Origin of the sequence: Streptomyces regalis, assembly GCF_001509475.1 — a bacterium.
Taxonomy (GTDB): domain Bacteria; phylum Actinomycetota; class Actinomycetes; order Streptomycetales; family Streptomycetaceae; genus Streptomyces; species Streptomyces regalis.
This window is the reverse complement of record NZ_LLZG01000411.1, coordinates 113,425-169,374: the sequence shown is the minus strand read 5'-3', so window position 1 is coordinate 169,374 and position 55,950 is coordinate 113,425. Positions and strand designations below refer to the sequence as shown.

Annotated in this window: 50 protein-coding genes and 8 pseudogenes (2 of these 58 cut by a window edge); 32 read left to right on the top strand and 26 right to left on the bottom strand. The window is 70.9% G+C overall.

Going from position 1 to position 55,950, the window contains the following annotated elements; all coding sequences use genetic code 11:
• On the top strand, positions 1-172 hold the 3' end of the coding sequence (gene sthA, locus ADL12_RS46220; RefSeq protein ID WP_062714837.1) for a Si-specific NAD(P)(+) transhydrogenase. 1,232 nt of this gene lie to the left of the window's left edge; only the last 172 of its 1,404 coding nucleotides appear in the window; the start codon falls outside the window, past its left edge; it ends in the stop codon at positions 170-172.
• 10 nt (positions 173-182) lie between these two features.
• On the opposite strand, the gene ADL12_RS46215 is transcribed toward sthA, so the two are convergent.
• The gene (locus tag ADL12_RS46215; RefSeq protein ID WP_107120208.1) at positions 183-491 is read right to left on the bottom strand and encodes a DUF5709 domain-containing protein; all 309 of its coding nucleotides are present in this window, start codon (positions 489-491) and stop codon (positions 183-185) included.
• Between the two features lie 185 nt (positions 492-676).
• Here ADL12_RS46215 and ADL12_RS46210 point away from each other — a divergent pair, with 185 nt between their 5' ends.
• Together ADL12_RS46210 and ADL12_RS46205 are read left to right on the top strand one after the other, a co-directional pair.
• Positions 677-2,146, top strand: a complete 1,470-nt coding sequence (locus ADL12_RS46210) for an APC family permease (protein WP_062714834.1) — start codon at positions 677-679, stop codon at positions 2,144-2,146.
• An 11-nt stretch (positions 2,147-2,157) separates the two neighbouring features.
• On the top strand, positions 2,158-3,129 hold the full coding sequence (locus tag ADL12_RS46205) for a hypothetical protein (RefSeq protein WP_062714833.1): 972 nt from the start codon (positions 2,158-2,160) through the stop codon (positions 3,127-3,129).
• A gap of 72 nt (positions 3,130-3,201) precedes the next feature.
• On the opposite strand, the pseudogene ADL12_RS52125 reads toward ADL12_RS46205, so the two are convergent.
• The 4 genes and pseudogenes from ADL12_RS52125 to ADL12_RS55890 form a co-directional block, all read right to left on the bottom strand.
• A pseudogene (locus tag ADL12_RS52125) lies at positions 3,202-3,894 on the bottom strand (HoxN/HupN/NixA family nickel/cobalt transporter); the annotation flags it as partial.
• A 152-nt stretch (positions 3,895-4,046) separates the two neighbouring features.
• Entirely contained in the window at positions 4,047-4,901 is an 855-nt protein-coding gene (gene prcB / locus ADL12_RS46195) for a proteasome subunit beta (RefSeq protein WP_062714831.1), read from the bottom strand.
• A gap of 87 nt (positions 4,902-4,988) precedes the next feature.
• On the bottom strand, positions 4,989-5,933 hold the full coding sequence (locus tag ADL12_RS46190; RefSeq protein WP_062714829.1) for a lysylphosphatidylglycerol synthase transmembrane domain-containing protein: 945 nt from the start codon (positions 5,931-5,933) through the stop codon (positions 4,989-4,991).
• Positions 5,930-7,435, bottom strand: coding sequence for a hypothetical protein (locus ADL12_RS55890; protein ID WP_062714827.1), 1,506 nt, complete (start codon positions 7,433-7,435; stop codon positions 5,930-5,932). The genes ADL12_RS46190 and ADL12_RS55890 overlap by 4 nt, the downstream gene beginning before the upstream one ends.
• Before the next feature lie 262 nt (positions 7,436-7,697).
• Here ADL12_RS55890 and ADL12_RS46180 point away from each other — a divergent pair, with 262 nt between their 5' ends.
• Positions 7,698-8,462, top strand: a complete 765-nt coding sequence (locus ADL12_RS46180; protein WP_079052647.1) for a nucleoside/nucleotide kinase family protein — start codon at positions 7,698-7,700, stop codon at positions 8,460-8,462.
• Here ADL12_RS46180 and ADL12_RS46175 read toward each other — a convergent pair.
• The 6 genes from ADL12_RS46175 to ADL12_RS46150 form a co-directional block, all read right to left on the bottom strand.
• Positions 8,404-10,236 carry a hypothetical protein gene (locus ADL12_RS46175; RefSeq protein WP_062714826.1) on the bottom strand — a complete coding sequence of 611 codons (1,833 nt, stop codon included), beginning with the start codon at positions 10,234-10,236 and terminating at the stop codon, positions 8,404-8,406. The genes ADL12_RS46180 and ADL12_RS46175 overlap by 59 nt on opposite strands.
• A 50-nt stretch (positions 10,237-10,286) precedes the next feature.
• Entirely contained in the window at positions 10,287-12,005 is a 1,719-nt protein-coding gene (locus ADL12_RS46170) for a hypothetical protein (RefSeq protein WP_062714823.1), read from the bottom strand.
• A gap of 2 nt (positions 12,006-12,007) precedes the next feature.
• Positions 12,008-12,910 (bottom strand): carbohydrate ABC transporter permease, encoded by a 903-nt coding sequence (locus ADL12_RS46165; RefSeq protein WP_062714821.1) that lies wholly within the window; start codon positions 12,908-12,910, stop codon positions 12,008-12,010.
• Positions 12,907-13,818: a carbohydrate ABC transporter permease gene (locus ADL12_RS46160; RefSeq protein ID WP_062714819.1), complete on the bottom strand. Its 912-nt coding sequence runs from the start codon at positions 13,816-13,818 to the stop codon at positions 12,907-12,909. The genes ADL12_RS46165 and ADL12_RS46160 overlap by 4 nt, the downstream gene beginning before the upstream one ends.
• 122 nt (positions 13,819-13,940) lie before the next feature.
• The gene (locus tag ADL12_RS46155; RefSeq protein WP_062714817.1) at positions 13,941-15,263 is read right to left on the bottom strand and encodes an extracellular solute-binding protein; all 1,323 of its coding nucleotides are present in this window, start codon (positions 15,261-15,263) and stop codon (positions 13,941-13,943) included.
• Between the two features lie 275 nt (positions 15,264-15,538).
• Positions 15,539-16,660, bottom strand: a complete 1,122-nt coding sequence (locus ADL12_RS46150) for an ROK family protein (RefSeq protein ID WP_244188290.1) — start codon at positions 16,658-16,660, stop codon at positions 15,539-15,541.
• A gap of 308 nt (positions 16,661-16,968) precedes the next feature.
• Between ADL12_RS46150 and ADL12_RS46145 the strand changes: the two genes are divergently transcribed.
• The 5 genes from ADL12_RS46145 to ADL12_RS46125 all read left to right on the top strand — a co-directional run bounded on the left by ADL12_RS46145 (position 16,969) and on the right by ADL12_RS46125 (position 23,587).
• A complete protein-coding gene (locus tag ADL12_RS46145; RefSeq protein ID WP_062714813.1) occupies positions 16,969-17,868 on the top strand; it encodes an N-acetylglucosamine kinase in 900 nt (299 codons plus the stop codon).
• A gap of 189 nt (positions 17,869-18,057) precedes the next feature.
• Complete coding sequence (locus ADL12_RS46140; protein WP_062714811.1) at positions 18,058-19,980, top strand: phosphatase PAP2 family protein; 1,923 nt, start codon at positions 18,058-18,060, stop codon at positions 19,978-19,980.
• Positions 19,981-20,073: 93 nt separating this feature from the next.
• The gene (locus ADL12_RS46135) at positions 20,074-21,810 is read left to right on the top strand and encodes a phospholipid carrier-dependent glycosyltransferase (protein WP_079052653.1); all 1,737 of its coding nucleotides are present in this window, start codon (positions 20,074-20,076) and stop codon (positions 21,808-21,810) included.
• A gap of 81 nt (positions 21,811-21,891) precedes the next feature.
• A complete protein-coding gene (locus ADL12_RS46130; protein WP_062714957.1) occupies positions 21,892-22,815 on the top strand; it encodes a MurR/RpiR family transcriptional regulator in 924 nt (307 codons plus the stop codon).
• A gap of 397 nt (positions 22,816-23,212) precedes the next feature.
• Positions 23,213-23,587, top strand: coding sequence for a hypothetical protein (locus ADL12_RS46125; RefSeq protein ID WP_062714808.1), 375 nt, complete (start codon positions 23,213-23,215; stop codon positions 23,585-23,587).
• Between the two features lie 28 nt (positions 23,588-23,615).
• Here the strand turns inward: ADL12_RS46125 and ADL12_RS58230 are convergent, their stop codons facing one another.
• Complete coding sequence (locus tag ADL12_RS58230; protein WP_341846411.1) at positions 23,616-24,398, bottom strand: cellulose binding domain-containing protein; 783 nt, start codon at positions 24,396-24,398, stop codon at positions 23,616-23,618.
• Between the two features lie 177 nt (positions 24,399-24,575).
• Here ADL12_RS58230 and ADL12_RS52120 point away from each other — a divergent pair.
• Positions 24,576-25,758, top strand: a pseudogene (locus ADL12_RS52120) (lyase); the annotation flags it as partial.
• On the opposite strand, the pseudogene ADL12_RS57530 reads toward ADL12_RS52120, so the two are convergent.
• Positions 25,749-26,266: pseudogene (locus ADL12_RS57530) on the bottom strand (PucR-like N-terminal domain-containing protein); the annotation flags it as partial. The pseudogenes ADL12_RS52120 and ADL12_RS57530 overlap by 10 nt on opposite strands.
• Positions 26,267-26,283: 17 nt before the next feature.
• Between ADL12_RS57530 and ADL12_RS46105 the strand changes: the two are divergent.
• From ADL12_RS46105 to ADL12_RS46090, 4 genes and pseudogenes are all read left to right on the top strand, one after another.
• A pseudogene (locus ADL12_RS46105) lies at positions 26,284-26,778 on the top strand (hypothetical protein); the annotation flags it as partial.
• A gap of 32 nt (positions 26,779-26,810) precedes the next feature.
• Positions 26,811-27,023, top strand: coding sequence for a Trm112 family protein (locus ADL12_RS58800; protein ID WP_062714803.1), 213 nt, complete (start codon positions 26,811-26,813; stop codon positions 27,021-27,023).
• A gap of 37 nt (positions 27,024-27,060) precedes the next feature.
• Positions 27,061-27,801, top strand: coding sequence for a TetR family transcriptional regulator (locus ADL12_RS46095; RefSeq protein ID WP_062714801.1), 741 nt, complete (start codon positions 27,061-27,063; stop codon positions 27,799-27,801).
• 159 nt (positions 27,802-27,960) lie between these two features.
• Positions 27,961-28,377 (top strand): Zn-ribbon domain-containing OB-fold protein, encoded by a 417-nt coding sequence (locus tag ADL12_RS46090; RefSeq protein WP_062714798.1) that lies wholly within the window; start codon positions 27,961-27,963, stop codon positions 28,375-28,377.
• Here the strand turns inward: ADL12_RS46090 and ADL12_RS46085 are convergent.
• Complete coding sequence (locus tag ADL12_RS46085) at positions 28,359-29,756, bottom strand: Gfo/Idh/MocA family protein (protein WP_062714796.1); 1,398 nt, start codon at positions 29,754-29,756, stop codon at positions 28,359-28,361. The two genes, ADL12_RS46090 and ADL12_RS46085, sit on opposite strands and share 19 nt — an antisense overlap.
• Positions 29,757-30,180: 424 nt before the next feature.
• On the opposite strand from ADL12_RS46085, the pseudogene ADL12_RS46080 reads away from it, so the two are divergent.
• Positions 30,181-32,741: pseudogene (locus tag ADL12_RS46080) on the top strand (alpha/beta hydrolase).
• A gap of 35 nt (positions 32,742-32,776) precedes the next feature.
• Here the strand turns inward: ADL12_RS46080 and ADL12_RS46075 are convergent.
• Both ADL12_RS46075 and ADL12_RS46070 read right to left on the bottom strand, forming a co-directional pair.
• Positions 32,777-33,160: a PPOX class F420-dependent oxidoreductase gene (locus ADL12_RS46075; RefSeq protein WP_062714794.1), complete on the bottom strand. Its 384-nt coding sequence runs from the start codon at positions 33,158-33,160 to the stop codon at positions 32,777-32,779.
• A 57-nt stretch (positions 33,161-33,217) separates the two neighbouring features.
• The gene (locus ADL12_RS46070) at positions 33,218-34,432 is read right to left on the bottom strand and encodes a MalY/PatB family protein (RefSeq protein WP_062714792.1); all 1,215 of its coding nucleotides are present in this window, start codon (positions 34,430-34,432) and stop codon (positions 33,218-33,220) included.
• A 194-nt stretch (positions 34,433-34,626) separates the two neighbouring features.
• On the opposite strand from ADL12_RS46070, the gene ADL12_RS46065 reads away from it, so the two are divergent.
• On the top strand, positions 34,627-36,006 hold the full coding sequence (locus ADL12_RS46065) for a S1 family peptidase (RefSeq protein ID WP_062714790.1): 1,380 nt from the start codon (positions 34,627-34,629) through the stop codon (positions 36,004-36,006).
• A gap of 181 nt (positions 36,007-36,187) precedes the next feature.
• Here ADL12_RS46065 and ADL12_RS46060 read toward each other — a convergent pair whose 3' ends face one another.
• Both ADL12_RS46060 and ADL12_RS46055 read right to left on the bottom strand, forming a co-directional pair.
• A complete protein-coding gene (locus tag ADL12_RS46060) occupies positions 36,188-36,373 on the bottom strand; it encodes a hypothetical protein (protein WP_062714953.1) in 186 nt (61 codons plus the stop codon).
• 100 nt (positions 36,374-36,473) lie between these two features.
• Complete coding sequence (locus tag ADL12_RS46055; RefSeq protein WP_062714789.1) at positions 36,474-37,634, bottom strand: ROK family transcriptional regulator; 1,161 nt, start codon at positions 37,632-37,634, stop codon at positions 36,474-36,476.
• 179 nt (positions 37,635-37,813) lie between these two features.
• Between ADL12_RS46055 and ADL12_RS46050 the strand changes: the two genes are divergently transcribed.
• The 4 genes from ADL12_RS46050 to ADL12_RS46035 are packed head-to-tail and all read left to right on the top strand — an operon-like array spanning position 37,814 to position 42,292.
• Positions 37,814-38,779 carry a carbohydrate ABC transporter permease gene (locus ADL12_RS46050; protein ID WP_062714787.1) on the top strand — a complete coding sequence of 322 codons (966 nt, stop codon included), beginning with the start codon at positions 37,814-37,816 and terminating at the stop codon, positions 38,777-38,779.
• Positions 38,780-38,797: 18 nt separating this feature from the next.
• On the top strand, positions 38,798-39,715 hold the full coding sequence (locus tag ADL12_RS46045) for a carbohydrate ABC transporter permease (protein WP_062714785.1): 918 nt from the start codon (positions 38,798-38,800) through the stop codon (positions 39,713-39,715).
• Positions 39,716-39,725: 10 nt separating this feature from the next.
• Complete coding sequence (locus ADL12_RS46040) at positions 39,726-41,075, top strand: ABC transporter substrate-binding protein (protein ID WP_208614763.1); 1,350 nt, start codon at positions 39,726-39,728, stop codon at positions 41,073-41,075.
• Between the two features lie 14 nt (positions 41,076-41,089).
• The gene (locus tag ADL12_RS46035; RefSeq protein ID WP_062714783.1) at positions 41,090-42,292 is read left to right on the top strand and encodes a Gfo/Idh/MocA family protein; all 1,203 of its coding nucleotides are present in this window, start codon (positions 41,090-41,092) and stop codon (positions 42,290-42,292) included.
• Positions 42,293-42,324: 32 nt separating this feature from the next.
• Here the strand turns inward: ADL12_RS46035 and ADL12_RS46030 are convergent, their stop codons facing one another.
• Entirely contained in the window at positions 42,325-43,023 is a 699-nt protein-coding gene (locus ADL12_RS46030) for a L,D-transpeptidase family protein (RefSeq protein WP_062714781.1), read from the bottom strand.
• 121 nt (positions 43,024-43,144) lie between these two features.
• On the opposite strand from ADL12_RS46030, the gene ADL12_RS46025 reads away from it, so the two are divergent.
• Positions 43,145-43,489, top strand: a complete 345-nt coding sequence (locus ADL12_RS46025; protein ID WP_062714779.1) for a hypothetical protein — start codon at positions 43,145-43,147, stop codon at positions 43,487-43,489.
• On the opposite strand, the gene ADL12_RS46020 is transcribed toward ADL12_RS46025, so the two are convergent.
• Entirely contained in the window at positions 43,455-43,754 is a 300-nt protein-coding gene (locus ADL12_RS46020) for an SDR family NAD(P)-dependent oxidoreductase (RefSeq protein ID WP_062714777.1), read from the bottom strand. The two genes, ADL12_RS46025 and ADL12_RS46020, sit on opposite strands and share 35 nt — an antisense overlap.
• Positions 43,755-43,804: 50 nt before the next feature.
• Between ADL12_RS46020 and ADL12_RS46015 the strand changes: the two genes are divergently transcribed.
• A complete protein-coding gene (locus tag ADL12_RS46015; protein WP_062714775.1) occupies positions 43,805-44,353 on the top strand; it encodes a hypothetical protein in 549 nt (182 codons plus the stop codon).
• Here the strand turns inward: ADL12_RS46015 and ADL12_RS46010 are convergent.
• From ADL12_RS46010 to ADL12_RS45995, 4 genes are all read right to left on the bottom strand, one after another.
• A complete protein-coding gene (locus ADL12_RS46010; RefSeq protein WP_062714773.1) occupies positions 44,344-45,258 on the bottom strand; it encodes an SDR family oxidoreductase in 915 nt (304 codons plus the stop codon). The genes ADL12_RS46015 and ADL12_RS46010 overlap by 10 nt on opposite strands.
• 96 nt (positions 45,259-45,354) lie before the next feature.
• On the bottom strand, positions 45,355-45,729 hold the full coding sequence (locus ADL12_RS46005; protein WP_062714771.1) for a DUF4180 domain-containing protein: 375 nt from the start codon (positions 45,727-45,729) through the stop codon (positions 45,355-45,357).
• 93 nt (positions 45,730-45,822) lie between these two features.
• Positions 45,823-46,452: an MBL fold metallo-hydrolase gene (locus ADL12_RS46000; protein ID WP_062714769.1), complete on the bottom strand. Its 630-nt coding sequence runs from the start codon at positions 46,450-46,452 to the stop codon at positions 45,823-45,825.
• Complete coding sequence (locus ADL12_RS45995) at positions 46,452-47,540, bottom strand: S-(hydroxymethyl)mycothiol dehydrogenase (RefSeq protein WP_062714768.1); 1,089 nt, start codon at positions 47,538-47,540, stop codon at positions 46,452-46,454. The genes ADL12_RS46000 and ADL12_RS45995 overlap by 1 nt, the downstream gene beginning before the upstream one ends.
• Before the next feature lie 211 nt (positions 47,541-47,751).
• Between ADL12_RS45995 and ADL12_RS45990 the strand changes: the two are divergent.
• From ADL12_RS45990 to ADL12_RS45985, 3 genes and pseudogenes are all read left to right on the top strand, one after another.
• Positions 47,752-49,137, top strand: a pseudogene (locus ADL12_RS45990) (MBL fold metallo-hydrolase); the annotation flags it as partial.
• Entirely contained in the window at positions 49,135-49,479 is a 345-nt protein-coding gene (locus ADL12_RS58225) for a rhodanese-like domain-containing protein (RefSeq protein ID WP_341846413.1), read from the top strand. The pseudogene ADL12_RS45990 and the gene ADL12_RS58225, both read left to right, overlap by 3 nt.
• Positions 49,476-50,225, top strand: coding sequence for a sulfite exporter TauE/SafE family protein (locus tag ADL12_RS45985; protein WP_062714949.1), 750 nt, complete (start codon positions 49,476-49,478; stop codon positions 50,223-50,225). The genes ADL12_RS58225 and ADL12_RS45985 overlap by 4 nt, the downstream gene beginning before the upstream one ends.
• A 63-nt stretch (positions 50,226-50,288) precedes the next feature.
• Here ADL12_RS45985 and ADL12_RS45980 read toward each other — a convergent pair whose 3' ends face one another.
• A complete protein-coding gene (locus ADL12_RS45980) occupies positions 50,289-50,576 on the bottom strand; it encodes a metal-sensitive transcriptional regulator (RefSeq protein WP_030051803.1) in 288 nt (95 codons plus the stop codon).
• A gap of 74 nt (positions 50,577-50,650) precedes the next feature.
• Here ADL12_RS45980 and ADL12_RS45975 point away from each other — a divergent pair, with 74 nt between their 5' ends.
• Entirely contained in the window at positions 50,651-51,247 is a 597-nt protein-coding gene (locus tag ADL12_RS45975) for a rhodanese-like domain-containing protein (protein WP_062714763.1), read from the top strand.
• Here ADL12_RS45975 and ADL12_RS45970 read toward each other — a convergent pair.
• Positions 51,240-51,833 carry a transketolase gene (locus ADL12_RS45970; protein ID WP_107120206.1) on the bottom strand — a complete coding sequence of 198 codons (594 nt, stop codon included), beginning with the start codon at positions 51,831-51,833 and terminating at the stop codon, positions 51,240-51,242. The two genes, ADL12_RS45975 and ADL12_RS45970, sit on opposite strands and share 8 nt — an antisense overlap.
• Before the next feature lie 255 nt (positions 51,834-52,088).
• Between ADL12_RS45970 and ADL12_RS45965 the strand changes: the two genes are divergently transcribed.
• The 6 genes and pseudogenes from ADL12_RS45965 to ADL12_RS45950 all read left to right on the top strand — a co-directional run.
• Entirely contained in the window at positions 52,089-52,859 is a 771-nt protein-coding gene (locus ADL12_RS45965) for an isopentenyl transferase family protein (RefSeq protein WP_062714761.1), read from the top strand.
• The gene (locus tag ADL12_RS57525) at positions 52,856-53,110 is read left to right on the top strand and encodes a hypothetical protein (protein ID WP_244188289.1); all 255 of its coding nucleotides are present in this window, start codon (positions 52,856-52,858) and stop codon (positions 53,108-53,110) included. Before ADL12_RS45965 ends, ADL12_RS57525 begins: the two co-directional genes overlap by 4 nt.
• A pseudogene (locus ADL12_RS45960) lies at positions 53,052-54,278 on the top strand (FAD-binding protein); the annotation flags it as partial. The gene ADL12_RS57525 and the pseudogene ADL12_RS45960, both read left to right, overlap by 59 nt.
• Positions 54,161-54,508, top strand: a pseudogene (locus tag ADL12_RS58220) (LOG family protein); the annotation flags it as partial. The pseudogenes ADL12_RS45960 and ADL12_RS58220, both read left to right, overlap by 118 nt.
• A gap of 37 nt (positions 54,509-54,545) precedes the next feature.
• Positions 54,546-55,223, top strand: a complete 678-nt coding sequence (locus ADL12_RS57515; RefSeq protein WP_244188294.1) for an acyltransferase domain-containing protein — start codon at positions 54,546-54,548, stop codon at positions 55,221-55,223.
• A 140-nt stretch (positions 55,224-55,363) separates the two neighbouring features.
• Positions 55,364-55,950: the beginning of an ABC transporter ATP-binding protein gene (locus ADL12_RS45950; RefSeq protein ID WP_062714757.1), read on the top strand. Its footprint extends 1,168 nt past the window's final position; only the first 587 of its 1,755 coding nucleotides appear in the window; it begins with the start codon at positions 55,364-55,366; its stop codon lies beyond the right edge, outside the window.

Genomic DNA, 55,950 nt, shown 5'->3' with positions numbered 1-55,950 from the left:
TACGGGGGCGACGGAACTCATCCACATCGGGCAGTCGGTGATGGGGTGCGGCGGAACGGTCGACTATCTCGTCGACGCGGTGTTCAACTACCCGACGCTCGCGGAGTCGTACAAGGTCGCCGCCCTCGACGCCACGAACAGGTTGCGACAGATCGACCGGATCGGGGACTGAGCCCCTCGCATCAGCTGTCCTGGTCGCCCTCCGGCAGGCCGACGTCCTCGACCACGTGCATCGCGGCCTCCTCCGCGCCGGCCGCTCCGCCGTCGACGCCCTGGTCGAAGGCGATCTCCTCCTTCGTGGCGGGCTCGGTCAGGTCGGGGACCTCCTGGGTGAGGCGTTGGTCGAGGGTCTCGTCGTAGGTCCGCTCGTCCACGGCGTCCTGCGGGTCGAGCGGTGCGGCGTCCTGCTGTTCCTCGTTGCTGCCCGCTGTGCCGTCCCCAACCCCGGAGGATCCAGGTGCCCTTGAAGCCTCAATGAGTGGGGCTATCATCACTCGCACACACGGCGTGACCGTACGGCGACGCACCGACGTGCCGTATCCGCCACCCCTTTTGTGCCGCCCCTGCCCCGAGGCCATCCCTCAACGGTTCGTGGCGTTGTACCACCCCACCCCCCATACGCCGTCGGGGCCCGTTCGCCGCCCGCACGTCGTGCACAACGGAAAGCAGCGCATCCATGAGCAACAGCAGGGGCAGAGGGCTGCAGGCCAATGCCCTCGGTACGTTCGACACGGTGGTGATGGCGGTCGCGGGCAGTGCCCCGGCGTACTCGATCGCCGCGACCACTGCGGTCCTCGTCGGCGCGGTGGGCCTGGCCAGTCCGGCCGCGCTGCTGTACTGCGCGATACCGATGCTGGGCATCGCACTGGCCTTCAGCTATCTCAGCCGGATCGATGTGAACGCGGGCGCCAGTTACTCCTGGGTCGGGCGTACGCTGCACCCCTTCCTGGGGTTCATCAGCGGGTGGGCGCTGGTGATCTCGACGACCATCTTCATGGTGGCGGGCTCCCTGCCGGCCGGGGCGATGACGCTCGCCCTCTTCGACGAGGAACTCGCCGAGAACACCGCGCTGTCGACACTGGTCGGCGCCGGCTGGTTCGTCATCATGCTGTGCGTGGTACTGGGCGGCGCGCGGCTCACCGTCCGGGCGCAGCTGGTGATGTCCGGTGTCGAGCTCGCCATACTGGCCCTGTTCGCCGTGCTCGCCCTCTTCCACTCGGGAAGCGCCCGGGCGTTCGACTGGTCCTGGCTCGGCTTCGGGCACTTCGACGGGGTGACCGGATTCGCCTCGGGGGCGCTGATCGCCGCCTTCTACTACTGGGGCTGGGACGTCACCAGCAACCTCAGTGAGGAGACCCGCAACAGCCGCCGCACGACGGGCCTCGCGGGGCTCATCGGAGTCGGCATCGTGTTCCTGCTGTTCGAGGTGTTCACGATCGCGGTGAACGTCATCCTCTCCTCGAAGCAGATTCAGGAGAACGACGCCAACGTGCTGGCCGTCCTCGGCGAGGAGGTGTGGCCGGGCTGGGGCGGCAAGTTGCTGATCGTGGCGGTGATGCTGTCCACCATCGCCACCCTGGAGACCACGCTCATCCAGGTCACGCGCTCGCTGTTCGCGATGGGCCGGGACCGTACGATGCCGTCCGCCCTGGGCCGTGTGCACCGCCGGTGGAACACGCCGTGGGTGGCGATCGCCGTGGTGGGCGTCGTGGCGCTGGCGATGTTCGTCGCCGCCAACTCCCTTGGCACGGTGGGCGACATCCTCTCCGACGCCATCTCGGCCATCGGCCTGCAGATCGCCGTCTATTACGGGCTGACGGGCCTCGCGGTGGTCGTCGCCTACCGCAAGATGCTGCTGAAGTCGGTGGGCAACTTCGTGCTCGGCGGTGTGTGGCCGTTGTTCGGGGCCCTGTTCATGTTCTGGATCTTCGTGGAGTCGCTGGGCCAGCTGGGCAGTTCCGCGGTCGCGATCGGCATCGGCGGACTCGCGGCCGGGCTGATCCCGATGCTCTGGTACTGGCGGCAGGGCAGCGAGTACTACCGGCCGGCCAAGCTGGACGCCGCGTGGACCGTCGAGGCGGACTACGTGCCCGCCGGTGGTGGCCCCAACTCCCTTGCCCACGAGGGTCTTCCCACCGACTTCTGAGGGAGGACCCGATGGCGCGAGGCAGTTCCAAACGCGACTTCACTCCCGACTTCGACCCCGACTGCGGGGACGCGCCCCTCACCTGCGCCCGCCAGGACATCGTCATCGGCCGCTGGCAGGGACTGCGGGAGCTGTTGCGGGTCACCGGCCCCGACTGGCTGGTGCGCGGCCACCGGATCCGGCTGCTCGCCCAGGCCTGTGCGGGAAGCTCGACGGTGGAGTCGTGGCTGGCCGCCGAGCCGCACAGCGCGGACGCGTTGGTGCTGCGGGCTGCGACGGAGACGGCCCGGGCGTTCCATCTGGCCATCGCCGCGGGCCGTGGCGTACCGATCGACCAGCAGCGCATCGACACCGCGGTCCTGTCATGCCTCAGGGCCGCCGAGGGGTACCCGGACGATCCGACGCCGTGGATCTCGCTGATCTCCGTCGCCCGGCTGTATCCGGCGGGCGTACGGAGGCAGGAACTGGGGCGCTGGTGGGACGAGTTGCACCAGCGCGACCCCTTCAGCGTGGAGGGCCACCTCCAGGTCCTGCACTACTACTCCTCACGCTGGCACGGCACGCACGGCCAGATGTACGACTTCGCCCGCGACGCGGCCGGGGTCGCACCGCCCGGCTGCGCGCTGCCGGTGCTGGTGCAGTACGCCCGGGTCGAGGAGTTCCGCTACGCCCTGGACGCGGCCAAGGGCCAGCATGCCTCCGTGGGACTCGGACAGCACTGGAGTCACGACGGCGCCGTCAGTGACGTACGCCGGACCTGGGAGCGCTGGATCACGGGCCGCACCGACCACAGTGTGGTCCCCGGCGAGCTGCGCGACCTCAACTACCTGACGCACGCGGCGTGTTACGCAGGCGCCCACGACATCGCCACGTCTCTGTTCCGGATGCTGGGCCGCCGGGCCACGCGGGCTCCGTGGGTGTACCTCGGCGATCCGGAGAAGCAGTTCGTGAGGTGGCGAGGGGAGATGGTTCCGCGCAGGTGACCGCCTTGAGGCCAGGCCGAATCGGCCTGGCCTCAAGGCGATTCGGCGCTCGGACCGGTTGTCCACCTCTATCTCGATCCGGCCGATCCGCCACACCAGAAGGGCGACGATCCAGGTCGCGGGGAACAGGCCCACGACGACGAAGCCGGCGGCGTTGAGGTCGAGGCCGGTGATCCAGGTCCAGAACGGGCCGTGGAGGGCGAGGCGGTCCGCGAGGAGGGTGAGGAGTTCGACCGTGCCGATGAGCAGGGCGACCGCGACGGACAGGCCGGTGACGGTGAGGTTGTAGTAGACCTTGCGGACCGGTTGGGAGAACGCCCAGCCGTAGGCGAAGTTCATGAACGTGCCGTCGATCGTGTCCAGGAGCGACAGTTCATGAAACCGCGCTTGTTCTGCTGTTCTTCCAGGGCCGCCTCGTCGTAGCGGCCCGAGCGCATCCGGCGGAACACCTTCCAGATGCCGGCGAGGGCGACCAGGTTGATCGCCGCGATCAGATGGAGGAAGGCCCCGGAGACCGTCGTACCGATCAGGCCGGTGATGTCGTGGAGGCGGGAGCCGTCGTCGCGGAGCGGTCCGGCCAGGGACCTCACGCCGGGAGAGCAGAAGGGGCAGGGCCAGGACGACGCTTGAGGGGCCGAGCGAGAACCACGCCGCGATGTGGTCGGCGTCGAAGGCGTGCCGCATGCCGAGCGTGTACGCGGTGACGTGCAGGGCCAGCACGAACGCGGCCATGCCGCCGACCCTGCTCCAGTCCTGCCGCGTCATGGAGGTACGGACGCGGCGCCAGGCCGTGCGCTGCGCGGGGGCGGTGGCGGGGAGGCTCGGAGACAGACTGTGGCCATCCTCCAGCACTTGCAAAACATGTGCAGTAAAGGCCGTGGCAGTTCTTGGCCATGGAAGGCAAAGAGCTCGGCTCGTCAGGGGGTGGCGTTCGGGCCGTCCGGGCGGCTGCGGCGCTGCTCCACCATCTCGCGGCTCAGTTCCTCGGTCTCGGACTCGGGTAGCCGTTCGAAGCCGTCCTCAGTGATCACCGAAATGATGGGGAAGATCCGGCGGTTGATGTCCGGCCCTCCGGTCGCGGAGTCGTCGTCCGCCGCGTCGTACAGCGCGTGCAGCGCGGCCAGGACCGCCTCACGCCGGGACATCCCCGGGCGGTACAGCTTCTTCAGAGCGCCGCGCGCGTACGGCGATCCGGAGCCCTCGGCGTGGAAGTCGTACTTCTCGTACGGCCCGCCGGTGACCTCGAAGTCGAAGATGCGTCCTCGCGCTCCCTCGGGGGCCTTGACGTCGTAACCGGCGAGGAGCGGGACGACGGCGAGGCCCTGCATGGCCTGGCCGAGGTTCTGGCGGATCATGCCGGCGAGCCGGGTCGCCTTCGCGTTGAGGGTCATCGGGATGCCCTCGATCTTCTCGAAGTGCTTCAACTCGACCTGGTAGAGCTTCACCATGTCCAGCGCGAGTCCGACGGTGCCGGCGAAGGCGACCGCGGTGTAGTCGTCCGCGGGGTGGACCTTCTCCAGGTCGCGCTGGGCGATGAGGTTGCCCATGGTGGCCCTGCGGTCGCCGGCGAGGAGCACGCCGTCGCGGTAGGTCAGGGCCAGCACCGTGGTGCCGTGCGGGAAGCGGTCCGGTGCGGCACGGACACCGTCGGGCAAGGGGCGGCGCGTGGGCAGCAGGGCCGGACGGTGGGCCGCCAGGAACTCGGTGAAGGACGAGGTCCCCGGAGTGAAGAACTCCTCCCCCAACCGCCCTTCGTGCTCACTGCTCGCCATCGCGCTCCCCCTCCTGCAGGCAAACCGACCACCGGCCGACCAACGGTCTCCTACCTGAACCGGCTGCCCGGGAAACGCCTTTGGCGCTCACAGTGCCCTGCGCCGAACGAGCACTCCGAGCACCACCAGCCCCGGAATCAGCGGTAGCCACACCGTCAGCAGGCGGTATCCGAGTACCGCGGAGGCGGCCGCCGTGGCCGGGGCGCCGCCGGCGGTGAGCGTGAGGGCGAGCGCGGCGTCGAAGGAGCCGAGGCCGCCGGGTGTGGGCAGCAGGGCGGCCACGGTGCCGGCGGCGAGGTAGAACAGCGCCACCCGGGCCGGCGCCAGGGGCAGGGCGACCGCCCGGGTGACGGCGGTCAGCACAGCGCAGTGCAGCGTCACGAAGGCCAGCGAGCCGCCCCACAGGGCCGCCGCCCTCGCCGGCAGTGCGTGGACGGCTGCGATGTACGCCCGTACGGTCGCCAGAGCCCACCGGCACCGGGCTCGCAGCGGGCCGACCAGCAGGGCTAGCGCGACTGCGGCCAGCGCGCATGCGGCGACCAGTAGTTCCCCGCTGACGGGCGGGATGTGCAGCAAGTCGGGGAAGGCCACGACGAGTACGGCGATCAGGGCGCCGCGCACGATCGCGCCGGCCGTGCCCTTGACCGCGAGCGCGGTGGCCGCGGCCGCGATCGGCAGGCCGCAGCGCATGAGGAAGCGCAGGTTCACCGCGCCCGCCCCGAGGCCGGCGGGCAGCACGTGGTTGGCGGCCGAGGCGGCGAACTGCCCCGCCACGAGCCGCCCGGGCGGCAGTCGTCGGGGCATCGCCCCCTGCAGGGCGAGCGCCGCGCACGGCCACGTCGCCAGGGTGGCCGTGGCGGCCACCAGCAGCCAGCCCGGGTCGGCGACGGCGAGCCGGACCGCGCCGGTCTGCAGTACCGGCCAGTGGCGGCGGGCCAGACAGGCAACGGCCACCAGGACGGCGAGGGTGAGGGCGGTGTGCCAGTAGGCGCGTCTTCGCCTGGGTGCGGAGAGGACCTGCTCCGGCGTCACGCCGGCCGGTCCGCGCCCGGCGCCGGGGCGATGCGGACTTCCAGGCCGTCGAGGCGGTGGAGCTCCCAGTCGCGGGCATACCGGGGCGGTTTCCCGCCGGGGGTGGTGAGGGTGGCGACCGGGATGCTGCGGGAGGTCCGCAGGATGTCGGCCAAGGTGGTGTTGGCGTTGTGGCCGCGGATCGCGCCGGAGGAGCAGCCCGTGTAGTAGCCGACCGGAATGGCCTCGTGCCCGGTGAGCAGACAGGGCGGGCGTACGCCGAGGCGGTGGAGCTCGGCGGCGGAGCGGGCCCAGGCCTGGCGGTTGGCGGTCGAGCGGTCCACGGTGCGGTCCAGGACGACGTACTGCACGGCCAGATGTCCGGCCAGCCCGAGCGCCGTCACCGCGGCGACGGCCGGGCGCCATCGGCCGTACGGCGTGGTGACGAGGTGGAGCAGGGCGTCCGCGACGGGGATGGCGAGGAGTGCGTAGGCGGGCAGGAGGAAGCGGGGTGCCGCGTATCCGATGAGGAACAGGTAGGGGAAGGCGGCCGTCGCGGCGCAGACCAGCGGGACCAGGGTGCGGGTGGTGCGTACGCCTCGGAACGCGACCGCCAGACCGTAGGCGGCGAGCAGGGGCAGGACGAACCACCAGGCGTAGACGACCGGGTGGGGCATCTCGCCGTTGCAGGGCCGGCACAGGGCGCTTCCGGCCAGGCTGCGCAGCTGGTCGTCGACGGCGAAGTTCCAGCCGAGGTCGCCCTGGATACGGGAGGCCTCGTTCAGCCGTTCGCGCAGGCCGCCGAAGCTGAGGTACGCCTCGATCACCCACTGGACGCCACCGGCCGACAGGCCCGCCACGAGGGCGGCCCCAAGTCGCCAGTGCTGTACCACCAGCGCGCCGACGAGCAGCGGCAGCGTGACCCACACGGCGTCGGTGGGCCGCATCCACGCCATCAGCGCGGCACCGGCCAGGACGCCCCACAGGGCCCGTCGGTCGAGGCCGTGCAGGCGGTCCGCGCGGGCGCGCAGGAAGCAGCCGACGCAGAGCAGGGCGCCGAACGCGACCCAGAGGTTGGGCATGGCCTGCGGGCCGTAGAAGAGGGTCACCCACAGGGTGGCGAAGACGGCGCCCGCGCCGGCCAGGACGCGGGCCGGGAACAGTCCGCGCCAGGCGTGCAGGGCGAGATACAGGCCGAGTCCGGACAGGACGGCGAGAAAGACCCGTAGCAGTGTCGTGGACGACGACCAGGAGGCGATGGGCCACACCAGCAGCGAGACGCCACGCGCGCGTGGTGCGCTGAAGAAGGCTGCCGGTGTCCCGGTGCCGACCTGGCTGACGTACACCACCTCGTCCCAGCCGAGGCCCATCGAGGGCCGCACGAGGAGGAGTTGGGCGAGGGTGAAGGCGCCCGCCACCGCCGCGAGCAGTCCGCGCCCGCCCGCCTGCCACGGCCTGTCGGCCACGAGCGCGTCGTCGCGCCGCCCCATACTCACGAGCATGGGCTTCGTGCCGTAGGCCATCGTCCGCCTTCCCCCTACGCGTCGTAGGGTTTCTGAAGCCCCGCAACCAGGCGAGTTGGGCAGCGGGGAGCCGGGGAAACACCAAAAACACGAACAAACTAACCCGTAACGAACAGGCGTGCAGCGCGATCTTCGGCCATGTGCCTGACGCGAACCGGCCGTCCGCCGCTCGCCCGACGGGTGCCTGCGCGAGGCGACTCCCTCGCCAGGAGTCTCCGCGTGCGGCGGGAAGCGCCGCCGACCGGGTGACACACTCTGCTGTGTGGACCTGACCTTCGACGATCTCCTCGCCCGTGCCCGGTCCCTCCCCCGCGACGGACGTCGTGCCGTCCTCGGCATCGCGGGCAGCCCCGGTGCGGGCAAGACGACGCTCGCCGAGCGCCTGGTGCGGGAGCTGAACGGTGCCGGGGAGCCCTGGGTCGCGCATGTGCCGATGGACGGCTTCCACCTCGCGGACGTCGAGCTGGACCGGCTCGGGCGCCGGGACCGCAAGGGCGCGCCCGACACGTTCGACGCGGCGGGGTACGCGGCGCTGCTGCGGCGCCTGCACGAGGAGGCAGGCGAGGACACCGTGTACGCGCCCGGCTTCGAGCGGGTCCTGGAGCAGCCGATCGCGGGGGCGGTTCCCGTGGAGCCGACGGCCCGGCTGGTGGTGACCGAGGGCAACTATCTGCTGCTGGACACGGGGGCGTGGGCGCGGGTGCGGCCGCAGCTGGACGAGGTGTGGTTCTGCGAGCTCGACGAACTGGAGCGGATCCGGCGGCTCGTCGCCCGGCACGAGGAGTTCGGCAAGCCGCACGAGCAGGCGGTGGCGTGGGTGCTGGGCTCGGACCAGCGCAACGCGGAGCTGGTCGCCGCGACCCGGTACAGGGCGGACCTGGTCGTGCCGGGCACGGCGTTCCCCCGCCCCCAGGAGCCGTCCGCCGCCCGCGACGCTGCCGGCTCGACGCCCTTGCCGGGGGCGCCGGTCACGAGGTCGTCAGGGTCAGCTCCGGCTCTCCGTGGGCATCGCCCGCCGCCTCGCTGATCACCGCGGTGAATGCCTCGGTGCGGACCGTCAGGCCTGAACCGTCGTGTGCGAACGTGGGCGCGAACGGGCCCGTCGGTCCGTAGCGTACGGCGAAGACATGCAGGTCCTCCGGGGCGCCGGGGGCCGGTTCGGCCTCCAGGGCCGTCGAGCTGACCAGGTGGCTCCAGCCCTCGTCGGGGTTGCCGTAGCCGCGGGGGTCGGCCGCCAGGGCGAAGGCCGCCTGTTCCTGGGTCAGGTCCGAGCGGGCGTCGAAGTGGTCCACGCCGTCCGACTGCGGGTGCGTCAGGCGGAGTTCACCGGCCGACGTGACCTCGCCGTCCGCGATCCTGCGAACGCGGTCGCCGTCGTCGGCGGCGTACGGCAGGCCCGCGAGCAGGTACGGCGCTCCGGGGAGCCGTTCCACCGCGACCGTCGTCCACAGGCTGGTGCCATCGGTGACGTACAGGGACCGCACGTGGCGCAGGACGTGGTCGCGGCCGACGACCGGCTTGGTGACCAGCTTGGCGGTGAGCCGGTCGGCGCGGACGTCCCGGACGCGGACCTCGCCCATGGGGCGGCAGAACAGGAAGCCGTCCACGACCGGGCCGAAGCCGTGCTGCCGGTTCACCGCTGCCGGTAGGTAGTACGTCCCCGCCGCCTCGACCAGCGACGGCGTCATACGGCTGTCGAAGGCCACCGAGACCGTTCCCGCGCGCAGTTGGTGGCGGGCGGGCGTGGTGGACGGTGTGCGGTGCCAGCGGGTGGTGTCCTGGATCTGCCAGACCAGCATCCACGCGAAGTGACCGTCGACTGCGCCGTCCGCCTTGACCGCGTGCCGGCCCCAGCGGGTGTCGCCCCGGTAGCGGCCCAGGTCGGAGCCGATCCGGGCACTGAAGTAGCGCAGGCCCAGGACCGACTCGAAGCCGCTGTGCTGCTCGCTGTAGCGCGGGCCGCCGTTGTCGAAGCCGCCGTCCGTCAGGCGGGCGTCGATGTAGTGGGCGAGCGCGTCGCCGTCCTCGGCGAAGATGCCCTCGCCGCTGATCCGGTGGGCCTGGGCGAGGAAGGACAGGGAGATCGGGCCGTAGTTGTTGTCGTAGGCGCCGCCGTGCTCGGGGGGCAGCAGCGCACCCCGGTCGCGCACTCGATGGGCGCGGATCTCGTCGACGTACACGCTGATCGCGCGAGAGCGGACCGTCTCCCCCTCCCCCGACGGAAGGTGGCGGGCCAGCATCAGGCCGCCGACGACACAGCCGATGGCCTGGTTGCCCGCCTCCTGCGGGTTGAAGAAGGTCGCCTCGGTCAGCCAGCGCCAGTAGCCCTGCGCGACCTGGAGGAGTTCGGCCCGCTGGTCGTCGTCGACGAGCCCGTCCGTCATGTCGAGGACGTTGACCGCCTGGAGCAGGGCCCACACCGTGCTCGGCCAGTCGCCGATCGGGTGCGCGCCCGCCTCCAGTGTGTAACGGGCGTACGGCAGAGCGGAGTTGCGGATCCTCAGGTTCGGGTAGCCCGGGTTGTCGTCGGTGTACACGCGCTCGCGCAGATGGAAGGCGAGGCTGTGGCGCACCGCCTCCGGCAGGCGTGGATCCTTGGTGCGGTGCCAGGCGAGCGCCAGCAGGGAGGTGATGCCGAGGGAGGTGTCGCCGATGTCGTCGACGCAGTCGGGGTGTTCGAGGTTGCCCTCCGGCGTCAGGCGGGCCAGGGCCTGCTCGGTGACGTCGGCGAGGACGGCGTCGTACGCCTGCGGGGTGTCGGGGAGGTCGTGCAGGGCGCCGAGCTGGCGAGGGAGGTGCACGGGTGGTAAGCCCTTCATGCCGGAGGTTGCGATGGCGTGGTTCGTCGGGGTCACACGGCAGGTGCGGGTCGGCGGGCGTGCAGTGCGACGGTCAGTGTGTGCGGGCCGTGGCCACCGATGTAGACGCGGTTCCCGGTCGTCGCATCGGTGCCGCCCGCCACGGTGTAGTCCTGACCCGGGTCGTACCGCAGTACGTCGCTCCGGTCCGGCCCGGCGAGCGGTTCGCCTGCCTCGACGCGGGCCTCGACCAGGATCTCGTCGTCGCCGACCCGGTAGGTCATCGGCCCGGTCGTCAGGCACCAGCGTCCGTCGCCGATCGGTACGGCGCCCTCCGGCACGCCGCCCGGCCGGAAGGTCAGTTCGAGGGCCCAGGGCACCGGTGGGCCGCTGATGTCGATCCGTAGGTCGGCTCCGTCCTCCCGCAGGTCGACCTCGACTCGGGTCGTGTGGGAGACCTCGTCCTGAGGGCGGTCGGGGAAGGCCATCGCCGCGGAGAAACGGCCCTCGTCCACCAGGCGGTAGGCGCCGTCGTCGCGCCTCCGGTCCTTCGGGAGCGGCTGGTAGTAGGCGGTTGTGAGGGTTTGGGTGAGCCGGTACCGGTTGTCGGCGAGCTGTTCCATGTCGGCGGCACGGAACGGGCCCAGGTCAAAGAACACCCGCGAGAGGCGGACCGTGTCGAGGACGGCGGCACCGGCGAACATGCGCAGGAAGGTGGGGTTGCAGGCGAGGCCCGAGCGGATGCGCCGGTGCTCGGGCACGTCGGAGCCGCCGTACACCACGGTGTGCGCGGTGGCCGAGACGTGCTGCGCGAGGCGCGCGGTGCTGAGGTACCGCGCGCGCGGGAGCTTCTCCGCGTCCGGGGCCGGCAGGGCGCGGCACAGATCCGGGGTGAGGAGGGTCTGGGCGAGCAGGTCGGGGTCGTCGATGCCGTCGGCGGCCGCCAGGCGGGCCGCGCGGGCGAAGTCGCCCCGGCCGGTACGGATCGCGAGCAGCCGGTAGTGCGGCAGGTAGGGCCACAGCGAGAACGAAAGCTTCTGGTCCTGGCGGCGCGAGTGGACGGTCTCCACCATGCCGTCCGGCCTGATCAGGTCCAGGGTTGTGGCTAGGTTGCGTTCGACGGCGTCCAGCAGGTCGGTACGCCCGAGCACCTCGGCCAGCAACAGCAGCGACGGGTTGGTCACGATGGACGCGTAGACGGCGCTGCGTTCCGAGTACAGGCCGTCCGCGTCGATGTCGACGCCCTCGGCGACCGACTCCTCGACGCGGTCGAGGAGTCGGTCGTCGGGGAAGGACCGGTGCAGCCGGGCGAGGGCCGCGCTCAGCTCCCAGCGGTGGTTCGGGGTGTGCACGCCACCGGTCAGGAGACTGGCGGTGGCGGCGCCGGCGATCTCGGCGAGCCCGGCCGTCACCTCGGCCAGTTCCGGTCCCGCGGCGGCGGCGAGGACGTACGCGTCGCACACGTCGTTGACGGTGAACGCGGAGTCCGGCGGTGACTGGACGTTGTCGCCGCCCGCGAAGAGGCCGGAGGGCGTCTGCACGGCCCGCAGGGCGCGCAGGTGGGTCATCGCGGCGGCGACCGCCTGTGCGCTGCCGTGCAGTGCCGAGTCCGGGGAACGGTACGCCGCGATCAGGGTTTTCACCCGGCGGGCCAGCGCGCGGTGGGGCAGACCGGCGGGTTCCGCGTCCGGGTCGGCCGCCAACGGGGCGGCCGACCGGTCGGCGGCGCGCGCCGCCGCGCGGACGAACTCGTGGTCGAGCGGGGTGGGCAAGGTCAGTCCTTCAGTCCGGCGTTGATGTCGGCGTTCATGACGTAGCGCTGGAAGACCAGGAAGACGACGATCAGCGGAATCATGGAGATGACCGATCCGCCGAGCAGCACCGACCAGTTGATGTTCTGCGCCCCGACGAGGCTCTGGATGCCGATCTGCACGGTGAACTTCTCGGGGTCGTTGAGCATCAGAAGCGGCCAGATGTAGTCGTTCCAACGCCACTGGAACGACAGGATGGCGAGCGTCAGCATGATGGGCCGGGAGATCGGCACCATGATCCGCAGGAAGATCGACAGTTCACGGGCGCCGTCGATGCGTGCGGCCTCGATGAGCTCGTCGGGGACCGTCAGGAAGAACTGGCGGAACATGAAGCACCCGGTCGCGGTGAGCACGGCCGGGAGGATGATGCCGGCGAGCGAGTTGTAGAGGCCGAGGTCGCGGACCACCAGGAACTGCGGGGCGAGCATGACCTCGGACGGCAGCATCGTGGTGGCCAGAATGCCGACGAAAAAGACCTTGAGCCACTTGTTGTCGTACTTGGCCAGCGCATACCCGGTGCAGCAGCTGACTCCCACCGTGAGGATCGTCGCGATCACACACACGATGGTGGTGTTGATGAAGTACTGGGAGAAATTGGCACTCTCCCACGCCGTCTTGTAACCCGACACGGTGGGGTTCTGCGGAATCAGCGTCAGCGGAAGGGAGAACAGGTCTCCCGCCGGTTTGAAGGAGCTGAGGACGAACCACAGCACCGGCACCCCGTAGAGCGCCGCCAGGACCCACAGCAGTGTCGTCGCCGGCACCGCGCGCCGAAGCCCACCACTGGCCGCGCTGCTGGGCCGCTTCTTGCGGACAGCCCGTCCGGGCCCGGCGTCGACCTTGCGTGGCATGTCTGTGGTTGTCATCGGTTCTCCACCCGCCGGTTGACGACCAGCTGGATGATCGCGACGGCCATCAGGATGAGCATGAGCACGAACGACGCGGCGCTCGCGTAGCCGATCTGGCCCGTTTTGAAGCCGGTCTGGTAGATGTACTGGACAAGCAGGTTGTTCGACGTTCCGGGTCCGCCGTTGTTGAGGGAGGCGAACAGCGGGTATTCCTTCATCGCGTGGATCGTGTTGAGCAGGATGACGATGAACGAAGTGGGCGCGATGCTCGGCAGTGTGATGCTGATGAACTGGCGCCACGGACCGGCGCCGTCGAGCGAGGCCGCCTCGTAGTACGACACAGGTACGTTCTTGATCGCCGCGATGAACAGCAGCATCGAGAAGCCCGTCCAGGCCCAGGATGCCGCCACCACCACCACCATCAGCGACAGGTCCGCGTTCGACTGCCACGGAACGGCACTTCCGCCGAGCTTCTCGATGACGTAGTTGACCAGTCCGAAATTCTCACCGAACAGCCACCGCCACAGGACACCCACGACGATGGGCGACAGAAGCCACGGGATGAAGAAGAAGACGCGGGCGACCGACACACCCTTGGCGTGCTTGCTCACCAGCACATTGGCGATGAGCAGCGAGAACACGAAGTTCAGCGGAACGAAGAGCACGGTGTACAGCAGCGTCCGGGTCAGCGCGTCGAAGAAGGTGGAGTCCCCGAACAGGTTGCTGTAGTTGTCCAGTCCGACGAACTGGAACGCCCCCACGCCCGTGTAGTTCGTGAAGGAGTAGACGAGCCCGATCACCGCCGGCCAGACGAAGAACAGGGCGAAGAGCACGACATTGGCCGCGATGAGCACGAGCGGCGCAAGGGTGTACTTACTGCGTCTCCTGGGCGGGCTCAAGGACACGTCCGAGGCGCGTTTGGTCATCTTCCTGACTCCGTGCTGGTGGATTGGGTTCCGGTGGGCTCAGGCCATGAGCCCGGCATCACGTGGGCCCCGAGGCCGGGCGGCGGTGTCGCGAACCCGCCGCCCGGCCTGCCGGCCTACGCTCAGCCGCCGACCTGCTGGTTGTAGCCGTCCACGATGTTCTGCAGGGCCTTGTCGGCCGACTGCTGACCGTTGATCGCCTTGCCGAGCTCCGTCTTGGTCGGGTCCTCGGTGAGGCTCTTACCCTTCAGCACCCAGTTAGTCTGCGCACTGTTGAAGTAGCCGGAGATCGGGGCGTAGAGCGGGATCGACTCGTTGTACAGCTTGAACGCCGCCTGCGCCGCCTCGGACTTGAAGGGGTACTTCGGGTTCAGACCGCTCTCGACCGGCAGGAACCCGGACGCCTCACACAGCGCCTGGTAGTGGGCCGGCTCGTACAGCCAGGACAGGAACTTCGTCGCGGCGGTGGCCGCGTCGGCGTTGTTGTTGAAGCCCACCGTCATGCCGCCGCTGTTGACGTCGCTGGCCTGCACCGGCTGGGCGGGAGTCGGGACGCTCGCCCACTCGAACTTCTTGATGCTCTCCGCGAAGGCGGGAACCTGCCACACGCCGGACCAGTAGGCGACCACGTCACCGCTCTGGAACATGGCCGACGGGTCGGCGCCGCTGGTCCACACCGACTTCGGCATGGTCTTGTCGTCGTTCAGTCCGACGAAGTAGTTCACGGCCTTCTTGGTCGCGGCGTCCACCGAGAACTTGCCGGAGGAGTCCGCGTGGACGTACTCGCCGCCCATCTCGTACACCATGGCGCGGAGCCGGGAGGGCGACTGGTCGAACGTCAGGGAGTACTTGGCGTCGGTCTTCTCCCGGACCTCGTCCGCCGCCTTGACGAAGTCGGTCCAGGTCCACGTCTTCTGGGGCGAGGTCGGGTAGGAGACGCCGGCCTTCTCGAAGAGCGACTTGTTGATGAACAGGCCGGACGCGGTGACGTCCGAGGGGATGGACAGCACCTTCCCGGACGAGTCCTTGGCGAGGAAGTTGGCGTTGATCTTGTTGGTCTTGTTGTTGGCGATGGAGCTGAGGTCGATCAGCTTGCTCGACCAGATCGGGTCCAGCGCCGGCACGGTCGCCACGTCGGGCAGGGAGTTCGCCTGCGCGGCGTTGTGCAGCTTCGTCGTGTAGCCGTCGTAGGGGATGTTGACGAGCTTGATGTCGACGCCGGTTTCCTTCTTGTACTGCGCCACCATCTTCTTCCAGCCCGCGTCCTGCCCCGGAACCGTGGAGATCCAGAACGTCAGCGACTTGGAGGTCCCGCCCGAGTCGGAGCCCGACCCGCAGGCGGAGAGCAGAAGGGCACCTGCCGTGGCCACGGCAGCGAGGGGGACCAGGCGGCGCATGCCGCCGCGGCCGAGTCGGCGGGAGCGCCGCACACCCACAGTGGTCATCTTCGATCCCTTTTCGTGGTAGGGGACGGAGCACGGCGCCGACCGAGGCGGCACGGGTGCATTTTGCAGGAGAAATTTGCTTTCCGAGGGCGCGGCCTCGCCCGGCCGCGTCATCCTGACGAGCGAGGGTCCCCGGCCGCTGTGGCCGTCGCCGCACAAGCACGCCCTGGTGCGGTTGCCGTACGTCGAGTACGGGCGGGACGCTCGCCCAAGTCGACGTCCCGGCCGACTTAGAAAGCGCTTGTCCGGACATTGGCAGACCGAGTCCGAAACCGTCAATGCTTCATCCGCGCCGCCTCGGTCACGGTTTGGACTCCTCGGGCGACCGCGAGCCGGGCCGCGCCCACGACCGTGCCGAGATCGCCGACCTGGCTGCTGACCACCTCGGTGGGCCAGCTGAGCCGCTCCAGCTCGGCCCGCACACCTGGCAGGAGCTGCGGAAACGCGCCGGTGCTGCCGCCCAGCACGAGCAGCCCCGGGTCCAGTACGGCGGTCACCGCGGCCGCCAGCCGGCCCACGTCCACGGCGTGCCGGTCGACGACCGCGCGGGCGGCGGCGCTGCCCTGCCCGGCCAGGGCGAAGAGCTGCTCGGCGGTGCAGGGGCAGCGGCCGTCGGTGCCCGGCCAGGCCTCGGCGGCCCGGCGCAGCAGGGAGCGGGCCCCGATGTACTCCTCCAGGGCCTCGTGGCGGGGCTCCAGATCGTCGTCCCAGGGGTAGGGCAGCCGGGCGAGCTCTCCGGCCGCGCCGTTGGCCCCGGCCAGCACCTGTCCGCCTACGACGATGCCGAGACCGATACCGACGCCGATCCGCAGATAGCCGAAGGTGTGACGGCCGCGGGCCGCCCCCTCGTGCAGTTCCGCGAGCGCGGCGCAGTTGACGTTGTTCTCCAGATGGACCGGCACTCCGGGCGGCAGCGCCACGGCCACCGCGTCGAAGACGGGGCCGGCCTTGGCCGTGGCGGGACGCATCCGCTGCGGCGGGGTCACGTCACCGACGGCCACGACGATCGTGCGCAGCGGGGCATCCGCGGGCAGCGCGCAGAGCGCGTCCCGCACGACGTCGGCGGCGTCCTCCCGGGGGCCGGTCGCCTCGGCGAGCAGGCTGCCGTCCAGGGCGCAGCCGCGCACCCGAGTGAGGGCGGGGCCGAGGTCGACGGCGAGCACGGCGCCCGCGGCCGGGCCGAGACGGTATACGGCGGCGCTGCGGCCCGTACCGCCGGAGGAGGTGCCGGAGTGGGCCGCGAGGTGGACGCCCTCCAGTTCGGCGACGGCGGAGGAGACCGTCGGCTTGGACAGCCGCGCGAGGCTCGCGAGCTGCGGCCGAGTCGCGGTGCCCGCCTGGGCCAGCACGGCGAATACAGCGCTCGCGCTCTCGGTCAGACGGGGGGCTCTTGCCACGTCGTGTTCCACACTTCCCCCAGGTCACAGGCCACTCTCCCGGGCCGATCGGCTCGGCGGGAGGCGGCGATGGGTTGCCCTGACGTCGCGCGATCCCGACCCGGACGTCAGGCCGGGGAAGCCGAGTTCGCGACGCCTATTGACACGCACTGTACTTCGTTAGTTAACTTCCTAACGAACGTCACGGTACTCGCCTGCCGTGTTCCGCCAGAGGCCCGTCCCGGGGCTTCCCTAGTTCACCAACTGCCTTGATTTCAGGCACGGTTCGCCCGCCGTCGCAGCATCGCGCAACGACGAAAGAGGACCTGTTGCAAGGCTCCGCACCCCTCGTGGTCGGCATCGACGTGGGCGGCACCAAGACGCATCTGCGTGCGCTCAGGGGCGACACCCCGGTGGCCGATCACGTCCGTACGAGCAGCGGCTGGCGGCCCCACGACCCCGTGGCCGCCGCCGGCTGGCTGGCCACACTGGCCGCCGAGGCGCTACCGACGGGCGCCCGCCCCGCGGCCCTCGCCGTCGGCGGGCACGCCTGCGAGACCCCCCGCCAGTGCGAGCAGATCCGCACCGCGCTCCAACTCCACTTCGACGCGCCCGCGTTGGTGGTCGGCGATGCCGAACTGCTCGTCCCCGCCGCCGGGTTGGACAAGGGGGTCGGTCTGGTCGCCGGCACCGGTTCGGTCGCGGTGGGCCGGCTGGCCGACGGCAGCCCGGTCCAGGTCGGCGGCTGGGGTGCGGTGCTCGGCGACGAGGGCGGCGCGGCCGGTCTGGTCCGTGAGGCCGTGCGGGCCGTGTGGGCGGCGCACGACCACGGCGAGGAGCCCGACGCGCTTGCGCACGGGCTCCTCGACGCGTTCGGGGTCGCCGAAGTACCCGCACTCGGCGCGGCGCTGGAGAGCGCCAAGGACGTCTCCGCGGAGTGGGGCCGGCACGCGCCGGTCGTCTTCGCGGCCGCCGAGGCCGGTTCGCCGCTCGCCCGTGCGGTGATCGACGAGGGCGCCCGCTCGCTGGCCGCGCTGGTCGGGCAACTCGCCGCCCGCGGGGTCTGCGTGGACGACGTCGTGGTCGCCGGCAGCACCGTTCTCGCCCAGTCCGTCCTGTACGACGCGTTCGCCGCCGCTCTCGCCGACAGCGTGCCGGGGGCCCGGCCGCGGCCCCTTCGGGTGGCACCGGTCGAGGGCGCCGTGTCGCTCGCCCGTTCACTTGTTTGACACCTGTCGGACGCCGGGTCAACCCGAGTCCGACACAGCTCGCCCGTAGATCTTCGCTCGTAAGACTCGATCCTTTGCACCTCAGACTCGACCTTTTGCACCTCGTGCGTTTCATGTGCACAAGACGGTCGAGTCGATCACTTCGATCTCCTCCCGGCCGTACGGCCGAAGAACTCGAGAGAGGCACGCATGCCGTCATCCGCCGGGCGCCACGCCACCGCATCCATGAACAGAAGGCGCTTTCTGAGGACCTCCGTCGCCGGTGGGGCGGCCCTGGTGGCCGTCCCCGCCGTCGCCGGCTGGCTCCCCGCAGCGGACGCCAAGGCCGCCACGAACGCCGCCGCGTTCGTCGACGACTACAAGACGAACATCGTCGCGAACCAGACCCCCGAGACCAACGCGGTGGTCCGGATCCTCGGCGGCTTCGCTCAGGTCTGGAAGACGGGCGGCGCCTGGAACACCGGCGCACCGCTGATGCCCGAGGTGCTGCGCGCCAACATGCGCTACTGCGCCCGGACCACCGCCACGCGCTCGGACGCTCAGGCGAAGGAAGCGTTCATCTACGACCGTCAGCACCAGAGCTACTCGGTGATCGCCGGACTCGGTCCGCTCGCCGAGCTGTACAAGTCCGGTGCCAAGGCGGTCACTTCGATCACCTCCGCGCCGGACGGCACCCCTGCCGGGAAGGTCAACGACGCCGTGCCCGCCGACGCCCCGGCCGGTTCCGCGATCGGCGCCGGCTCGTACGACTCGGAGCTCGGCAAGGTGGCCAAGCTGGTCGACACCGTGCGCGGTCCCTTCGCCTCCAGCAACCCGGCCAAGTTCGCCTTCCAGTACCCGCGTCCGTGGCGGATGAACGAGGACAGCGAGGTCGTCGACACCGGGAAGAAGGACGCGTTCGGCTTCCCCGTCTACGAGTCGGAGGTGATCGTCGCCCCGCAGCTGCTGCGCCAGCGCGGCGAGACCCCGGCCGAGGACGGCGGCTTCCCGAGCGGGCACACCAACGCCATCCACCTGGCGGCCCTGGCGTTCGCCTACGCCGTGCCCGAGCGGTTCCAGGAGATGGTGACCCGAGCCTTCGAACTCAGCCACACCCGCATCGTGTCGGGCATGCACTCCACGGTCGACGTCCTCGGCGGCCGCGTCATGGCCACCGCCCTGGCCGCCGCCGCCCTCGCCGACCCGGCCAACGCCGAACTCAAGGCCGCGGCCCGGGCGCAGGCGCTGGCGTACTTCGAGGAGCGGACCGGCACGACGGCCGACACCCTGTACGCGTACGCCCACTCGGCCGGCACCGACACCGACCCGTACGCCGACCGGGACGCCAACGCCTGCACGGTCAAGCCCAAGCTGACCTACGTGCTGACCCGGGAGGGCCGAGGCGAGCCCCTGACCGTGCCGAAGGGCGCCGAGGTGCTGCTGGAGACGCGCCAGCCGTACCTGACCGCGGCCCAGCGCCGCGAGGTGCTGCGCACGACCGCGCTGCCCGCTGGGTACGTCCTGCTGGACGGCTTCGAACAGTGGGGTCGGATCAACCTGTTCGCCGCGGCGGACGGTTACGGCGCCTTCGACTCCGACGTGACCGTCACACTCGACGAGGCGGCCGGGGGCTTCGGCGCGGCGGACAGCTGGCGCAACCACATCGCGGGCGACGGCGGCCTGACCAAGCGCGGCACCGGCACGCTCACCCTGACCGGCCACAACCGGTACCACGGCGGCACCGTGGTCGAGGACGGCGTCCTCGTCGCCGCCTCTCCCCACGCCCTCGGGCAGGGCGACGTGCGGGTGGTGGGCGGCACGCTCCGCGTGGACAAGGTTCTGCGCGTGCGCGGTACGTACGTCCAGCAGGGCGACACGACCCTGGAGCTGCTGGTCCGCAAGAATCACGGCCCCGCCCTCGAAGTGTCCCGCCGGGTCCAGCTGGGCCGGGGCAGCGTGCTGGCGCTGCGCCTCGACGCCGAACGCCCGCCGGTCGCCGGGACCACCGTTCCCGTCATCGAGGCGTCGCAGCTGCGCGGCCGGTTCGACCGTGTGGAGCTGAACTCCGACACGCTGCAGGCCGTACCCGTATACACGACGGATGGTCTGTCGGTACGACTCCTGAAGCGGTAACGCCGTCCCCGGCGGGAGCTGGTGCAGAGTAGGCCCATGGGCCGGCTCCGGATCAACTCCCGCCGCCGCGGGGTCGACGGCGCCGCGGAGCGGATGATGGCGCTCGAACAGCACTTGGACCCGGCCCCGGACGCGCTCTCCCGCCCGTCCGGCACTCCCGGCATGCCCAACGCGCAGCCCTCGCGGGCCGCGCGGGTGTTCCGCAGGCGGTGGCTCGTGCCGCTCCTCGTCGTCGTGCTGCTCGGTCAGATGGCCGTCGCGATGGTGACGACCGCTGTGCAGCAGACGCCGACGATCGACGAGCCCGTGTACGTGGGTACGGCGGCCGACTATCTCCATGAGCACCGCCTGCTCTACAACCCCGAGCATCCGCCGCTGGGGAAACTGGTCATCGCCGTCGGAGTGGGGTTGGCGGAGCCGCATGTCGACGGGTCCTTCACCGGTGATCAGGGCCGGCTGGGGCGGCATCTGCTGTACGAGTCCGGGAACGATCCGTGGCACCTGATGCTGTTCGCCCGACTACCAGTGATCGTTTTGACTCTGCTGTTCGGATTGATCGTCTTCGCTTTCGCCCGTGAACTCGTGGGCGTGGCGGGCGGTTTGATCGCACTCGGTCTGTACGCCTTCTCCCCCGATGTCATCGCGCACGGCTCGCTGGCCACGCTGGACGTGCCGGCGGCCGGGTTCGTGCTGACGTCGGCGTGGTTGCTGTGGCGGGCCCGTCGAGGGCCTCGTCTGTTCGTCCCTCTGGCCGGCGTGGCCCTGGGTGCGGCCCTGGCCACGAAGATGAGCACGCTGGCAGCGGTTCCGGTGCTGCTGGGGCTCGCCGCGCTGTCGGCCTGGTCCGCGCGGTCGGCCTCGGAGCCGACGGCTTCGGAACCCACGGCCTCGGAACCGATCCGCAGGAGGCTTGCGCGGGCCCTCGCGGGCGCGGGTGTCGTGGCGCTGGTCGCGGTCGCCGTCGTATGGGCCTCGTATCTGGTGGTCGACCCACGGCTGCGCTGGTCGCCGCAGCAGCCTGTACCCGACGTGCACGGACTGCGAGGGCTTCTCGTCGATCTGCTGCCGTTCCCGGAGGCGTACCGGGACGGGATGCGCGTCCAGTTCGGCTTCGAGAACTACCCGTGGGAGGGCTTCCTGTTCGGGCGGCTCTACACCGGGTCGCTCTGGTACTACCTCCCTGCCGCGCTGCTGGTGAAGACGCCGCTCGGCATGCTCGCGCTGTGGACCGCGGGTGCCGTCGCGGTCGTGGCGGTACGGCGGCTGCGGCCCGCGGCGCCGTATCTGCTCGTCTCCACGGCTGTGCTCCTGGCCGCCGCGATGACCGGATCACGGGACTTCGGCACCCGGTACGCCGTGTTCGTGCCGATGTTCCTGGCGGTGGCGGCGGGCTGTGTGCTCGCGGTGCGGTGGCGGTGGACGCCGGTCGCGGTGGGGGCGCTGGCGTTGTTCGTCGTGGTCAGCTCGGTGCGGACGTACCCCTACTATCTGCCGTACTCCAATGAGGCGTTCGGCGGTCCGGACAAGACCCATCTGCGGTTGCACGACTCCAACGTGGACTGGGGTCAGGACCTCGGAAGGCTCGCGGACCGGCTGCACGAGCGGTACCGGGGCGAGCGGATCTGGCTCGTGTACAAGGGGAGCGGGGTGCCGTCCTTCTATGGCATCCGCGCCGCCGATCCGCGCAAGGTGCCCGTCCGTGCAGTGCGCGGGCTGCTGGTCGTGTCGGACTCCTCCGTGGCCAAGGCGACCGGCCGACTGGCCGAATTGATCGATAGCAGTCGCCCGATCGAAACGGTCGGCCATTCGATCACGATCTATCGCCGGTGAACGTGGACTTTCGGAGCGGCCCTGGTCGCCACGGTGTGTGAGCTATGTTGAAGCACTGTGGAAGACAAAGGATCCGCCTCCCTGCCATCGCCGCAGCAGGCACGCGCACAGGCATCCGCGATCACCTCGGGAAAGACCGCTCCGGAAGCGGAGGCATCCCCGACTTCCCAGCTCAGGACACTCTTCGACCAGCCCCGGCTCTCCCCCGGCCAGCGGCGCATCGCCCAGTATCTGATCGAGCACATCACCGAGGCCGCGTTCCTTTCGATCACCGATCTGGCGGAACGGGTCGGCGTGAGCCAGCCCTCGGTAACGCGTTTCGCCGCGGCGATCGGCTTCAGCGGTTACCCCGCGCTACGGGAGAAGCTCCAGTCGATCGCCCTGGGCACGCTCGCCAAGGGCCCCGAGGCCGCCGAGGAGAACGGCGCCAACGAACTGCAGTCCGCGGTGGACGCCGAGATCGAGAACCTGGAGAATCTGCGGCGCGACTTCGCCGACCCCGACCAGGTGATCGACATCGGCCGCAAACTGTCGCAGTCGACCCCGCTGACCATCCTCGGGCTGCGCATCTCGGCATCCCTCGCCGAGTACTTCGCCTATGCGGCCCGCCGCATCCACCCGGACGTGCGGCTGGTGACCCGGGGCGGCAGCGTCGCCTACGACTCACTGCTCCAGTCGCGCGAGGCCGGCGGCACCTGGGTGCTGGCGTTCTCCATGCCCCGGCATGCCCAGGAGACGCTCACCGCCGTACGGGTCGCGCGCAGCGCCGGGCTGCGGGTCGCTCTGGTCACCGACCTGGCGCTCGGGCCGGTGGCCGACACGGCCGACGTCGTCTTCGCCACCGGCACCGGCTCCCGGCTGGTCTTCGACTCCTACGCCGCACCCGGCGTGATGGCCTCAGCCCTGCTGCAGGCCATGACCGACGCCGACCCGGAGAGAACGCAGGCGCGGCTCGAGGACTACGAGCAGATCTCCGACCAGCACCAGTTCTTCCTCCGGGACTGACCCACCCTTCGCCCCGCCTCCACCCGCGGGCGTGCGCCCCTCACTCCAGACAAACCATGCCGCAGGGGAACCATTCACCTCAAATCGCGCATGAATGTTTTCATGCTTCTTGCAAAGCGGACGGCATATATAAATACTTCACACGCACCATCCGCCCGCAGAAGGCAGCCGGTCCGCTCATGCGCACGTCACCCCATCCGCCGTGCGAACGCCGTCTGCCTCTCCGGGCTCCTCAACGAACAGCCGTAGCCGCCGTCTCCTACCCGCGTCGGTGCTCGGGCTGTTCGGTCGGGCATCGCCTGCGCGAGCGCCCGTGGCGGCGGCCCCGGTCATCCCCTAGGCCGGGGCCGCCCCGACCCCGTCGGACACCCCGAACGACGCCGCACACCCGGAAGCGATGACCATGCCTCTGACGACCACGCGCATCACCCCGGACTGGCCGTGCCAGGTCAAGACCCCCGGTTCCTACGACTGGGAGCGCTCGGCAGCCAAGTGGCTGCGCGAGCTGGTGCCGGCCCGCTACGCCAGCTATCCGGCCCTGATCCGCCACCCCGTCCTGCTCGCCCGCCATGCGCAGATCCAGGTCCAGAACGAGATCCGGGTCGCCCGCACCGCGCTGCAGACCGCCCGGGCGGACCTGCCCGCGCTCGGCATGCCCGAGTCGGTCATCGAGCACACCATCAAGCTGTACGCAGCCGAGGTCATGCAGCTTCAGCACATCGCCCGCAGCGTGCGCGCGGTGTCCCAGGCGCTGATCGACCACGGGCGCTGACGGAGCTCTCTCGAGGTCGCGCCGGGCGTCAGGACGCGTCGTTCGTCGCCACGCAGGTGACCTTCGCCGTCGGGGAACCGGTCGAGGCCGAAGCATCGGCGATGAACCCGAACTTGACGCTCGCACCGGGCTCCAGCCTCCCGTTCCATGACGCGTTGGCGACCGTGGCCGCGCCGTCCCGGGCCGTGGTGAGGGTGCCGTCCCAGACCTGGGTCAGGCGGGCGCCGTCGTCCGGTACGACCGTCGCGGTCCAGCCGGAGACGGAGGATGCGGGCGCGTTGGTCACCGTCACCTCGCCCTGGTAGCCGCCCTGCCAGCTGTTGACGGTCCGGAAGGACGCGGTGCAGGCGGCAGGCTCACCGGGGTCATCGGCGCCGGATGCGCCCGGGGCGGACTCGGTGGGGGCGGCTGAGGTGGACGCGGTCGCGGACGGAGCCGAACCGCGGGCCGCCGCGCCGTCGCCACGGCCGGAGAGCAGCAGCGCCCCACCGAAACCGATGACCGCCGCCGCCGTCACGGCGACCGCGACGGCGGCGCGCCGAAATCCGGGGCCGGATACGTCCGGACCGGGACGGGCGCCACTGCCGCGCGGCACGATCCTCGTGGCCTCGGCGACGGGTGGCAGTTCCTGTGTCGCGTCCTCGGCGCCGGGCAGGGCGACGGGAACGGCCACGCTGTCGTAGCCGTTGCGGTCCTGCTCCCACTCCTTGAACAGCTCCGCCAGGGCGTCGGTGCGGCGTGGCCGCAGGACGCGGATCGGTTCCAGGGCCGGCCCTTCGTCGGGCTGCTCGGCGTCGGGCCGTGTGGGCACGCCGCTCTCCTTCCGTCCCGTCTTCACGGGCTTCGCCATTCCCCGAGGAGTGATACGGGGTTGCCGTCCCGCCGGTTCAGTGGATGGGCCGGGCGCCGCCCACCGGAAACGATCGATACGTTCAATTCGGTATCCACTACTGAGCGTTTGAACGTTGCCCTGCCAGAAAGCGCCGTCATGACGACTCGTTGGTCACGTCGCGGCTTTCTCGCCGCAAGCACCGGCACCGCTGTCACGCTCGGCCTGTCCGTTCAGGCGAGCGCCGCGCCGCCGTCCACCGCATCGGCCGCGGACGCGGAGGCGGAAGAGTTCGCGACCCTGCGGCAGAAGTGGCCCACGCTCGTCCTGGGCGAGGGGTTCAGCCCCACGTCCGAACCGTTCAAGAGCCGACTCGCCGAACTGGGCAGTACCGCGAGCCGGTTGGAGTCCTCGATGGCGCCGGCGGCCGGTTCCCTGTGGCCGGACCTGGTGTACGCCGACCCGGAGCCCGACACCGATCAGGAGTCCTACGGCTACTCCGGCAACATGAACGCAAGCTACAACCGGCTCAGCACGCTCGCCCAGGCGCACTCCCAGCTGGCAGATCGGCGCCCCTCAGGCCCTGCTGGACGTCTGTGTGCTGATGTACGCCCACCTGTCGGCGGAGCGAATCGCCGACCACCTCGCCGCGGTGGACCATTTCGTGCCCGACTCGGCGGTCGCCGGCTACACCGGCACCAGCACCAGCACCAGCACCAGCACCAGCACCAGCACCGGGGCCAACCGCGTCGACCTGTGCCGGGTGCTGGCGCTGCGCGGGATCGTCGGTGCGAACTCCGCCAAGGTCGCGCTGGCGCGGGATGCCCTCTCCCCCGTCTTCCCGTACGTCACCGGTAGGGACGGGCTCTACACGGACGGGTCGTTCATCCAGCACACCACCGTGCCGTACACGGGCTCGTACGGTTCGGTCCTCCTCAGCGGGCTCGGGATGCTGTTCGCGCTGCTGGCCGGGGCGAGCTGGGAGGTCACCGACGCCAACCGGCAGATCGTGTTCGACGCGGTGGAGAAGGCATGGGCGCCGTTCCTCTACAACGGTCTGGTGATGGACGGCGTGTCGGGCCGGGCGATCAGCCGGGGGCTGTCCGCGTCCGACACGAAGCAGATCCAACAGGACGATCACTTGCGTGGTCACCCGATCCTCGCGTCGATCGTTCTGCTCGGTCAGGGCGCGAGTGCGGTGGAGAACAGTCGCTGGCGCGGTCTGGTCAAAGGGTGGCTGCAGTGTGACTACTACAGACCGCCGATGAGCAATCCGTCGATCGGGCTCACGGGCCTGGCCCGCCTCAAGGCAGTCCTGGACGGCACATCGATCACGGCCGTTGCCGCCCAGTGCAGTGATGCGGCCGCCTGCGTCACGGGGACGGCGGGACCGATGGCGCCGGACCAGCCGCCCATTCCACGGCGCAGCCGCTCGACGCGGCCGGGTGCGTTGGGGTCCGCGAGCACCAGCCGGGGGTGCTCGCCATCCATGTCCAGCAGGACCTCGTTGCCCAGGGCGGGCGTGACGAGTTGTTGGGCGGGACGGAGCAGGACGGCCACGGCGACCTCGTCGGGCAGCGGCCAGTCGACGGCTGCGGCGCGTTCGGCGAGGGCGTCGGACGGGTCGGTGCGGTGCTCGGTGAGGAGGAGGTCGACCAGCAGGCGCTGGCGGCGGATGCGCTCCCCCGCCCAGCCGGCGGCGACCTCGGCGTAACGTGCACGGAATGGGACACGAGCTCGTCGAGGTGCTCGAACGCTGACTCGGCGAGTTCGTACATCGCCGGTGGCGGAATCTCAACCTTCTGCCCGATCTCGGCGAGGCTGCGCCAGGCGAGCCGTACGTTCAGCCTCGCTGCACGACAGCATCGAGCCGATCGCGCGCACTGCCGAGGCCGACACCCTGCTCGCTCTGTGCGTACCGGCGCTCGGCCTCGGCCTGTCGCTGTACGGCACGGCCGAGCGCCGGGCGTGGCGGCGCCATCGGCCGCCGACGGCGGGTGTGGTGTACGCCGTGGCGATCGGGCTGCTGTACGGGGTGAGCTCGCTCGCGATCAAGGGCGTGTCCGGCCGGCTGACCACCGCGGCTCCCGGCGACGCCGTACCGGCTCTGCTCGCCTCCCCCTACCCCCACCTGCTGCTCCTCACCGGAGCCTTCGGCCTCGTGCTCTCGCAGACCGCCCTGCAGCGTTGCCGGGCCTCGCTGATCGTGCCCGTGTGCACCACCGTCACCTGCGTGTTCAGCGTGGCCGGCGGCACGGTCGCGTTCGGCGAACCGCTCCCGCAGGACCCGCTGCGCCTGGTCCTGCGCCTGGGCGGCACCGCGCTCGCCCTGGCCGTCATGCTCACCCTGCCGCGGCACGACGCGCACCGCACCACCCACGAAGGGAACCGCTCATGAAGCCCGACGACCCGCTGCTGAGGATCCTGGTCTGTCCCCTCGACAAGGGCCCGCTGATCCTGGACGAACCGGGTTCCGCGCTCTACAACCCCCGCCTGCGTCGCCGCTATCCCGTGATCGACGGAATTCCGCAGCTCCTTCCCGGTTCCGGCGAACCGGCTTCGGATGAAGAGTTGGCAGCACTCAGTACCCTGCCAGCAGCGCACTGAGTGCCATCGACCTCGCTGCGGTGCTACGTTCGCCTCCATGAGCACCAGCAGCGCGGCGCCCGGTCGCGACGAGAAGGCGGAGGCCGGGGCGGCGAAGCCCCCGATGCGGGACGCACTGGTCGCGGCAGCGTTCCAGCTGTTCCCGGAGCGGGGTTACGAGCAGACGACCATCGACGACATCGTGGCGCTCGCCGGTGTCGGACGGCGGTCCTTCTTCCGCTACTTCCCGTCGAAGGAGGACGTGGTCTTCCCGGACCACGAGCGGTGCCTGGCCGACATGACGGCCTTCCTCGCCGCGAGCGACGAGGAGCACGAGCCGGTGCTCCGGGTGTGCGACGCGGCCCGGCTGGTGCTGCGCATGTACGCCGAGAACCCGACCTTCTCGGTGCAGCGCTACCGGCTCACCAAGAAGGTGCCGGGGCTGCGCGCCTACGAGCTGTCGGTGGTCTGGCGCTACGAGCGCGCCCTGGCCGAGTATCTGCGCGAGCGCTTCGCCGGGCGGCGCGACGGAACCCTGCAGGCCGATGTGATCGCCGCGGCCGTGGTCGCGGCGCACAACAACGCGCTGCGTTCCTGGCTGCGCTCGGACGGCCAGGGCGATGCGAGCGCCGCGGTGGACCACGCCCTGGGGTTTGTGCAGACCGCCTTCGGCACCGCCCCCGCCCCGGCCCCCGCCGGCGACGAAAAGCCCGAGGACGTGGTGGTCGTCGTGTCCCGGCGCGGCGCCCCGCTGTGGCGGGTCGTCCAGGAGATCGAGGCCACGCTCGGGCGGGACTGATCCGGGTCCCCGAACAGATTCAGGGTACGGAGTGCCTTTACCTGTGACACTGAGTGCCATACGCTGCTGCTGTGCACGGTCGCACGGTGAACCGCGCACGTGCGTGCACGGGTGTCCCGCGCACGTGGGATTCCGGCCGAGTGCAGGGAGTTGACCAGCGTGTACCACCACTCAGGAAGCGTTGTTGCTCGTCAGAACGCCGGTTCCGCGGCCGGCGTCCTCGATCCCGCGGCCCCGGCCACGGAGGCCATCCTCTTCCAGCGCTGCACCTGGTGCGGCACCTCGATGTACCAGCGGCTGCTGTGTCCGGTCTGCCAGGGCAGTGACCTGCGCACGGAGCGCAGCGAGGGCGTGGGGACGGTACGTCACTCGACGGTGGTCCACCGGAACACCCCCGCCGCGCGCAATGTGTCACTCGTCGAGATGGCCGAGGGGTTCGTCGTGCGCGGCCGGGTCATGGGCCCGCCCATCGGCATCCACAGCGGGGACCGGGTCCGGCTGTCCACGGCGCAGGACCCGGTCCGGGGCGAGCCGGTGTTCCAGCTGATCGACGAGCCCTACCGGGCCTGGACCTGAGCCCCCTGATCGGCTGAGCGCTTCGGGATCCCGGGGATCAACTCCGGTACGGCGACGGGCCGTCCCGTCTCGAAGCACTCGTTGGCGGCGAGCCCGACGGCCAGGGCCAGCGCACCGTCGCGTTCGGTGGCCGTGGGATGCGCGACCGCAGGTGCCGCAGTCCCCGTGTCGGCGGTCGGCTGCGCGCCATCGACGGGGCCGAAAAGGACGTCCAGCATCCGCGGGTCTCCTCCGCCGTGCGCCTCGTGGGCGGTCACGAGCGGGATGTCCACGGGCGGCCGCCACAGCGGACGCAGCGTGAGCCGGACGCCGCCCGCGTGCTCGGCGGCCGTGTCCCCGTGCACCGCACCGCTGCCGGCGCTGATCCGGGTGCGGGGCGGCTGCCAGCGGCTCTCCTCGACCTCGAGCTCCAGCCGTCCGGCGCTGCCGTTGAACATGACCCGGTAGCCCTCCCACGGGGAGTACGCGGTGAGGTGGTACGTCATCGTCGCGCCCCCGGCGTACCGCACGAGGACGGCCATGTCGTCCTCGATGGAGACGGGCCCGCCGAAGACGTTGCGGTCACGCAGGTACCCGTCGTCCTGCTCGGCGTCGAGGTAGAGGGCGCGCAGGGTGTCGTCGGCCGCCAGGTCCAGGGCGAAGGGGTCGTCGGCGGCCTGGTCGGCGCCGTGGGCGCGGTCGTAGTCCCGGCGCAGCCCGTGGCGTTCGCCCGCCGCACGGCCGTAGAAGCCGAGCCGCCCGTAGCCGAAGACGTCCCTCGGCTCGTCCGCGAGCCACCAGTTGACCAGGTCGAAGTGGTGGCTCGACTTGTGCACCATGAGGCCGCCGCTGTTGCGCTTCTCGCGGTGCCAGCGGCGGAAGTAGTCGGCGCCGTGGCGTACGTCGAGCAGCCACTCGAAGTGGACGGAGAGGACCTCGCCGATCGCACCGTCGGCGAGCAGGTCGCGGACCTTCTCGTGCACCGGGTTGAAGCGGTAGTTGAAGGCGACGGTGAGGGAGTTGCCGGTGTCCCGGACCGTGTCGAGGATGCGGGCGCAGCGCTCCGCGTCGACCGTCATCGGCTTCTCGGTCACGACACGGCAGCCCGCTTTCAGGGCAGGGACGATGTAGCGGTCGTGTTCCGCGTCGACGGTGGTGACGACGACCTCGTCGATGTCCTCCTTGGCGAGCATGTCGGTGAAGCGGTCCGGCTCCCACTGGGTGGCTGCGGGTGCGCCGGCCTCGGCCAGCAGCCGGTTGTGGAAGGCCATCCGGGTGGGGCTGGGGTCGCAGAGGGCGGCGACGAGGTGGCCGGGGCGTGCGGCGAGGGCCCGGGTGAAGGTCTGGGCGCGGTGGCCGGTGCCGACAACGGCGGTGCGGTGGTGGGGAGTTCGGCTCATTGTGGTGGCCTTTCCCGTCGGCTGCTCGCCCAGTCCTCGATGAGACGGGCGGTGCGCGCGGATCATTGTCCCCTTCCTGCACAGGCAACTTCCCTCACAGGCAACGCACGAGCACCTCCTGCCGTTCCCGGAGTGAGGGCCCCAAGGATGTCCTGGGACTGGTGGAAGGAGGGGCACGTGATCCGTGCCCGGCGATGGGGGTCCCCCCGCGCGAGCAGAGTTCGAGCGTGGGGGGAGGGTCACCGCCTTGGCGGTACTCGCGGTGGTGGGGGCGTCGCCCGGCTGGGCCCAGGCCCAACAGGCGTCCGAAGTACGGCCGTTAGCCGACGCGGCGGACAGCGGCGATGGTCTGCCGCCGGACTGGAGCATCACCGGTGAGGGGTCCGCGCGGAAGCTGGTGTGGCAGTCCGACGAACGGGTGCCGATGGGGGACGCCCGGGTCGAGTTCTACGCCGGTGACCGTCTGCTCGGCCGTCCGGCGCCGGGGAAGGACGGGCGCACGTTCCGCCTCGGCCCAGACGGTGTCCCGCTGGACTCCGTGAAGGACCTTCAAGTACGGGCCGCGGGGCGCCGGTTGGACGCACCCGAGGCCGGCTCCGGTGGAGGCGGCCGCTCGGCGGTGACCGCCCCCCGGCAGCTGCCGGCGAACCAGGTCGACCCCGGCAGGCCGGGCGCGTACCGGACCGTCACCGGCGAGTACGACCTCGCCCCGGTACGACTCCCCGGTTTCGCCGAGCCGGTCGAGATGCGGGCCGTGGTCGTGGCGCCCAAGGGTGCCGACGGCCGCCGGCCGCTCGCCCTGTTCCTCCACGGACATCACTTCACCTGCTACACACCGCAGGGCGAGATCGGCGGCGACTGGCCCTGCGCGGCCGGCTACAAGCCGGTGCCGAGCCACCGCGGCTATCTGCGCGACCAGCGACTTCTCGCCTCCCAGGGCTATGTGACGGTGCCGGTCTCCGCCAACGGCATCAACGGCCAGGACTGGAGCGCCGAGGACGGCGGCGCGCAGGCCCGCTCGTCGCTCGTACGGCAGCATCTCGCCCGCTGGGCCGGCTGGTCCGCCCACCCGGGTACGGCACCGGCGGCCGTACGGCAGGCGCCCAGGGCGGACCTGTCACGTGTGCTGCTGGTGGGTCACTCGCGGGGCGGCGAGGGCGTGAACCGGGCCGCGATGGACAGCCTTTACGCGCCGCCTGCGAACCAGACGGGTATCACGGCCCGGTGCGCTGGCACATCCGCGGCACCGTGCTCATCGGCCCGACGGTCTTCGGCCAGAACCCGGTCGCGGACGTGCCCTCGATGACGCTCCTGCCGGGCTGTGACGGCGATGTCTCCGACCTGCAGGGCCAGGTGTACGTCGACGGCACCCGCCGGGTCAGCCGCGGTACCGCGCTCCACAGTGCCGTGTACATGGTGGGCGCCAACCACAAGTACTTCAACAGCGAGTGGACACCGGGGCAGGCCAAGGCGCCCGCCGACGACGACTTCTGGCACGCCGAGGAGCAGCCCGACCGGGTGTGCTCCCCCGGTACCCGGACCCGGCTGACCGCCGACCAGCAGCACAAGGCCGGTGCCTCCTACATCGCGGCGGCGGCACGGCTGTTCGTCGCCGGGGACGACCGGGTGCGTCCGCTGCTCGACGGCTCGGGCCGCCGCGCGCCGTCGGCCGATCCCGCGCGCGTCCTCACCCATGCCGTGGGCGCGCGGCGCGGCGCCGGATTCCTGCCGGACGGCAAGGTCACCGTGAGCGGAGGCCGGCTGTGCTCGGCGGTGGATCCTGCCGCGGCCAAGGCGTGTCTGTCGTCGGAGACGGCCGGTGCCTCACCGCACTTCGCGCAGTGGGAGACCGACCGCGAGCCCGGCCGCCGCGCGGTCGCGCTGCGCTGGTCCGCGGCGGGCTCCGCGGCACGGATCCGACCCGACCGGCCGCTGTCCCTGGCAGGCGACAAGGCCCTGGCGCTGCGCGTCATCGTGCCGCCCAACAGCACCGGAACACGGCTCGACGTCTCCGTCACCGACACCGCCGGCCGGCAGCGGACCCTCGGCCGGGTCGAGGTCGACGGGCTGCCGGGGACGGACCGGACCGCCTCGTACTGGGCGCGCGAGGTGCGCGTGCCGATCGGGGCCGACGACGCGGCCGCGCTCGACCTGCGACACGTCAAGTCCCTGCAGCTGACGCCGCGCACGGCATCGGGGCGGGCCTGGCTGATGGACGCCTGGGGCTGGCGTCCGGGCACACCGCAGGTGCGCGAGGCTCCGCTGCCCCGGGTCGACATCGGCCGACTGACCGTCAAGGAAGGGGACTCGGGCGTACGGACGTACCGGGTGCCGGTCCGGGTGTCGGGGCAGGGCAGTGGGCAGATACGGCTGTTCGTCGCCGACCCGGACACGGGCCGGACCACGGACCGGCTGGTGACGGTCCGTCCCGGCGCGCACGACATCGACGTACCGGTGAAGGTCGAGGGCAATCGCCGCTACGGCTTCGACGATGTGCACGACGTGTTCGTGAAGGCGGTGCGTACCGCCGTGATCGGCGCCCACCGGGGCGGGGTGACCGTGGAGAACGACGACCCGGTGCCCTCGGTGTCCGTGACGCCGGTCGCCGACCGGGTGACCGAGGGGCAGCCGCTGAAGTGGCGGATCTCCTTGTCCGCGGTGGCTGACGCGCAGGTGAGCGGAGTGCTCACCTTGCTGCCGGTCACCGACGGTCCCGAGCTGTCGACGAAGGACGTCGACCCCGCCTGGCTCCTGGAGAACACCGGTGCGTCCCCGGATCCGGAACGGCCGTTGTCCAAGGTCGACGGTCTCTACCTGTGGGCGTCCGTCGAGCCGGGGCAGACCAGCACCGAGGTGCAGGTGCCGACGCTCAAGGACCAGGTGGCCGAGCCGGCCGAGTCGGTGCGCTTTCAGCCGGCCGACGACTCCGGTGAGCCGCTGCCCGGTGTGCCGGCGGTGACGGGCACCGTACTGGACGCCTCGTGACGCGCCGCCGGCTGCCCTTGACGTAGGTCAGCGGGTCAGGGCGTCAGCGTGATGCGCAGGCCGACTGTGCCGTTGACACCGCGGCGCAGGCGGCTGCCGAGCAGCGAGAGGCGGCCGGTGATCCCGTACTTGCGGGCGATGAGCCGACGGTAGCGGGCACTGGTCGCCTCGTCGCAGATCTCGGCGGTGGCCGGAACCTGGTCGCCGGTGGGCCTGCCCCGCAGGTCGCAGGGCCCTACGAGGACATCGCCGCGGGCCCGGCGCTTGACCTTCCAGGAGTCGGCGACCGTCCAGACGCCGAGCGCGTCTGCGTCGCGCACCACCCAGACCGGCGTGGCGACACCGGTGCCGTTCTTGCGGTAGCTGGTGATGAGCAGGTACTTGCCCGCGCCGAGCTGCTCCAGCGACGTGTCGTCCATGGTGGGAAGTGTAGGCAGGGGGGTGAGGGTGCCGACGGCGCCCCCACCCCCCTGCTGTCACGGTCCAGGTCCCTCACCCGTGCCGTCTCGGTCGAGCGCTGTCGCCATCCGCCGTACGCCCTCCCTGATCAGCTCCGGGGACGTCGCCAGGTTCAGCCGTACGTGCCCGGCTCCCCCGGTGCCGAACGGGATCCCGGAGCTGAGGGCCACCCGGCCGCGGCGCAGGAAGACGTCGGCCGGGTCGGCACCGCCGCCGAGGTCGAGGGCACGGCAGTCGAGCCAGGCGAGGTAGGTGGCCTCGCCCGGGCGGTAGGTGATCGCCGGGAGGTGCTCGGCCAGGAGGTCGGCGAGCAGGCGCCGGTTGTCGTCGAGTGCCGACAGCAGGGCGTCGAGCCAGCTGCTGCCGTCGCGCAGGGCGGCGGTGTGGGCTATGACGCCGAGGTGGCTGGGCCCGTGGCTGACCTCTTCGGGCAGGCGGGCCAGGTCGGCGGCGGCCGCGGGTCCGGCGATGGCCAGGGCCGCCTTGAGACCGGCCAGGTTCCAGGCCTTCGACGCCGACATCAGCGACAGGCCGCTCTCGGCGCCCGGGACGCTCAGGTACGGCACGAACTCGGCACCGCCGGCGGTGATCGGTGCGTGTATCTCGTCGGCGACGACGCGCACGCCGTGGCGCTCCGCGAGGGCGGCCACGGCGGCCAGTTCGTCCGAAGTGTGCAGGGTGCCGGTCGGATTGTGGGGGCTGCACAGCAGGAAGGCGGCGCGACGACCGCCCGCGGTCGCCTGCCGGAACATTTCCTCCAGGGCGTCGAGGTCGATGCGCAGGTCCATGCCCAGCGGGGCCTCGAGCACCCGCCGGTCCATGTGCTCGACGAACTGGTAGAACGGCGGATACACGGGCGAGTTCACCACGACCGAATCGCCCGGTCCGGTGACCAGTTTGAGCATTTCGACCACACCGAGCATCACGTCGGGCACGATCGCCGTCCGCTCCACGGCCAGACCGTCCCAGCCCCACCGCTTGTCCGCGAACCCGGCCAGCGCCTCGGCGTAGCCGGTGCCCGCCGGGTAGCCGGTGTCGCCGAGTGCGAGGGCGTCGGTGAGCGCGCGGACGACGGGTTCGGCGAGCGGTACGTCCATCTCGGCCACCCACATCGGCAGGACGTCGTCGGGGTAGGCGCGCCACTTCACGCTCGTACGACATCGGAGACGGTCGAGGGCGAGTGCGCGAAAGGGATTCGGTTCACCGGACGGTTCGTGCGGGCTCCTGGTCATGGGGCCCAAAGATAGAGGGCGGTGCGGTGGCCGGGAACGGCGAGGACCGGGCACAGCTGGTGCAGGGGCCGGCGCGAGAAGGATCTCCCGTGCGGTGAACACGGGCGGCTCGGGCCACGTATGGAGTGAGGGTGCTCAACTCCGGGAGGGCCCCGCGGCGTTCACGCCGCGCTGTACTGGTTCGGGAGCCCTGCATGAGGCACGCACGACGACGTCTCGTCCGGCGAGTGACACGGCTGGCGGCCGTCGGCGGACTCCTCCTCGGAGGAACGATGGTCACCCGCGCCGTGGCGAGCGAACCTCCCGACGGCTCCACCGTCCCCCGCACCTATGCCGCTTCGGCCGCCGACACCGGCAGCGATCTCGTCGCACGCCTGGGCTCTTCCCGTACGGCGGGCACCTGGATCGGTTCCGACGGGAAGCCGGTCGTCGCGGTCACCGACGAGGAGGCGGCCGCCGAGGTACGGCAGGCCGGCGGCGAGGCGAAGTTGGTCGACCACAGCATGGACGAGCTGAAGTCGGCGACGTCGACGCTGCGTTCGGCGCCCCGGGTGGCCGGTACGGCGTGGGTGATGGACTACCGGTCCAACGAGGTGGTCGTACGAGGCGACAGCACCGTCTCGGCCACCGACTGGTCCCGGATGACGAAGCTCGCGGACGGCATGGGCGGCTTCGTCCGTATGGAGCGCACCGAGGGCACGTTCACGACACGTCTCAACGGGGCGCTGCCGCTGCTTTCGACCGCCGGGCGCTGTTCGGCCGGTTTCAACGTCACCGACGGACAGCGCGACTTCATCCTCACGGCCGGGCACTGCGGACCGGACGGTTCCGTGTGGTTCGCCGACAACCGGGGCACCCAGCAGATCGGCCGGACCGTCAAGCAGAACTTCCCCGGCGCCGACTTCTCCCTGGTGGAGTATGCGAGCGGGGACGCGGGCGCCGGCGCCGAGGTCGTGTCCATCGGGGACGGCAAGGGTGTGCGGATCACGGGCTTGGCCGATCCTGCCGTGGGGCAGCGGGTGTTCCGCAGCGGCAGCACGAGCGGGCTGCGCGACGGTGAGGTGACCGCGGTCAACGCGACGGTCAACTACCCGGAGGGCACGGTCACGGGGCTCATCGAGACGAACGTGTGCGCCGAACCCGGGGACAGCGGTGGCCCGATGTTCTCCGAGGGGATCGCGCTGGGGGTGACGTCGGGCGGCAGCGGCGACTGCAACGCGGGCGGCACGACCTTCTTCCAGCCGGTGACGAAGGCGCTGGACTCGCTCGGCATGAAGATGATCGTCGCGGCGCCGAGCGGCGCGGGTCAGCAGAACGGCTCGCCCGCTCCGACACCGTCCGCGTCGGCCACACAGAGCGCGATCGCGCCCGGTGCGGCGTCGCCCGGCTCGTCGACTCCGATCACCGGCATCACTGCGTCGACCCTGCTGTCGCGACTCGCGGACCCGAAGAACGTCGGCCCCGGGCTGCTGGTCATCGCGGGGAGCATGGTCGCGCTGGTGGCGACCCGCTTCATCCGCGCGGAGCAGGACCGCAAGGCGTACCGGCGCTACTACTCGGCGACGTGGGGCTGACGGGACCTGACGTGGCCCGGCCCGCACCTCAGGGCCGGCCGAACGCCGACCGAGGTCGGTATGCGAACCGAGGTCAGTGGGAGATGGGCACTCAACGGGTCAGGAGTGCCCGGGAAGGTTGTTGCCGAGGCGAGGCGGGGCTCGTCGAGAAGGCCGCTCGGGCCTTCGCCGAGGCGAGTGCTCAGGCCGCCTTCGCCGACTGCGGGGCCGCGGCGGCCCACTCCAGGACGAGGCGCTGGTACTCCTCGCGCTCCTCGACGCTCAGTGTCCCGCCCGCCCGGCGCCACAGCGCCCGGATCTCCTCGTTGACCTCGTCAGCCGAGCGATCGGAGGCGAATTCAACAGTGGTGGACATGCTGTGAAGCATAGAGCTCCCGAGGTGAAGGCGCTGTGAGTGAGGTCGCACAATGCGGACATATTGGACCGTGTTGCTGATCACGTCCATCTGTCCACGTGGATCACGGAGTTCAGACGTCCGCCGCCCCGAGCACCAGCACCTGGATCGCGAGAACGGCGGCACCACGCGCCCAGTCGTGAAAGTCGGACACCTTGGTCTCGAGGTCGATCGGGGCGGCCAGCGGGTGCCGGTGGGCGCGGATGGTCTCCGTCACAGTCTCGCCGGCGACGTCCATGAGACCCACCCCCTCTCCGGCGAGCAGGATCTTCTGCGGCAGCACGAAGTTGCCGATCTGGGCGACCAGGGTGCCCAGGGCGCGGGCCGCCTCCTCGATGACGCGGGAGGACATCGGTTCGCCCGCCGCGGCGAGCTCGAGGATCTCCTCGTACGTGCGGTCACGGCCGGTGGCGGCCTGCACCTGGCAGCGGATGTTGGGGATGGTCAGCAGGGAGACGGCGCTGCCGCGCGCCCCGTCGGGAGTGAGCGGACCGTTGGGGTTCACGATCCAGTGCCGCCCGAAGCCCCGGTCCTCCTCGGCGTACGGCACCCGCTTGCCGCCCAGGACCAGCCCGTAGCCGATGCCGGCGCCGATGGTGAGGACGACGAAGCGGTCGAGGCCGCGGCCGGCGCCGAACCAGGTCTCCGCCTCGACGAGGGCGGCCACGTCGTTCTCCACGACGACCGGCAACCCGGTGCGCTCCTCGACCAGCTCCGCGAGCGGGACGTCGCTCCAGTGCAGGAACGGTGACTCCCCGACCACGGCACGGTCCTCGACGAGACCGCCCACACCGATGCCGATGCCGGCCAGCCGGGGGTGACTGCGGGCGAGTTCGTCGGTCATCTCCCCCAGCAGGTCCACAACCTCGGCGGGGTCGTGGGTAGCGAGGGGGCGGTCATAGCGGGCGACGATCTCGCTCCTGAGGGTGGTGACGACGCCGTAGACCATGTCATCGGTGATCTTGAAGCCGATGAAGGAGCGTGACTCGGCGACGACGTCCAGCGGCTGGGACGGGCGACCCTGACGCACCTCCACCCCGGCGCCCGCCTCGGGGACCTCGACGAGGAGGCCCGACTCGATCAGCGGTTTGGTCAGCCGGGTGAGGCTGCCCGCGGACAGATCGAGCCGACGGGCGAGTTCGGTGCGCGACACAGGGCCACCGAGGAGCACCTCGATCGCCACCGAGCGTTCACCGGGGCTGAGGGGAAGCCAGCTGGCGGCTACTGCGGTCATGGTCGTCAGGCTCCCACATGATGTTTTCTCTCATGATTTTTTTCTCTTCAAAAGCAACCAGGCCAGTCTAAGGCGTCGCGGACCGCCTGGAGAAGATGTTTGCGCACCCCTTGACGGCTGGATTCTTTCGCCACAAAAGTAAGTAGCCGAGGACGAGCCGCAGACGAGGGAGTCTCCCGATGACCATCGCCTCCAGCAGCCCTCCGTCGCGTCTGCCTTTGGGCGGCGCGGCGGGGGCAGGGACCAAGTCGAGGACACGGCGGGCGCGCTCCCGCGAGAACCAGGGGGACGGGCGGCTCGCCGCGGTGTTCATCGCTCCGGCGATGCTGGGCTTCCTGCTCTTCCTGCTCTGGCCGACACTGCGGGGCATCTATCTGAGCTTCACCCGCTTCAACCTGCTCACACCGCCGGAGTGGGTGGGCCTGGACAACTACGTACGGATGGTCCACGACCCGATCTTCTGGGACTCGCTGACGGTCACCGTCGAGTACGTGGTCATCAACATCGGCGTGCAGACGGTCTCGGCACTCGCCATCGCCGTACTGATGCAGCGCCTGACCCAGTCGGCGGTGCTGCGCGGGATCGTGCTCACGCCGTACCTGATGTCCAACGTGGTCGCGGGCATCGTCTGGCTCTGGATCCTGGACACCCAGCTCGGCATAGGAAACGAGATCATCGCGGGGCTCGGGGCCGACCGCATCCCGTTCCTGGCGGACGAGACCTGGGCAGTGCCGACGATCGCTCTGATCAATGTGTGGCGGCATGTCGGCTACACCGCGCTGCTGCTGTTCGCCGGTCTGATGGCGATACCGAACGACGTGTACGAGGCCGCGAAGGTGGACGGCGCGAGTGAGTGGCGGATGTTCTGGCGGATCACGATGCCGCTGCTGCGGCCGGTCCTGGCGGTCGTTCTGATCATGACGGTGATCGGTTCGTTCCAGGTGTTCGACACAGTCGCCGTGACGACCGCGGGCGGTCCGGCGAACGCCACGAACGTCCTGCAGTACTACGTCTACGGTGCCGCCTTCGGCCGTTTCCAGTTCGGGTACGCCTCGGCGATGTCGGTGGCCCTGCTGGTCGTCCTGAGCGCGATCACCGTCCTGCAGTACCGGCTCACCCGGGCCGGCCAGAGCGACCTCGGCTGAGGGAAGGGAGACGCCGACATGGCTGCCGTGGCAGACACCACGACCGTACGGCGCGTGAGGCGCGGGCCCTCCTTCGGGAAGGTGGCGGCCTGGGCGGTGATGGCCGCGATCGTGCTCATCACGCTGCTGCCGTTCTACTGGATCCTGCGCACCGCGCTGTCCTCGAACACCGCCCTCGCCGCCCACCCCGGTGATGTCCTGCCGGTCGATCCGACGACCGGAGGCTTCGAGCGGGCTCTCGGTCTGCAGTCCGCCGAGGAGGCGATCGCCCAGGGCGGCTCGGGCGGCGGGCTCAAGTTCTGGCGCTATCTGATCAATTCGGTGATCGTCTCGACGCTGATCACCGTCTGCCAGATCTTCTTCTCCGCCATGGCCGCGTACGCCTTCGCCCGGCTGCGCTGGCGCGGGCGGGAGAAGGTGTTCGGGCTGTTCCTGGCCGGACTGATGGTGCCGACGATCTTCACCCTGCTGCCGAACTTCGTGCTCATCAAGCAACTCGGCCTGGTGGACACCCTGTTGGGGGTCGCCCTGCCGACGATGTTCATGACGCCGTTCGCGGTGTTCTTCCTGCGGCAGTTCTTCATGAACGTGCCCCGGGAGGTGGAGGAGGCCGCCCTGCTGGACGGGGCCGGGAAGATCCGGATCTTCTTCCGGGTGATGCTGCCGATGGCGTCCACGCCGATCCTCACGCTGGGACTGCTGACGTACATCACCGCCTGGAACGACTACTTCTGGCCGCTGATGGTGTCCTACAGCGACAGCTCGCGCGTGCTCACCGTGGCGCTGGCCATCTTCCGGGCGCAGACCCCGCAGACCGGCTACGACTGGTCCGGCCTGATGGCGGCCACCCTCATCGCCGCGCTCCCGATGCTCGTGCTCTTCGGCTGCTTCGCACGCCGCATCGTCAGTTCCATCAGCTTCACCGGCATCAAGTAAGGGGACGGGGATGCGAGTTCGTATGCGTACGGCCGTGGCGCTCGTGGGGGCGCTGGCACTGTCCCTGGCCACCGGCTGTGCGAAGGGCGGGGCTGCCGGGTCGGGCGGGAACACGGTGACGTACTGGCTGTGGGACGCCAACCAGATGCCTGCCTACCAGGCCTGTGCGAAGGGGTTCGAGAAGGAGAACCCGGGTCTGAAGGTGAAGATCACCCAGATGGGCTGGGCCGACTACTGGACCAAGCTCACCGCGAGCTTCATCGCGGGCACCGAACCGGACGTCTTCACCGACCACATCCAGAAGTTCGGGCAGTTCGCGGACCTGAACGTGCTCGAACCACTGGACGACTTGAACATCGACGACTCCGCCTACCAGGCCGGGCTCGCCGCCAACTGGACGGGCCAGGACGGCCACCGCTACGGCGCGCCCAAGGACTGGGACACCGTCGCCCTCTTCTACAACCAGAAGATGGTCAAGGAGGCCGGGCTCACCGCCGAGCAGCTCGACAACCTCGCCTGGAACCCGAAGGACGGCGGCACCTTCGAGGAGGCCATCGCGCACCTGACCGTCGACAGGAACGGCAAGCGCGGTGACGAGAAGGGCTTCGACAAGAACAACGTCAAGGTGTACGGGATGGCGACGGGCGGTGCGGGGGACGGCGACGGCCAGACCACCTGGAGCCCGTTCGTGGCCTCGGCGGGCTGGCACTACACGGACAAGGCGCGCTGGGGCACCAAGTACCAGTACGACAGCAAGACCTTCCAGTCGGTGGTCGACTGGTACTTCGGCCTGGCGAAGAAGGGTTACCTCGCGCCCTTCACCGACTACACCGAGGGCGCCAACCCGGCCAACGCCCAGGTCGCTTCCGGCAAGGCGGCCACGTCCTTCGACGGCGCCTGGATGATCTCCACCTACTACGGCACCAAGGGCCTCGACGTCGGCACCGCACCCACACCGGTCGGGCCGACCGGCAAGCGGGCCACCATGATGAACGGCCTCGCCGACTCCATCACCAAGAACGCCCGCAACAAGGAGGGCGCGAAGAAATGGGTGCGGTACCTGGCCTCGAACGAGTGCCAGAAGACCGTCGGCAGCTACGGCATCGTCTTCCCCGCCACTCCTGACGGCACCCGGGCGGCCGTTGCCGCGTACGAGAAGAAGGGCATCGACGTGTCCGCCTTCACCGAACCGGTCACCGACAAGAAGAACTCCGCCACCTTCTCCTTCCCGATCACCGACTACGCGGCGGACGTGTACGCCCTGATGCACCCCGCGATGCAGGACGTCTTCGCCAACGGCGCCCCGGTGAGCGACCTGACCAAGACCAACGACCAGATCAACCTCATCCTCGGCCAGTGAAAGGCACCCACTCCATGACGTTCTCCCTCGGCATCGTCGGCGCCGGCCAGTTCTCCGGCCAGTTCGCCACGCTGTTCCAGGCCCACCCCGGTGTCAGCGACGTGTACGTCACCGATCTGCTGCCCGAGCGGGCCGAGCAGCTCGCCGACGCGCAGGGACTGGCCGGCACCTTCCCGTCGTACGAGGCGATGCTGGAGTCGAAGGCCGTCGACGCGGTCGCGATCTTCACCCAGCGCTGGACCCACGGCCCGCTGGTGCTCCAGGGCCTGAACGCCGGCAAGCACGTCTACTCCGCGGTCCCCATGGCGATCACCACGGAGGAGATCGCGGCGATCATCGACGCGGTCAAGGCGACCGGCCTGACGTACATGATGGGTGAGACCAGCCAGTACAACCCGGCTACGGTGCACGCCCGCAACCAGATCGCCGAGGGCGCCTTCGGGCGGCTCTTCTACGCCGAGGGCGACTACGTCCACGACATGGACCTGGGGTTCTACGAGGCGTACCAGTACAGCGGCGGCGAGAACTGGAAAGCGACCGCCAGCTATCCCCCGCTGCTGTACCCGACGCATGCGGTGGGCGGCGTGCTCGGTGCCTGGCAGACGCACGCGGTGAGCGTGTCGGCGATCGGGGTCGTGGACGACCGGGGCGACGGCGTCTTCGACAAGTCCGTCAGCCAGTTCGGCAACGACGTGTCCAACGCGACCGCGCTGTTCGAGGTCGCCGGCGGCGGCTCGTTCCGTACGAACGAGTTCCGGCGGGTGGGCTACCCGTCCCACATACGGGAGTCCCGTTTCCGCTTCTTCGGCACCGAGGCGAGCATGGAGCAGCTCGCCACGGTGGCCCTGTGGCAGGACAAGAAGGGCGTGAAGGACATCAGCGAGCTGCTGGAGCCCAAGCCGACCATGGCTCCTGACGATCCGTCGCTCCAGCACATCGCGCCGGATCTGCGGGCCGCCTTCACCTCGGGTTCGGCGCCGGTGCACGACCGGTCGCGGCTGCCTCGGGAGTTCGACCACCTGCACAACGGCCACGAGGGCAGCCACCACTTCCTGGTGGACGACTTCGTGACCGCCGTCAACACCCGTTCCCTGCCGTCCGTGAACGCGTGGGTGGCGGCCCGTTACACCCTGCCGGGCATCGTCGCCCACGAGTCCGCGCGGCAGGGCGGGGTCAGGCTGGAGATCCCGGACTTCGGGGACGCCCCCGAGGCGTGACGTTCCTGCGTGAGCCGGGTGCCTGTGCTGCGTCAGGTGCCCGGCTTGCGGCCGTACACGAAGACGTCGTCGCCCTTCTTCAGCAGGGACCAGTACTTCTTGGCGTTGGTCTTGGTCATGTTGACGCAACCGTGCGAGCCCGGCGGGTTCCACATGCTGACGCCTACCGAGTGGAAGGCCTGGCCACCGTCGAAGAACTGGGCGTACGGCATCGGCACGTTGTAGATGCTCGACACGTGGTCGATGTGCCGCCAGTAGATCTTCTTCAGACCGGTGCGGGTCTCGTAGCCGTTGCGGCCGGTCCGGACCGGTACCGGGCCGAAGACCAGCTTGTCCCCGTCCTGCACCCAGCTCAGCTGGAGCGTGAGGTTCACGCAGGCGATGCGGCCCTTGTTGACGGGGCACTTGCCGTCCTTGTTGGGGTTGCTCCCGACGGCCTTCTGCTTGTTCATCAGGTCCATCACGCCCCAGGTGACGGGGCCCGCGTACCCGACGTTCGGGGTGATGCCGTGCTTGTTCTGGAAGGCCTGGATGGCCTTGCAGTCGGCGGCTGACTGCTTCCCGTCGACCGGTCGGCCGAGGAACTTCTCCACCTGCTTCTGATACGGCCCGGCCTGCGTCGTACAGCTCGCGGCCTGCGCCGGCGCGGCGCCGAGTGCCAGCGTGAGCGGTGCGACCAGTCCTGCGGTGATGCCGAGTGCGACGGCGCGCCGTCTGCGAATGTCCCCCATGGCCAGGCCTTTCCCCTTGTGGTCCGTGCGTTCTCTGCCAGCTAGACAGGTGCGCGGGGTCGGGGGTTGTGGACCTGCCGCGGCTGTGACCAAACGGTGAAGTTGTCCCTACGCTGCCGTTATGCATCGCGTACGCGCCGACGATCTCTCCCGGCTTCCGGAGCTCCTGCAGTCCGCCCGCGATCTCGCCGCCCGGGAGCCGGCCGGTCTGGCCGAGCGGCCGGTCGTGCGCCTGGACGACGCACCCGAGCGGGAGGACCTCCCGGCCGAGGGTGTCGGGGCCGGGGGTGCCCTCGAACGGTTCGCCGAGCGGTGGGCGCCGGGCTTCTCCGGCTCCGCCGGTCCGCGCTACCTCGGCTTCGTCACGGGCGGCACAACGCCGGCCGCGCTCGCCGGGGACTGGCTGACGAGCACGTACGACCAGAACGTGATCAACGCTGTCCGAGCTTCCAGCGCCGTCCGGTGACGTCGAGCGAGCCGAAGGTGTCGACGGCGTGGGCGACCGCCGCCTCCACCGCCGCACGGTCCGCCACGTCACAGGCGAACTCCCCTGCCGCCAGGCCCTGTTCGCACAGCGCCGCCGCGGTCTGCTCGGCAGCGGGCAGGTGCACGTCGGTGACCAGCACCCGCGCCCCTTCCTCGGCGAACCGGCGTGCGGTGGCGGCGCCGATGCCGCGGGCCGCGCCCGTGATGAGAACTCCGTACCCTGCGAAGCGTGTGGTGTTCGTCATGGGCCGAACCGTATTGCCGGGACGATCAACGCGGCAGATAGCGTGCGTCCATGTCCGCGTTCATTCAGCAACTCCCCGCGCTCATCGGCGTCGTCATCGGCGCGCTCGGTTCGTATCTGGTGGTCGTGCGGGGCGACCAGGTGAGGTTCCGGCGGGAGCAGGCGGCGCGTTGGGAGGAGCGGCGGCTCGCGGTGTACGCCGACTACGCGCAGTCGGTGAAGAAGACAGTCACGGTGACCTACCGGGTCGCTGCCGACCTCGGCAACGACCCGCACCCGGACCCCCTGACCCTCGATGAGGCCAAGCCGCTGCTGGCCGACGCGACCACCCGCCGGGATCCCTCGGGTGAAGCGCTGATCATGCTGGGCAGCACCGCGGTGGTGGACAAGGCGAGGGCCTGGGTCCTGACGGCGTTGGAGATGGAGCGGTTCGTGCGCGAGGGCAGGCAGGATCCGCCGGCCTGGCAGGCTCTGCTGGAGCGGCAGCGCGCCGGACGTGAGGGCTACTACGCGGCCGTACGGGACGACCTCGGCCTGCCGCCCGGCCACTCCGCGCGCTGGCCGATCCGCGCGGCCGATCCGGTGCCGCCTCAGCGGTAACCCGTCGTGTCCGCCGCCTTCCCGGCGTCCTGGACCTCGACGAGGTACCGCCAGGCGTCGGGGCGGCTGCCGTCGAGGTCCGTGAAGCCGTAGATCTGCGCGAGCTGCCCGCTGGAGAGGGACGCGCCGTTCCAGCGGGCGACGTCGGGATCGGCGGCGAGTGCGGCGACGGCGCGGCCCACGTAGCGCGGCGTCTCGGAGATGGCGAAGTGCGGGACCTGTTCGAGGGCGTCGCGCCAGTTGTCCTCCCGCACCCCGAAGCCCTCGAGCATCATCTCCGAGCGCAGCCAGCCCGGGGTCAGCGCGACGGCGGTGGCGCCGCGCGGTCCGAGTTCGTGGCCGAGGGCGAAGGCCATGCGCAGGACGGATGACTTGGCGAGGTCGTAGAAGAAGGAGTTGCGGTAGTGGTCGCCGTTGTAGTCGGCCGTGCCGTCGGTCATCTCGACCACGAGTCCGCCGGGATGGCGCAGGAGCAGGGGCAGGGCGTGGTGGTTGGTGATCGCGTGTGTCTCGACCGCGAGCCGCAGCAGCCGCAGCCCCTTGTCGAGGTCGTGCTCCCAGATCGGGCTGTCCCAGGCGAAGAGCTTCTCGCCGCCCCAGATGTCGTTGACGAGAACGTCGAGGCGGCCCTGTTCGTCCGCGATGCGGTCGACGAGGGTGCGGACCTGCGCCGGGTCGAGGTGGTCGGTGGGTACGGCGACGCCGTGGCCGCCGCTCTCGGTGACCAGGTCGGCGGTGTCCTCGATCGTCTCGGGGCGGTCGTACTCCGAGCGCCGGGCGCGCGTGCTGCGTCCCGTCACGTAGACGGTGGCGCCGGCCGCCCCCAGCTCCACGGCGATGCCCCGTCCGGCTCCCCGTGTCGCCCCGGCGACCAGCGCGACCTTGTCCTTCAACGGCTGTGCCATGTCCGGCCTCCCGACCCTGTACGAGCGATGTCGCTATCGAGGGTGCCGGGTAAGCCGGACATCTTCTGTCGTCTTTTTACTGGCCCTGCTGAGGGGTCACCCGGCCGGGCGCAGCCGCGCGTCGAGTGCGTCGTAGGTCGGCAGGAACCAGATGTGGCCGCCGTTGTTGGTCTCGTGGACGAAGTCGCGCAGGGCCGTGCTCTCGGCGATGTGGTGGGAGATGTCGCCGACCACGGCGAGGCGCACCCGGTAGTTCACGAACTTCTGCATGACCGCGCCCGCGACGCCCGACCGCAGCCGGAAGAACGCGTCGGCGACCCGCTCGACCGGCACCGCGACCAGCTCGGCATCCTGGCCGAAGGCGTCACCGAGCAGATCGAGCGCCGCGCTCTCGCTGTCGAGGGGCGGGCCGTCGGGAGCGCAGCGCAGGACGCGTACGTCATGCAGGGTCACGAGCGTGTTGGTGGTCATGGGACGTGATCGTACGGTCGGCTCTCGCCCCCGACCATGGGTTTTCCCGCCCGCCGACCGTGGTTTCCGGCCCCCTGAGCATTTCCTCGGGCCTCAGTGGCCGCGGTCGATCCACTCCTGGAGGTGGGGCATCTCCGCGCCGATGGTGGTCGTGTCGCCGTGGCCGGTCAGGACCTTGGTCTCGGGCGGAAGGGCGAGCAGGCGGCTGCGGATCGAGTCGATGATCGTGGGGAAGTGGGAGTAGGAGCGGCCGGTGGCGCCGGGGCCGCCCTGGAAGAGGGTGTCGCCGGTGAAGACGACGCCCAGGCCGGGGTCGTGCAGGCAGACCGCGCCCGGCGCATGGCCCGGGGTGTGCATGACCGTCAGGTCGGCGCCCGCCGCCTCGATGATCTGGCCGTCCACGAGGTGGGCGTCGGGGTCGCGGTCCGGGTGGGTCTGCTTCCACAGCGGCAGGTCGTCGGGGTGGAGCCAGATCGTGGCGCCGGTGCGGTCGGCCAGGGCGGGCGCGGCGTCGATGTGGTCGTTGTGGGCGTGGGTGCACACGATCGCGGTGAGGCGCCGGTCGCCGACGGCCTCGGCGATGGCGTCGGCGTCATGGGCGGCGTCGATGACGATCACCTCGTGGTCGTCGCCGACGATCCACACATTGTTCTCGACGTCCCAGGTGCCGCCGTCGAGCGTGAACTGCCCGGAGGTGACGAGGCGTTCGATGCGGGCGGCCATCACAGCATCACCACCGAGCGCAGCACGTCGCCGTGGTGCATCCGCTCGAACGCCTTCTCCACCTCGTCCAGTTGGATGGTCTCGGTGACGAAGGCCGCCAGGTCCAGGCGGCCTTGCAGATGCAGGTCGATCAGCATCGGGAAGTCGCGGGAGGGCAGGCAGTCGCCGTACCAGGAGGACTTCAGCGCGCCGCCGCGGCCGAAGACGTCCAGCAGCAGCAGCTCCAGCTTCATCTCCGGGGTCGGTACGCCGACGAGGACGACCGTGCCGGCGAGGTCGCGGGCGTAGAAGGCCTGCTTGTACGTCTCCGGGCGGCCGACCGCCTCGATGACGACGTCCGCGCCGAAGCCGCCGGTCAGCTCGCGGATCGCCTCGACCGGGTCGGTCTCGCGCGAGTTGACGGTGTGGGTGGCGCCCATCGTGCGGGCCTTGTCCAGCTTGCGGTCGTCGATGTCCACGGCGATGATCTTCGCCGCCCCCGCCAGGTTCGATCCGGCGATCGCCGCGTCCCCGACGCCGCCGCAGCCGATCACCGCGACCGTGTCGCCCCGGCCGACGTTGCCGGTGTTGATCGCGGCACCGATCCCGGCCATCACTCCGCAGCCCAGCAGACCGGCGACCTGCGGGGCCACCGCCGCGTCGACCTTGGTGCACTGTCCGGCCGCGACCAGCGTCTTCTCCGCGAAGGCGCCGATACCGAGCGCCGGGGAGAGTTCCTGACCGGTCGAGGCCAGGGTCATTTTCTGCGTCGCGTTGTGGGTGTCGAAGCAGTACCAGGGCCGCCCGCGCAGACAGGCCCGGCAGTTTCCGCACACCGCACGCCAGTTGAGGATCACGAAGTCACCGGGCGCCACGTCCGTGACGCCGTCGCCGACCGCCTCCACCACGCCGGCCGCCTCGTGGCCCAGCAGGAAGGGGAAGTCGTCGCTGATGCCGCCCTGTTTGTAGTGCAGGTCGGTGTGACAGACCCCGCAGGCCTGCACCTGGACGACGGCTTCTCCCGGCCCCGGGTCCGGCACGACGATCGTCTCCACGCGCACGGCCTCGTCCTTGCCCGGTGCGATCACGCCCCGTACTTCCTGCGCCATGGTGCTGCACCCTTCGCTCGGCGGCTCTGCGTCCACTGGTGACCCTAGACGTGACTGATCAGTAAAGGCACGGAGCCAGGGCGTTCACATCTGCTTCCGGCCACCTCTCAAAAATACCCCCCGGGGTACCCTGCTACTGTGGTCCATATACCCCCGGGGGTAATTCCCTGCCGGGGGAGTTCACAGGCTTCACCAGGAGAGGAGTGCTGCCGTGTACTTCGTCGACACCATCGAGGTGCCGGGACTGGGCAACCGCGGCTATCTGGCGGGCGGTGCGCACAGCGCCGCGGTGGTCGATCCGCCCAGGGACATCGACCGGGTGATCGCAGCCGCCGCGCGGCGGGGCGTGCGCATCACCCACGTCGTGGAGACCCACGTCCACAACGACTACGTGACCGGCGGCCTGGAACTGGCCCGGATCACCGGCGCCGCCTATCTCGTGCCGGCGGCCGCACGGGTCGGGTACGAGCGGGTGCCGGTCGCCGACGGGGACCGTACGGAGATCGACGACGGCCTGGTGCTGCGCGCCCTGGCCACTCCCGGGCACACCCCGCACCACACCTCGTACGTCCTGGAGGAGGTTGCGCAGGAGAACGCTCGCGCGGTGGCCGTCTTCACCGGCGGTTCCCTGCTCATCGGCACGGTCGGGCGGCCCGACCTGGTCGAACCGGGGCTGACGGGGCGGCTGGCGCGGGCGCAGTACGACTCCGCGCACCGGCTGGCCGACGAGCTGCCGGACGAGACGGCGGTCCTGCCGACGCACGGCTTCGGCAGCTTCTGCTCCGCCACGCAGGCCGCGGGTGGGGCGGTGACGACGATCGGGCGTGAGCGCGCCGTGAACGAGGCCCTGGTGAAGGACGTCGACGCATTCGTCGCCGACCTGCTCGCCGGGCTGGACGACATCCCCGCGTACTACGTGCACATGGGTCCGGCGAACGCACAGGGCCCGGCCCCGGTGGACCTGACCCCGCCCCGCACGGCCGACGCCGAGGAGATCGCGGCACGGCTGGCCGCCGGGGAGTGGGTGGTGGATCTGCGCAACCGGGTCGCCTTCGCCGAAGGGCATGTCGCCGGGTCGCTCAACTTCGCGGCCGAGGGGCAGCTCGCCACCTATCTGGCCTGGCTGCTGCCGTGGGGCAAGCCGGTCACCCTGCTCGCCGAGACGCCGGCCGAACTGGCCGACGCCCAGCGGGAACTCGTCCGGGTCGGCATCGACCGACCGGCCGCGGCCGCGACCGGCTCCCCCGCCGACTGGATACGGCACGGCGAGTGGCCGCGCTCGTTCCCGCGCGGCACCTTCGCCGAACTGGCCGCAGCCCAATCGGCCGCTGCCCAACTGGCGCCACAGGACGGCCTCGTGGTCCTGGACGTGCGGCGCGCATCCGAGCGCGACGCCGGCTGGATCAGCGGCTCGGTGCACATTCCGCTGCACCAACTGCGCGACCGTCTCCCGGAGATACCGGACGGCACCGTGTGGGTGCACTGCGCCGGCGGTATGCGGGCCGCCATCGCCGCCTCGCTGCTCGACGCGGCGGGACGCGACGTCGTCGCCGTCGACGACGGGTTCGCCGCGGCACGCGACGCCGGGCTCCCCATGGCCCGCATCACTGCGGCCGAGGCCGAAGTGCGGGCAGGCTCGGACGCCGTCCTCCTGGACGTCCGCGAGCCCGACGAGTGGGCCACGGGGCACGCCCCGGGCGCCGTACTCGCGCCGCTCTCCTCGCTCACGGCCGGGGAACTGCTGCCGGAGGCCGCGCAGGGCCGTCCGGTCGTCGCGATCTGCCGCTCCGGGAAGCGCTCACGCGAGGCCGCGGCCCTGCTCACGGCACGCGGCGGCACGGACGTCGTGGACGTCGTCGGCGGCATGCGGGCCTGGGTCGAGGCGGGGCTTCCCGTGGTGGCGGAGCCGGGGGCGTGTACCCCCGGCCGGCCCCGGTGAGCGCCCTCGTCCTCGGTCTGCTCGCCGGCGGCGTCACCGGGCTCGCGCTAGGGGCGCTGGGGGGTGGCGGCAGTGTGCTGGCCGTGCCCGCGCTGATGTACCTGCTCGGCTTCACGCCCGCCGCGGCGGCCACCGCGAGCCTGGTCGTCGTCGCCGTCACCTCCGCCACCGCGCTCGCCGCGCACGCCCGCGACGGCACGGTGCGCTGGCGCGCCGGAGCGCTGTTCGCCGGGGCGGGCCTGCTGCCGGCGGCGGTCGGCGGTGCGGTGTCCGGGCGGCTGCCTCCCGGCCTGCTCACCGGGGCGTTCGCGGTGATCGCCGCGCTCGCCGCGCTGCGCATGCTCCGGCCGTCGGCCACCGTACGGCACCACGATGTGCCGGTGCGTCCTGGTCAGGTCGTCCGGGCCGGAGCGGGGCTCGGTGCGGTGACCGGGGTGCTCGGCGTGGGCGGCGGCTTCCTTGCCGTACCGGCGCTGGTGAACGTGGTGGGGCTGCGCATGCGGGCCGCCGTCGGCACCAGTCTGCTGGTCATCTCCGTCAACTCGGTGGTCGCGCTGGCGGCCCGGGCCGGCTCGGCCGTGAGCCTCGACTGGACCACTGTCGGACCGTTCGCCGCGGCCGCGATACTCGGCGCTTGGGACGGCAAGCGTCTCGCCGGGAAGGTCTCGGGCGGCACGCTTCAGCGGATCTTCGCCCACGTCCTGCTGGCGGTGGCCGTGTTCATGCTGGCCGACGCCGTCGTCTGACGACCGGGCGTACGGCAACAGCCATGCCGGCCCGGGTGCCCCCGTGGCAACCGGGCCCGCCCCCTACGCCAGCGACAGGAACAGCTTCTCCAGCCGCGCCTTCATCTGCTCCGTCGTCTCGCCGTTGCTCCGGCCCTTCTCGGCGTCGGTGAGGCATTGCTGCAGCCCGGTCGCGATGATCGCGAAGCCGGCCCGGTCGAGGGCGCGGGAGGCGGCGGCCAGCTGGGTGACGACGTCCTCGCAGTCACGGCCCTCCTCGATCATCTTGATCACACCGGAGATCTGCCCCTGCGCCCGGCGCAGCCGGTTCAGCACGGACTTGAGGTCATCGCCCTCGAACTGCAGCTCCACGATCACTCCCCTACTACCCCACCACATACCCTTGGGGGTATTTTACCTCCTCCTCGGAAAGGATCTCATTTCCCATGACCGCACCCCACGGCCCCCTCGCCCTCGACATCGACGAGGCCCGCTCCCGCCTGCCCGGCCTGACCGTCATCGACGTCCGCACGCCGGGCGAGTACGCCACGGGTCATGTGCCCGACGCCCTGAACATCCCCCTGGACCGGCTCGAGAGCGCCCTGTCGGCCCTGCGCCGACTCCCCGACGAGCAGCTCCTGGTGGTGTGCGCCTCCGGGGCACGCTCGGAGAACGCCTGCCGGGTCCTCGCCGAGCACGGCATTCGGGCCATGACGTTGACGGGCGGCACCCAGGGCTGGGCGCAGCGCGGGCACGAACTGCACCGGCCGACGGGGAGTTCGCGCGCCACCTGGTCCATGGAGCGCCAGGTCCGTTTCACGGCGGGCACGGTCGTCCTGGCCGGTCTCGGTCTCGGGCTCCTGCACCCGGCCTGGCAGTTGCTGTCCGCCGGCATCGCAGGCGGCCTCGTCTTCTCGGCGCTCACCAACACCTGCGGCATGGCCGTACTGCTGTCGAAGCTGCCACACAACCGCCCGCGCCCCGCGGACCTCGAGGCAAGCCTGACCACGCTCGGTCGGCGTGGGGAGGCGCCGGTCATCTGAGGAAGTCCCGGACGGCCCGGGCGAGGACGTCCTCGTCCAGGCCGTCCGCGCCGCCCAGGGGCAGCAGCCGGTGCGGTACGTGCACCAGGGTCTCGGCGACGTGCCGGGCCGAGAGGCCGGGCAGTCCGGGCTCGACGAGCACGACGTCCGCGTGGTCGGCGGCCAGCACGGCCGTCCGCAGGCCGACCTCGTCGAAGGGTCGGACGGTGGCCGCGTAGAGCACGGCCAGGTCGAGGCCGGCCGTGGCGCGCAGTACGGGGTCGAGGGCGGCGCCGACCGCGAGGACGACGCCGTCGAACCCTTCCCGGACGAGTTCGAAGCCCTCTGTCGGGCAGCGCGGTTCGGCGTTGGACCCTCCGGAGAGATGTACGTACGCGCGCTCGCCGCGCCGCACGGCGCGCCCGATCGCATGGCGTACCTCGTCCGGATGGCCGGGGACGTGGACGCTCCAGCGCGGGTCGCCGGCGAACCGGGCGAGTTCCTCCACGGCGCGGTAGCCGACGAGGACGGTGCCGCGTCCGGCGGGCCCGTCGGGGCGGGTGGTGAGCAGGGATTCGGCGACGGCCTGCAGCATGTCGGGGTGCACGGCGAGTCCTCCTGGGGACGGGTTCCTGCGACGCGTCATGAATTCGTTGAGAAACAATGCGACGGCCACTCACATGACCCTGGATTCCCCGAAATTACTTCTTCCAACGAGGCCCGCTTGAACTTTTAACAAGCCCACAGGAATGTGGCAGTCTCTTTGCCCGGTCCGGGCTTTCCGCTGGGTGTTCCCACAGGCCGTGCCGCGTAACTTGGCAGTGGTCTTTCCCGTACCCGAAGCGGAAGGGGACATCACGCCATGGTCGAGCACGCAACGTCTCCCACGGTCCGTCCGTTCGTCCATCTGATCGCGGGGCCGACCTGGGTCGGCAAGAGCGCCGCGGCCACCGAGCCGGCCCGGGTGACCGGCGCCCCGATCGTCGTCGCCGACCGCGTGCAGTGCTTCACCGACCTCGCCACGACGAGCGCCCGCGCGGGGGCCGACGTGCCGGGCGTGCGCCGACACTGGCTCGGGGACCGGACGTTCGCCGACGGGGACCTGTCCGCGACGGAGGCCGCGGACGCGCTCGTCGAGCTGGTGGAGCGGCTCGCCGCCCGACACCGGCTGGTGATCATCGAGGGCGGCTCGATCTCGCTGTTGCGGGTGCTGTGCGCCCGTGGACCGCAGCTCGCCTGGCGAGCGACGGTCCGTCTCCTTCCGCTGCCCGCGTACGACGTGTACCTCGCGAACCTCACCCGCCGGGCCCACGCGATGCTCACGCCGGGCGTCTGCGGCCCGGGGCTGCTCCAGGAGTTGGCCGTGCTCTGGCACGATCCGCGGCAGCGGCGACTGGCCGCGTCCGTCAACGGATTCGAGGCCGTGCTCGAATGCTGCGCGAAGTACTCATACGATGCGACGGCCATCGACAAACAGGAAATTCCCGAACACATCCTGCACCGGATCGCCGCTCTCATCGCCGAGCGGCATGCGGAACACGGAATTCTCCAACATCGCGTGTTCGCCGAAATCTTCTCGAACTCCACGAGAGCCCCCGCATTCGACTTGGACACCCTGGAGCGTGTGGCGTGACGGGCGCGTCCGGGATGAAGTCCAGGGTGAAGTCCAGGGTGAAGTCCGAAGCGAAAGAGGCCTGCACCGATTTCCGCCATATCGTCGGCTCCAGTCCGCTCGGCGTCCTCACGGCCCGCTCCGCCGCCGACGTGCAGGAACTCATCTCCTTCGCCGGGCCGCACGGGCTGCCGGTCTCCGCGCGCGGCGCAGGTGCGCTGTGCGCCGGCGGAGCGGACGCTGACCGCCGGGGCCGGCGCGCTGTGGCGTGACGTCGTACGGGCCGCGTTCGCCGCGGGGCTCACACCACCGGTGCTGCCCGACCACCTGGGCGGCAGCGTCGGCGGGCTGCTGAGCACCGGCGGTTTCGGCGGCTCCAGCCATCGGTACGGTCCGGTGGCCGACTGGGTACGGGAGTTGGAGGTCGTCACCGGCACCGGTGAGCGGCTGGTCTGCGCCCCCGACCGGCGTCCGGAGCTCTTCCGCGCGGTCCTGGCGGGGCTCGGCCAGTGCGCCCTCATCGTCCGCGCCACGCTCGCCCTGGTGCCCGCGCCGACCCATGTGCGCCGTTACCGCCTCTATCACGACGCCCCGGGCACCTACCTCACCGATCAGCGGCGCCTGGCCCGCGACAGCCGCTTCAGCCATGTGGCGGGGCAGGCACGGCCGGCGCTCGGCGGGCGCTGGCGCTGGCGCTACATGATCGAGGCGGAGGTGCCGCACGACGGCGGACCGCCCGCCGACGACGAGCTGTCGATCGGCGGCCTGGACCACCACCGGGACACCGAGGAGATCGCGGACCTGTCGTTCGCCGAGTATGTGCACCGCCTGGACCGCGACGAGCGGCTGCTGCGCGCCACGGGCGAGTGGGACCGCCCGCACCCCTGGCTCACCCTGCTGCTGCCGGAGGAGACCGCGGGCTCGTTCGTCCCGGACGTGCTCGCCGAGGGCGCCCAGCAGGGCCTGCGCTTCTGCGGCACGGTCCGGCTGCGCCCCCTGACGGGCCGCACGCTCCACGCCCCGCTGCTGCGCAGGCCCGCGGGCGAACTCCTCTGCCTGCTCGCCCTGATGCGCACGGCACCGCCCGCCGCCCCGGACGTCGTACGGCGTCTGGTCGCCGCCAACCGGGCGCTGTACGAGCGGGCCAGGGCCGTCGGCGGCGTGCTCCACCCGATCGGCGCGCTGCCGATGTCGCCCGGGGACTGGCGCGCCCACTTCGGCCCCGTCTGGCCCGATCTCGTCCGCGCCAAGGACCTGCACGACCCGCACTACATCCTGACCGGGGGGGTACGGCCTGTGGACATGACCGCGGTGACCGTCTTGTGCGGTGCCTCCCCCGGCCACAGCCCCGGCCATCTGCGCACCGCCGCCGAACTCGGCCGCGCGCTGGCCGGGTCGGGCCTGCGGCTGGTCTACGGCGGTGCGCGCACCGGTCTCATGGGGGCGGTCGCGGACGGGGCGCCGGCCGCCGGCGGGGCGGTGACCGGAGTCGTTCCGCGCCTGATGCTGCCGTACGAGATCACTCACACGGGCTGGGCACGGCGGAGGAGCTGCTGGAAGTGCTGTCCTGGGCGCAGCTGCAGATCCACCGCAAACCGCGTCTCCTCCTCGACCCGTCCGGTTTCTACCGCCCTTTGCTGTCCTTCCTGGAACACGCGCGGGACGAGGGCTTCCTGCATCCCGGGGACCTGGAGCGGATCGTCGTGTGTGCGTCGGTCGAGGAGGTGGTGGCTCCACGCCGCGTCCTCGGTGTTCGCCGACGTGCTCGACGAGGTGTGCGCGCTGCTCGATCCCTACGTCGAAGTGCCATTGCGGGACGTGATGTTCGCCGAGGCCGGGACGCCCACGGCCGCTCTGCTCGACCGGATCGCGTTCGGGTATCCGGCGGTCTTCGCGCTGCAGATCGCGCAGTACCGGCTGCTGGAGAGCCAAGGGGTGCGCCCGGACGTGTTGTTCGGGTACTCGGCCGGGCACATGGCCGCCGCGCACACGGCGGGGGTGCTCTCGCTGCCGGACGCCTGTCGCGCGGTCGGCACGCCGGCACGGCTCGCGGGCGCGCTGCCGAAGACGGGGTTCATGGCGGCCGTGGAGGCGTCCCCCGGGGAGCTGAACCCGGGGCCGGGGGCGGTGATCGCGGCGGTCAACGGGCCACGGTCGGTGGTCGTGTCGGGAGACCGTGCGGCGGTGCGGCGGATCTGTGCGGAGTGGGCGGCGCGAGGTCGCCGTACGCATCCGCTCCGCCTGGACGTGGCACCCCACTCCCCCCATTTCGACGCCCTGCTGGACGACTACCGCCGCGCACTGGAGTCGCTCGACCTGCGCGCCTCGCGCCTGCCGGCCGCACCGCGACGGCGTGACGGTCTGCGTCGAGCTCGGGCCCGGTGACGTCCTGACCGGCATGCTGGAGGACTGCCTGCCCGACGGCGCGCGGCGGCCCCTGGCGGTCGCCGTGGCACGAAACTGGCAGGCTCCGCGGGCGGGAGCCGACGTAGCCTGAAGGCTCCGTACGACTCCTGAGGAGCCCCGTGAGCATCGCAGCGACCGATACCGCCCCGCCCACCTGGCGGCTGCTTCTGGGCTACGTACGCCCGCACCGGTGGGCCCTGCTGGCGGGCGCCGTGCTCTCGCTGGTCACGGGGGCCACCGGGCTGCTGCTGCCGCTGGTGGCGCGGGAGCTGATCGACGACCTCTCCCACGACCGGACCATCACCGGCGCGCTGCTGATCATGTCCGGGCTGGTGGTCGCCAACGCCGGGGTGGGCGCGCTGGGTTCGTATGTGCTGCGGCGCACCGCCGAGTCGGTGGTGCTCGGCGCGCGGCGCGCCCTGTCGTCGTATCTGCTGCGGCTGCGCATCACCGCCGTGGACCGCAGTGAGCCGGGCGATCTGATGGCCCGCATCACCTCGGACACGACGCTGCTGCGCGAGGTCACGACCGACTCGCTGGTGGGACTCGGCACCGGAGGGCTGACGCTGCTGGCGACGGTGGCGATGATGGGCCTGGTGGATCCGGTGCTGCTCGCGGTCACGCTCGCCGTGGTCCTGGGCGCCGGGACGATCCTCGGTGTGATCGTGCCGCGCATCAACCGGGCCAGTCGGCAGGCGCAGGACGC

Coding starts and splice junctions, on each gene's coding strand:
- ADL12_RS46215 (WP_107120208.1), bottom strand. CDS start 491: ATGATAGCCCCACTCATTGAGGCTTCAAGGGCACCTGGATCCTCCGGG.
- ADL12_RS46210 (WP_062714834.1), top strand. CDS start 677: ATGAGCAACAGCAGGGGCAGAGGGCTGCAGGCCAATGCCCTCGGTACG.
- ADL12_RS46205 (WP_062714833.1), top strand. CDS start 2,158: ATGGCGCGAGGCAGTTCCAAACGCGACTTCACTCCCGACTTCGACCCC.
- prcB (WP_062714831.1), bottom strand. CDS start 4,901: ATGGCGAGCAGTGAGCACGAAGGGCGGTTGGGGGAGGAGTTCTTCACT.
- ADL12_RS55890 (WP_062714827.1), bottom strand. CDS start 7,435: ATGGCCTACGGCACGAAGCCCATGCTCGTGAGTATGGGGCGGCGCGAC.
- ADL12_RS46165 (WP_062714821.1), bottom strand. CDS start 12,910: ATGACAACCACAGACATGCCACGCAAGGTCGACGCCGGGCCCGGACGG.
- ADL12_RS46160 (WP_062714819.1), bottom strand. CDS start 13,818: ATGACCAAACGCGCCTCGGACGTGTCCTTGAGCCCGCCCAGGAGACGC.
- ADL12_RS46155 (WP_062714817.1), bottom strand. CDS start 15,263: ATGACCACTGTGGGTGTGCGGCGCTCCCGCCGACTCGGCCGCGGCGGC.
- ADL12_RS46140 (WP_062714811.1), top strand. CDS start 18,058: ATGCCGTCATCCGCCGGGCGCCACGCCACCGCATCCATGAACAGAAGG.
- ADL12_RS46135 (WP_079052653.1), top strand. CDS start 20,074: ATGATGGCGCTCGAACAGCACTTGGACCCGGCCCCGGACGCGCTCTCC.
- ADL12_RS46125 (WP_062714808.1), top strand. CDS start 23,213: ATGACCATGCCTCTGACGACCACGCGCATCACCCCGGACTGGCCGTGC.
- ADL12_RS58800 (WP_062714803.1), top strand. CDS start 26,811: ATGAAGCCCGACGACCCGCTGCTGAGGATCCTGGTCTGTCCCCTCGAC.
- ADL12_RS46095 (WP_062714801.1), top strand. CDS start 27,061: ATGAGCACCAGCAGCGCGGCGCCCGGTCGCGACGAGAAGGCGGAGGCC.
- ADL12_RS46085 (WP_062714796.1), bottom strand. CDS start 29,756: ATGAGCCGAACTCCCCACCACCGCACCGCCGTTGTCGGCACCGGCCAC.
- ADL12_RS46075 (WP_062714794.1), bottom strand. CDS start 33,160: ATGGACGACACGTCGCTGGAGCAGCTCGGCGCGGGCAAGTACCTGCTC.
- ADL12_RS46070 (WP_062714792.1), bottom strand. CDS start 34,432: ATGACCAGGAGCCCGCACGAACCGTCCGGTGAACCGAATCCCTTTCGC.
- ADL12_RS46065 (WP_062714790.1), top strand. CDS start 34,627: ATGAGGCACGCACGACGACGTCTCGTCCGGCGAGTGACACGGCTGGCG.
- ADL12_RS46060 (WP_062714953.1), bottom strand. CDS start 36,373: ATGCTTCACAGCATGTCCACCACTGTTGAATTCGCCTCCGATCGCTCG.
- ADL12_RS46055 (WP_062714789.1), bottom strand. CDS start 37,634: ATGACCGCAGTAGCCGCCAGCTGGCTTCCCCTCAGCCCCGGTGAACGC.
- ADL12_RS46050 (WP_062714787.1), top strand. CDS start 37,814: ATGACCATCGCCTCCAGCAGCCCTCCGTCGCGTCTGCCTTTGGGCGGC.
- ADL12_RS46045 (WP_062714785.1), top strand. CDS start 38,798: ATGGCTGCCGTGGCAGACACCACGACCGTACGGCGCGTGAGGCGCGGG.
- ADL12_RS46040 (WP_208614763.1), top strand. CDS start 39,726: ATGCGAGTTCGTATGCGTACGGCCGTGGCGCTCGTGGGGGCGCTGGCA.
- ADL12_RS46035 (WP_062714783.1), top strand. CDS start 41,090: ATGACGTTCTCCCTCGGCATCGTCGGCGCCGGCCAGTTCTCCGGCCAG.
- ADL12_RS46030 (WP_062714781.1), bottom strand. CDS start 43,023: ATGGGGGACATTCGCAGACGGCGCGCCGTCGCACTCGGCATCACCGCA.
- ADL12_RS46025 (WP_062714779.1), top strand. CDS start 43,145: ATGCATCGCGTACGCGCCGACGATCTCTCCCGGCTTCCGGAGCTCCTG.
- ADL12_RS46020 (WP_062714777.1), bottom strand. CDS start 43,754: ATGACGAACACCACACGCTTCGCAGGGTACGGAGTTCTCATCACGGGC.
- ADL12_RS46015 (WP_062714775.1), top strand. CDS start 43,805: ATGTCCGCGTTCATTCAGCAACTCCCCGCGCTCATCGGCGTCGTCATC.
- ADL12_RS46010 (WP_062714773.1), bottom strand. CDS start 45,258: ATGGCACAGCCGTTGAAGGACAAGGTCGCGCTGGTCGCCGGGGCGACA.
- ADL12_RS46005 (WP_062714771.1), bottom strand. CDS start 45,729: ATGACCACCAACACGCTCGTGACCCTGCATGACGTACGCGTCCTGCGC.
- ADL12_RS46000 (WP_062714769.1), bottom strand. CDS start 46,452: ATGGCCGCCCGCATCGAACGCCTCGTCACCTCCGGGCAGTTCACGCTC.
- ADL12_RS45995 (WP_062714768.1), bottom strand. CDS start 47,540: ATGGCGCAGGAAGTACGGGGCGTGATCGCACCGGGCAAGGACGAGGCC.
- ADL12_RS58225 (WP_341846413.1), top strand. CDS start 49,135: ATGGCCCGCATCACTGCGGCCGAGGCCGAAGTGCGGGCAGGCTCGGAC.
- ADL12_RS45975 (WP_062714763.1), top strand. CDS start 50,651: ATGACCGCACCCCACGGCCCCCTCGCCCTCGACATCGACGAGGCCCGC.
- ADL12_RS45965 (WP_062714761.1), top strand. CDS start 52,089: ATGGTCGAGCACGCAACGTCTCCCACGGTCCGTCCGTTCGTCCATCTG.